Genomic DNA, 57671 nt, shown 5'->3' with positions numbered 1-57671 from the left:
TCTGTGAAATGTGCTCCATACATCCATTTGAGCAATGTTGTAGCCAATCTATTTCCGAAAACTTGTGGAATAGTCATGGAGCCTTTCTCTCTATTGCCCAATGCTCTGCTGCCAATGACCATATCCATATTTTGTTTGAATATCGGCGCAAGGACTTCAGGAATTTGCTGTGGGAAATCAGAGTAATCCGCATCGATAAACACCACAATAGCGGGAGGTTCAGGCAGATTTTTCAAGTATTCAATTCCTGCCAAGCAGGCACTTCCATACCCTCGACGGGGCTCGTTTATGACTGTTGCACCAGCCTCCCGCGCATTTTTGGCGGTATTGTCTTTTGAGCCATTGTTTACCACCACCACTTCTGCAATCCAATCTGAAGGAATATCTCGGACTACTTTTGGTATCGAAGCTTCCTCATTCAGCGCTGGAATTATTACACAGATCTTCTCCTTTATTTTCGGCATTACATTGTTGTAGGTATCACATAATCTAGCGGTGCTCCTGGACCAATCGGCCATCCGAAGATGATCCAAATGATTAACAAAATGGTCCACCCAATCAAAAAGATAAAGGTATATGGAAGCATCAGCGAAATTACGGTACCAATCCCGGCTTTCTTATCATATCGCTGGATAAATGCTACAATCAGGGCAAAATAGGACATCATGGGAGAAATGATATTGGTAACACTATCACCAATCCGATAGGCTAATTGGGTAAATTCAGGTGAATAGCCCAGTAGCATTAGCATTGGAATAAACACAGGCGCCATAATGGCCCACTTAGCACTTGCGCTACCCATCACCAAATTGATAACAGCACTTACAAGAATAAAACTGATCATCAATGGAATAGGGCCCCAGCCTGTAGATTGCAGAAAATCTGCTCCTTTCACAGCAGTGATCAATCCCAGATTTGTCCAATTGAAATAGGCAACAAACTGCGCAGCGAAGAATACTAAGACTATATATGAGCCAAGCGTTTCCATGCTTTTGCTCATACCCTTCATTACATCATTATCGCTTTTGATAGTGCGAGCTCCAATGCCATAGGCAATGCCAGCCACGGCAGCACCCAAAAAGATAAACGCAACTATAGCACTCATAAATGGAGATCGCAATACACCTCCCGTATCAGGGTCGCGCAAGAAACCACTCCCTGCTAAGTCTATTCGGAAAAGCTCAGCACTTTCGCTACTGAATGGATTGCTTACCACAATGGGCATGATAGACCATATAAGTAAAAAAAGGAAAACCAATGAAGCAACTAAAGCGAATCTCAATCCTCGTTTTTCAGACTTATCAAGCCCATCCACTTTCTCAGGTTTTTCATCTCCCGTATAATTACCCAATCGTGGTTCTACTATTTTTTCGGTAACCCAAGTACCTAAAAATGAAATGATGAAAGTAGAAAAGAACATAAAATAATAGTTTGCCGCCGGATTTACCAAGTAATTTGGTTCAATGATTCTAGCAGCTTCTTCTGATAATCCTGCCAATAATGGATCGATGGTGCCCAGTAATAAATTGGCGCTATAACCGCCCGAAACACCGGCAAATGCAGCAGCTAAACCTGCCAATGGATGGCGACCTGCAGCTAGGAAAATAATAGCCGCCAATGGCACCAATAATACATAGCCTACTTCACTCGCAGTATTGGAAATAACGCCTGAAAATACAATCACAAAAGTCAGCAATCGAGGTGGAGATGATATTACCACCAAGCGAAGTGCCGAACCAATTAATCCACTTCCTTCGGCGATGCCAATTCCAAGCAAAGCAACTAACACTGTTCCCAATGGAGCAAATGCAGTGAAATTCACCACCATTTTGGTCAGCATCATATGCAAGCCTTCTATGGAAAGTAGACTAAATGGCCTAATCGTTTCCATTGTTCCCGGGTGGGTCACTTCAATATCGAACAGACTGAAAACCCAAGAAAGAAGGACTACTCCAAAGGCAAAAAGTGCAAATAATGTGGCTGGATGGGGCAGTGCATTTCCAATTCTTTCGACTATAGACAAAAACTTATCTACAGCCCCTTTCTTTTGCTTGGCTTCAGTCATTTTGGGTTAATGTTTTAAATGGATGCTGAAAATAGAAGCTAAATTTTTCAAAATAAAATTTTTGATGCTTTTGACTCCAATTTGGCCATTTATCTACTGAATTCTCTTGTATATCCGCCTGCTATTGACTTTGAAAAGTACATGGTAACAATTTCTTAACAAAGCATTAACACTGAGCTTTTTTAGTAGACCTACTTTTGTCCAAAATAAACATAACTATTATAGATGTTGTAAAAAACATTCAAAACACACTATGAAAAACCTTTTGCTGTTAAGCCTATTTTACCTAATTACTACGTTTGCTATTGCTCAGCAAAGCCAAGAAAATGCGGGAGGAAATACTGCTCCGGCAAGCTCCAAATGGTTCGATAAAGTGAATATCCGTGGCTATGCTCAGGTGAGATATAATAGATTATTAGAAACCAACCCTTTATTGAAGTGCGAACAATGTGATAGGAGTTGGGGTGAAGGTGGAGGTTTTTTTATGCGTCGAATCCGAGTAATCTTTTATGGGAAAGTAAGTGAAAGAGTCTATTTCTACATCCAACCTGATTTCGCTAGTGCAGCATCTTCAAACTCACTCCACTTTGCACAAATTCGTGATGCTTACTTTGATATTGGGTTGGACAGCAAAAATGAGTTTCGTTTCAGAATAGGCCAAAGCAAAGTTCCTTATGGTTTCGAAAATATGCAATCCAGCCAGAATAGACTGCCGCTAGATAGAAATGATGCACTGAATAGTCCCTTAAGAAATGAGCGAGATTTAGGTATTTTCTTTTATTGGGCTCCACAAGAAAAAAGACAGCTTTATTCGAGGCTATCTAGAGAAGGAATGAAAACCAGCGGTGATTATGGAATAGTTGGGTTTGGTGTATACAATGGCCAAACGGCAAACCGCCCTGAACAAAATGAGGGTAAGCATATTGTAGCAAGAGTTACCTACCCTTTCGAAGTTGGCAGTCAAATAATTGAAACGTCCATCCAAGGTTTTACGGGAAATTATGTGTTGAACAGCGTTACCTCAGGTGTGAAAGTAGCGGAAGGAATGGATTATTTAGATGAGAGGATTGCCGCAACATTTGTACTATATCCTAGGCCATTTGGCATTCAGGCTGAGTACAATATCGGCAGTGGCCCAGAATACAATAAAGAGACTAACTCCATCGAAAATCAGCCTGCAAAAGGTGGATATATCACCTTATCTTATTTCAAAAAGTTCAACGATCATTTAATTATTCCTTTTACAAGATTTCAAAGGTACCAAGGTGGCAAAAAGCACGAGCTTGACGCAAGAAGTTATGATGTTACAGAATTAGAAATTGGTGTGGAATACCAACCTTCACGAAATTTTGAGCTTGTGACCATGTACACAATCTCTGACAGAAGATTTGAAGATGCGGTTCTTAGAAATAATGTTCAATCAGGTAGCCTATTAAGGATCCAAGCACAAGTCAATTTCTAAAATGAGCATTAAATTGAGTCAATTAAGAGTGGCGGTGGCATCCTCCCGCCATTCTAGGCTCACTTTACGACCAATAGCATAATCACGATCTTTGGAGCGAACGATCAATTGGTCTTTTTGCTCATTTTCAACAATATATTCGAAGAAATCACCCAGAAAAATCTTATCAACAATGGCTCCTTGCCAGCCTTTCCCTCTTGCTTTTAGCTGTATAAGCTCTTCCTTAATCCACACTTTCTCAGCCTTTCTATTAGTAGGCAAAATATTACGTGCTCCCAAGAGTAAGGCTACATCTTCACTTTGTGGATCAAGATAAATTTCCTCCGGACTGCCCGTTCGGATGATTTTTCCATTTTTAATAATCAGCAATTTATCCGCAAGATAAAACGCATCTTGATAATCGTGGGTGACCATAATCATAGCAAAACCATCACTTGCAGCCATGGCCTTCAATCCTTGCTTGAAACGCATTCGAAGCGGGAGGTCGATGCTGCTAAATGGTTCATCCAACAACAAAAGTGATGGAAAATCTGCCACCGCCCTAGCCAAAGCCAATCGCTGCTTTTCACCTCCAGAAAGTAATTCCACTCGCTTGCCAGCCAAATGATCGAGCAAACACCACTTCAATAATTTATGCGTGCGTTTTTTCTTCACTTCCGGTTTAAAACCCAACATCCTATGCATCAGATTTTGCTCTACACTCAGATTCGGATCCAAACCATAATGCTGAAAGACCAATCGGATTTCCTCATGCCCGGGAACAAGCTTATCTGCCGGCCCCAATATTTTATCATCTCCAAGCCAAATTTCACCTGCATCTGCATCTAGCAAACCCGCGATCAAATTAAGCAGCGTAGTTTTTCCCTCGCCAGAATAGCCCAATATGGCCAAACTCTCTCCCCTATTAAGCTGAAAGGACAAACCATCCAACACCTTCGCTCCACTGGCATGATAGCTTTTACTGATATTGTTGACTTTGAGGAGTGGGTTTTTGGACATTATTCGCGCTTGATTAAAATCAAAAGTAATTAAAAATCTACACCACATGAGCCTGGTTCGATATCTTTGAAGCTATACGCTTGATAAAAAACTTTAAGATCCCAATGCTAAATGAATAGCATTTACAGTATGCTTATTTTGTCTCAACAATTGGAGCTGGTAAACCGGCTGTTTTCTTTGGCCTTAAGACAATAAAAAACCCAATAAAGAATTATGCTTGTTAGCTAAAGAGTAATTACAGTATATTTACTTTTAAATAAGTTCTTTATATAATTTTTGAAACAAAGAAAGGGTTTTGCTTAAGTGCAAATTAATAGGGAATCGTGTGTAAATCACGAACTGTCGCGCAACTGTAAGTAACATTTCAAAGGTTTTGTCAACGCATCCACTGCTTAAGCGGGAAGGAAGATAAAACTGTTACAAGTCAGGAGACCTGCCATTTCTATATTGACATTGCTTTCGCGATTTGAAGCGTATAGTCAGGTTTGATACATCTATCATCTACAATCAGAAGCTTCTGTATATGTAGGCCTTCTTATTAGTGTGTTTTTTCCTCTCTAATCCATTCTCTTTCCGACAAGCATTGAGTCGCTCTTCAAATTGCTGCGATTGAATTTATCTTTTAAATGCAACTGCAAAATAAACTAAACCTATGTAGTGAAAGTCATTACTTCATTTTCAAAAAACCCTGCTATACCACGTTGAAAAATGTATAAACATGAAGAAAAATATTGTCCAAGATGTAATTCACTCTTCGAATGCAAAGTTGGTTCTATTTCACTTTGTCAATGTACATCGGTAATGCTCAACGAAGAAGAACGAGACTATATGAGAAATAAATATGATGATTGCCTTTGCGCAACCTGCATGAAAGAAGAAAAAGCCGATTATCACAATATTAACTTTACAAAAAAAATCAATAAACTATTGGGCATCAGTGGGAAAATATAAAATCAATGACACCGGAAAAAGGAAATTAATTGATGATCAAAAGTCATCGGTCAAGAATAATTTAATCGAAGGGATAGATTTTTATATTAACGAAAATGGGCTGTGGGTATTTACTGAAGTCTATCATGCTAAAAGAGGGTATTGCTGCAAAAATGGTTGCAAACATTGCCCTTACAATAAAAAATCCTGATAGAGGATGACTAAGTAAAATAGATCAATGAAATCAAAACCAAATTGCACTGAAAGGATGTCAAAACCATGAAACTTAGCTCCGTCCCTTTGATGTGTTGGGATATTATAGCTATGGATCAAACTTGGCTAACCCAAAAAACACAGAGGCAAAAGGAAAAAGAAGCACTTCTTGATTTGTCAAAAAAGAGGAGATGGTTGCTTGATGGGAGTATTCTTGATGATAAGGATTACCAAGCCTTAGTGCTTACTGATTCTCAAAAACATATCATCTGGGTTAATGATGGATTTAAGCTGATGACCGGTTACAGTAAAAAATTTGCAATAGGGAAAAATCCTAAATTCCTACAAGGGATTGATACCTTGGACAGTAGTAGAAACTCGATTAGAGATAAGCTAAAATCCGGGAAACCATTTTCAGAGCAGATTTTGAACTACAAAAAAGATGGGTCAGCATATATGTGTGAAATCACAATCTACCCACTCTTGAATAAGTACCATGAAACAAAAGCCTTTTTAGCATTAGAAAAAGAAATACAATGACAAAAGATGAAAGAATAAAACAATCAGAAACCCACATTTTTAAGGCGGTTTTTCCTAATACAACCAATCACTATGACACATTATTTGGTGGCACGGCAATGCATTTAATGGATGAAGTTGCCTTTATCACTGCGACTCGTTTTAGTAGACAAAGAATGGTGACTGTAAGTAGCGACCGAATTGACTTTACAAAACCAATCCCCGCCGGAACAATCATTGAATTAATAGGAAAGGTCTCCCATATTGGAAACACTAGTTTGAAAGTACGAGTAGATATATTTATTGAACAAATGTATTCAGAGGAAAGGGAAAAGGCAGTAAGTGGTGAATTCACCTTTGTGGCAATTGATATCAATAAAAAACCCATTAAGATAGATTAATCCCATATTGGTTTTAAGATGTAAAAAATGAAGGCCGTAGTAGCTTGTGATGCTTAAACATGCACCCTAAACCCCTTTTCACCAATCTCAATAGGCTTTCCAAAACGCCCTTCCTCTTCATTGTTTTCGAGTTTGAGGACACCTCTTGGGCAAACGGATGAGCATACCCCGCAACCCACGCAGCTGGAGCGAACTATATTTTGACCTCTTTGGGCATACCATCTTACATCGATTCCCATTTCGCAATAGGTGGAGCAATTGCCACAAGAGATACATTGTCCGCCATTGGTAGTGATTCTAAATCTGGACTTGAAGCGCTGCACCAAACCTAAATAGGCAGCCAATGGACAACCAAAGCGACACCAAACTCTATTCCCCATCAAAGGATAAAATCCAGTGCCTACAACTCCTGCGAATATCGACCCAATCATAAAACCATAGGTCTGTCGTACATCGTTGGTGGATAGCCAAAAAACGCGATCTGAACCGGTGAAATATGTATAAAGTACTCCACCCGTCATAAGGACTGCAAAAACTAAAACGCTATGTACAATCACTCGCTCATACTTCCAAGCTTTGAGCGATTTGTCTGATAATTGGCGATAAGGATCACCCAGCGTTTCGGCTAAACCCCCACAACCGCATACCCAACTACAATACCATCGCTTGCCATACAGATAAGTGAAAAGTGGAACGCCAATAATCATTAAGCTTAGCCCCCAAGCAAGCATAAAAATGCCCAAACCTCCCGCTTCTTGCAGCATATTGATATGCCAAGCGTCGAAGAAATCATAATCTAATGGCCATATATTCTTGAAATCAAAATAGGGCTTATTCAAACGAACCAATATCTCAGGGATTAAAAAGGCAAAAGCAGTTTGAAAAAACATCAATGAAGCCGTCCGAATTTGATGATATCGAGAATGGCGATATTTCGAAAACATCCTGATTCCCATTACAATAATCGCAAGGGTGTATAAAGTCCCATACAAAAACCACTGACTAGCTGGGTCACCATTGAGCACTTCGCTGAGTGGATCGAAAAGGGAAATTAATGGTGTAATGTATTGTGGAAACCAATATAAAATGATATAAAAAAGAATTAACATGGTGCCGGTAAGGATGCCTACCCAGCCTCTATTTTTCATATCGGAATGGAAGATTCCATTGTTCTTAATGCCGGGAGTTCCTTCTTTGAAACTTGGTAGAATATAGAGAAAACCACCAATCGAAGGCATAAGAATACATAGAATGAAGAATAATAACTCGTTTCCTTTGGCAAGTCCTTGATAGGAAGCCTTGGTGCCTTGCCATACAACATCGTTGCTCCAAATCACCAAATCCCACTCTTCTGCAGCCTTCAATTCTTCATTAAGGATATCTTTGGTTTGATTAATCTCATTTGCCAATTCAAAACCCGTGAAAAATAGTCGTCCTTCCAAATCAGCCAACCTCTCGCCAAGGCTTTCCTGCTGTTGTTCGCTAAGTCCTGTATTTTGCAAATAAGAATTATCCCAGACAAAAGGCCCGGAAAATGGCAATGAGATAAATAATGCCAATCCGGCCAACAGCATACTCAAGCCTAAAAATTTCAATCCCTTTCCCATTATCCTATATTTATTTCAGTTCGATCACTTCTCATTCAATTAACCAAAAATCCTTGCAAACAAACCTTTAGCTTCTTGTTGCACAGCAAAACCCGGATTCGTCTTTTGAAATTCTTCCAAGAAAGATGGAATCCACTGTTTCGTAAATTCAGCATCGAAAGCAGCTTTTTGCAATCGTGACAAGGCTTTATCAATAGTAAATTTCTTTTCAATCCATTCTTCACATTGCTCATGTCTAAGGCGAATACCAAAAGAATGGATTCCCAAAAAGATCATCGTTTCCTTATTCCAAACCACACGGATTGCTCTGGGCTCCTTGCTATCTTCCCAATAAAACTGGGCTAAATCAGGACTAATTTTATTGGGCACCAAGCCATAGACTTGATATTCTATATCGAAGAATTTCGCCGAATTGAACCAAATTCCCGGTTTGTAGGAGCGTCGATTACCATTGATCGTATGTGCTACAGTTTCGCCCATTATTCGACCTGTATACCACACTTGCTCTATGGGATTTCGTCCTACAGGTGCATTTCGGTGCTCAATGCAATCGCCTGCTGCATATACATTTGGGATATTGGTTTCGAGGAATTCATTTACCATAATGCCTCGATTAGTCTCCAAAGCAGAATTTTTCAGAAACTCGATATTCGGCATCACGCCGACTGAGATACCAAGAAATTGACAATCCAGCTGATTTCCATTTTTAGTCCGAATGCCTTTTACATTGCCAGCATCATCCTTAAATACTTCTGCTAATTCATCTTCACGAATGAGCTTCACATGATTTTCTGCAATATGCTTGGCTATCAAATTTCCTTCTTCGGCTGGTAAAACATTTCCCCAATAATGGCTTTCACGAATCATAATTGTCACCTCTACTCCACGGCTGTGAAGCATTTCGGCCATCTCTATTCCGATCAATCCTCCACCAATAATCACAGCTTGATTTACCCCTACTGTAGTGGCTTCCATCTGCTCCAAATCCTGCAAACTATACAATCCCTGCACACCTCCCGCTTCTATTCCGGGTACTGGAAGCTCATACGGTTTGGAACCTGTAGCGAGCAACAATTTATCGTAAGGCAAATTTTCACCATTCTCGAATTGCAGCAATTGCTTTTCAAAATCGATATGGCTAACCCAAGCCCTTTTCAGTTGTATCCGATTTTTCTCCCAAAACCAATCCTCATAAGGCTTGATATGCTTGTATTCCATGTGCCCCATATATAGATACATGAGTGCTGTCCGCGAAAAGAAATGATCTGATTCTCCAGAAATAACGGTAATTGAATGGTCACTTAACTTCCTTATTTGCCGAGCAGCACTGATCCCTGCTATGCCATTTCCAATTATTACGACGTTCATTGGCTAGAGAATATGTTGGATTTGAAAGAATACAAGGTAGTATGAAAACTCAAAAGAGCGCAAATAATTCCTCTTTTTGAGAAAGGAAATAGAGAAATCTGAAAATCAGAAAGCTAGACCTATTTGCTAAGAGGTAAATTATGCTTCAAATAAAGCAATAAGTTTTCAATAGTATCTAGCTCCTTAGTTTGCCCTTTTTGCTCCATGAGCCATTTTTTGGAATGCGGGAGGTATTGGATACGAACATTAGCACCTTCGCTATGATAATAGCCATACTTCTCCAAAGCATGCAATGTCCACGCACGAACCAGCCCCTCGCCTTGCACCTGAATAGGAATGCTGGCAGGCTGACTGAATTTGAATCGACCTGAATTCAAATCAAAGCTAAAATCCTCCTTATCAAACATAGCAGACAAAGCTCCTTTTAGAATCAAGTCTTCCGGCACACCTTGCGTAAATGGCCTATTGCAATCGAGCAACCAAAGTTTATCTGCAACTTGCAAGGTAAGTTCTATTTCATGGCTGGCTAGCAGTATTGTTTTCTGCGTTTCATGAGCAATTTTGCGGAGCGTTTTCATCACTGACACCTTGTTCATTATATCAAGATGCGCCGTTGGTTCATCCAAAATAAGCAAGTCACCATCCTGAACTAATGCTCTAGCAATCATTACTTTCTGCAACTGCCCATCACTCAACGTATGCACTGTTTGATTGGCCAAATAACCAATGCCAATAAGCTGAATGATATGATCTACCACTTCAAAATCACGCTCCGTCAAATGGCCTGTCCAATTGGTAAAAGGGTAGCGACCCAAAGCAACCAATTCATGCACACGAAGATTACCGACATTGATTTTATCGGTCAAAACTAAGCTGATTTTACGGGCAAGTTCAATGGGCGTAAGTTGGTGAATACTTTGCCCATCCATAAGTACTTTACCTGATAATGGAGCTTGTACACCTGCTAAAGTCCGCAGCAAGGTAGATTTACCAATACCATTTGGTCCAATCAGGCAGACTAGCTCACCAGGCAAAAGAGAAAAATTCAATCCACTAAAAATGGACTTATGGTTCTTGCCATTTTTATAACCGATTTCCAAATCCACTGCTTGCATGCTTATACTCATAATGCCATGGAATTTTTGATGGAACGTCGTCTTACAATTACCCAAATCACTACTGGCGCACCAATTAGGCTGGTTACTGCATTGATAGGCAGAGTTTGTTCAGAGCCTGGCAGCTGAGCAACCATATCGCAAACCAGTAGTACCACTGCACCTACCAATGCAACGGCGGGAAATAATTTTCGATGATCCGAAACGGGTAATAGGGCTTTGGTCAAATGTGGAACAGCAATCCCTATAAAAGCGATAGGCCCGCAAAATGCTGTAACTCCTCCCGCCAATAAACATGTGCTAATGATAATTCCAATTCTCACTCTCGACAAGCGCATTCCCATACTTTTGGCATAAGATTCACCCAAAAGAAGTGCGTTGAGTGGCTTCGCCAAAAAAACGCATAGCAAAAGGCCAATGAAAATCACAGGAAAAAACACTTTCAATTGATACCAACTCAAATTGCCTAAACTCCCAAATGTCCAAATCAGAAAAGCTTGAATTTGCGTGGCATCGCTGAAATATTGCAGTACGCTCACAATTGCGCCGGTCGCACTGCCAAACATTAATCCGATGATAAGCAAAGTCATACTATCGCGAATTCTGATGGCTGTGACTAAGATCAAGCTCATTACCGTAGCTGCGCCAGCAACAGCTGCAATGATCAATAACCAAGGCCCAATGGCAGTATCCCAAGTGAGTCCCAATCCGAATAATCCGCCAGCTAGTACCAATAATGCTACGCCTAAACTTGCGCCCGAACTGATGCCCAATACAAAGGGTCCAGCTAATGGATTTCTGAAAAAAGTTTGCATTTGTAAGCCACTTGTAGCTAATGCTGCTCCAGCCAAAATAGCCGTAATTGCTTTTGGAATTCGAAATTCAAATAAAATTACCTCCCAAGCGCTCCTTTCAGCGGACTTGCCCATAAGCATATTGAGGATTTCCGAAAATGGAATTCGCACTGAGCCAAGAGAAATACTTAACAAAAAAAGCCACGCCAATACCAAAATCATCAAAGGGAAAATAAATCGCTTTTTGCCTTTATCTGATGATATTTTTGGGATTTGGCTCATTCGCTAAGCTTCTGAAAAAAGTATGTTTCGTAATCGGGTAAAAGTTGAGGATGGAAGATTTTCACCAAATCTGCTAATATCAAATCTGGCCGAGCATAGCCCATTTCTAGATAATCATTCCCGCCTTTTTCTCCCATTCGCTTATTGTAAGTAAACACTTTTCCCTGCTGAAATGAAGTGAAAAGCGCATATCGAGCATTACTATTTTTCAATTCGTTGAGCGTGCTAAAATTCGCTACACCTACCCAAAACTCCGCATTTTCTGCTTTATCTAATACGCTTTCGAAGCTCAACTCTAAGCTACCGGTAGTTTCAGTATTTTGCCATAAATAATTGACTCCTGCATCTACAAAAAATTTAGATGCCCAGCTTTGACCTCCAGGCGCAAACCATGTATCGCCATACATCACTCCACTAAGTACGGTTGGTTTATTTTCAATAGATTGTGTCATTTCAAGTAATTCGTTATAGCGATTTTTGATCTCAGTAAAAACCGAATCGGCCAGCTTTTCCTTATTGTAAAAAGCAGCCATAAATTTAATCCATTCAGCTCTACCCAAAGGAGTTTCTTCCAGATATTCAGCATTAAAAACCACCGGAATCCCTACTCGATTGATATCGAAATATGCATCCATATTAGTTCCTAAAGTAAATCCCACAACTAACTCAGGTTGCAAATCGATCAAGGATTCTTTGTTGAGCCCGGCTTCATGGCCGACATCACGGATCGCACCGGCATCAATCCTCTCTCGAAAAATGCGGGAGGAAATAAGATCTAAGCTAGGGAAACCAACCAAGCTTTCCGCTTCGCCAATAAGCTCCAACATGGGCAGGTGTGAAGTGGAAAAAACCACCGTTTCCGAAACCGGAGTCCGGATGATTTTTGCATCAACTGGCAAGTCCGGCAGTTCCATTTCTTTATCTACCAAATAATATTCTTCGGGCTTGGAAGCCCCTCGAAATGCTTCCAATACAGTGACTTTTTTGTAGCCATCAAAATACTCCACCTTAAAATTGCGAGCATAATCCAATTGCAATTCGGACTGTACAGGTGGAGTATCCTCCACCCTCCCGCTTTTATTTTCCGCTGAATCACACGCTGATACAGCAATTACTGCAAGTACCAAAAAGGCTAAGATACTATTGAATTGACTTCTCTTCATTGGCACAAAGAAAAGCAAAAGCTAATTAATAGCGCTGTAGAAATAGATTATTTCGTTTTGAGAAAAAGAAAATTCGAACCTTACCTTTTGTCAAAATCACAAACTGAAAACTTGCGACCTAAAAATTTTTAGCTACTTTCGCCGCATAGAATTGGTTCCAAAGCACCCATCGGTGCGGCGGATTAAAAGGGAATCTCGTGAAAATCGAGAGCTGTCCCCGCAACTGTAATTCTGGCTCGCTGCAGCGAGTTTTTTGCCACCCATGCCATTGTTTCGAGAATTTGAAATGAGAAGGCGGCAATTCAGGAAAGTCAGGAGACCTGCCCATTCTGTAACATTCAGAGCTTTCGGGTGAAAGGCTTGAACGGTTAAGGTCTGCATGATTCCTTAATCCGATTCCATTTCCCAAAGCTCATAGTACATCCCAAAAAGGAAACACTATGAGAAAAAACACACGTACGCCGAAAAAGGTCGGGAGTGGCCTGTTTTCGATTTTAACAATTCTATTATTTACTGTTTTCCAATCCCAGGCACAGGACAGCTTACGCACTATTGACCTTAATCAGGTAATGGTGTCTGGTAGCCGAGTGGAGGAAAGTATCAAGGACATTCCTCGAAATGTGACTGTAATTGACCGCCAAAAAATTGAGAAAAGTGGCTATATGCATCTTGGCGAGCTACTTACAAGAGAGGCTGGTATTTTTGTGGTAGGTGCCGGTCAAACACCGGGAAGCACGCAAAGCATTTTTATGCGTGGAGCAGCAAGCAATCAAACGGCCATATTGATCAATGGCATCAGAGTGACCGACCCAAGCACACCAAACGGTGTAATCGATCTATCGGAATTAAGTCTGATGGATATTGAACGCATTGAGATTGTGCGCGGCTCACAAAGTAGTCTGTACGGAACTTCCGGAATTGGAGGCTCTATAAATCTGATTACCCGCAAGCAAAGAACTGCCGGCACAGCTATCACTGGTCGAGTGCAAACGGGTACTTTTGGTGACAATAGTTCGCTATTTCAATACCAAGCACAAGTAGAAAACCGAACGGAAGGCGGGTGGATATTTGGTGCTTCAGTAGATCATCGATTGGTACAAGGGCTCAATGCTGCATTGGATACCATAAACGACCCAAGTGTATTTCGGGCAAATGATCAAGATGGGTTCGAGAAAATTGACTTTGGCGCTAAGCTTGGCAAAGCATTTTCGAAAGGAGATTTCACCATTAACTATCGTCGATCATGGCAGGAAGCAGATATTGATGCTGGAGCATTTAATGACGATGACAATTACATCCTCCGCTTTCAGCGTGATTGGCTACAAAGCAGACTCAATTTTGATGCATCAGACAATGTTTCTTTAAGTCTGATTGGCGGCTACTCAATTTCAAATCGACTAAGCCTTAACGACTCGTCGGTGATTGACAATCAAGGAAATACAGACCAAAGCTATTTCGAAGGCAATTATAAAGGGCAATTGCTCACAGCCGAATTACAAAGCGTTTGGAATACTAATGCATTTCGATTGGTAAGTGGTATTGGTACCTATCAGGAGGAAATGAATTTCGACACATACTTTTTTAGCGATGGCCAATGGGGACCTTATGAATCCATTGTAAATTACGATTCGTTAGATCTCACTGCTCAGCAAAATTACATATTCAGCCAATTGAATCTGAAAGGTGGAGCTTTTGGAAGTAATTTATCAGCATTTGGGCTGAGTATTGGTGGGCGATTTACCAATCATAATACAGCGGGCAATAATTTCTCATTTGAGCTAAGTCCCAATTACAAATTTGGAGAAGGCTCAATCCTATTTCTAAACTATAATTCGGGTTTCAATGCGCCTTCGCTGTATCAACTGTACGATCCAAACCGAGGTTTTGGCGCGTTTACCACCCGCGGAAATCAGGATTTGAAAACAGAAAATTCACAATCATTTGAGCTTGGCACGCGCATAAATCAAGGCAACTTTCAGTGGAATTTCTCCCTATTCAGCAGTGTAGTAACCGATGCAATCGAATACGTTTACTTGTGGAATAATAATAATTCAATTCCCAATTTAACGGGCTCAGATTATGCAGGCGATACCTACATCAATATTGCCAAACAACGTAATTATGGAGCCGAACTGGGTTTCAATACCACATTGTTCGACAAGTTAAGAGCTGAATTGAATCTGAGCTATATAGAAGGTGAGTATGAATACAAAGCGGAAGATTTACCAAGTAACCTTACTACAGGACATCATTTACAGTTGTACAACAATGGCCTATTTTTAGATTCGGACAAAACGGATCATCAATTAGTTCGCCGTCCAAATTTCCTAAGCAACTTGCAGTTGTACTACGACTTTGACGACAAATGGCAAGCGGGAGGATATGCACGCTATGTAGGTTCAAGACCTGATGTTTCGTACAGTTCTGCCTTAGGTCCCTATGGTGCCTTATTGGCGCAAAATGTAGCTGCATACTCTACTGTAGATTTGCAATTGAGCTATGCCATCAACTCCTCGTTGAAAATAACCGCCAGAACTGAAAACCTATTTGATAATCAGTATTCAGAGATTAATGGATTTGCAACGCGAGGCAGAAGTTTCTATTTGCAACTATTGGCTAACTTTAGAAAATAAAAAAATATCAATTGACTGAAAAGCCGAAAATACATTTCAGTTGGAGTGGCGGCAAAGACTCAGCCTTTGCTTTGTGGAAGCTGGCAATATCCGATCAATGGAATATTGCCGGCCTCCATACCACCATCGATGCAGCTAGCGGCAAGTCCGGGTTGCACGAAATTCCTATTGAGCTTTTGCAAAAACAAGCCGATGCATTGCAGTTGCCTTTCGACTTAATTCCATTGAGTAAGGATGAAAGCTACGAAGATACCATGCTGGGCTATTATCAAAAATTAGCTGGTAATGGAATAAGTCATATTGCCATGGGAGATATTTTTCTTGAAGATTTGAGAAAATACAAAGAAGCCATTCTAGCTAAAGCAGGTTTGACAAGTCTCTTTCCTCTTTGGCAGCAAAACACACGTGAAATGGCGCGGGAGGTGATTGCCACTAATTTTCATTTGATTATTTGTAGCGCCGATGCTGATTTACTTCCCGATGCTGCCGGCTCGCTTTACAACCAATCCTTTATCGATAAGCTACCTACCAGCGTTGACCCTTGCGGTGAGAATGGCGAGTTTCATAGCTTTTGCTTCGACGGGCCAATTTTCTATAAAGCTGTTAGTTTTCAAAAAGGCGAGATCGAAACCAGAAATTTCGAATTTCATACAGATGATAATAAGCTAATCAAAAGGAGGTTTAGCTTTTTGGAGCTTTATTGAAATTTGAGTTCTGCTCTATTTATGAAAGAGTTTTATATAATCATCAAAGATGTAAATTTTACCTCTTTGGCTGCCTGTTACCTCTTTTAATATACCTTGTTCCTCTAGCAAGGCAATCAATTTATATCCGGATACATTCGACTTTTCAATTATCTGTGTCACTTTATTTACATCCGTCACTGGGTTAGAATATAAGCTAGAAATTACCTTTCGAGCATCATTGGCTCGATTGCCCAAACCTTTCAATCTATCGTCAATAGCAGTTTGTAATTGCAAAATTCCATCGAAGGTTTGTATGCCTTTTTTAGCAGTTTCAATTATACCCACCAAGAAAAATTTAAACCATTGCACCAAATCATTGTGGGTTCTTACACGCATTAAGTTATCATAATAGTACATTCTATTTCTCTCGAAATAGTCAGACAGATACAAAATCGGCTTTTTTAATATTCCACTACTAACCAAATACAAGGTGATCAATAGACGGCCAGTTCTTCCATTTCCGTCTAAAAATGGGTGAATGGTCTCGAATTGATAATGAATTAAAGCAATCTTAAGTAAATCTGGAATCGTATTTCCTTCGTCATTGGCAAATTTTTCCAAATCACTCATTAGGTCAGCAATTGCTGTATGTGGTGGGGGCACAAAAGTAGCGTCATCAATACTTGCCCCACCAATCCAGTTTTGACTGGTGCGATACTCTCCCGGTAATTTACTTTCTCCTCGCACACCTTGAAGCAAAATTTTATGCACCTTTTTAATAAGTCTGCTCGAAAAAGGCAGTTTATCTAATTCATTTACCGCCAAATTCATGGCTTCAATATAATTCTGCACTTCCTCCCAATCATTCCTCTTTTCTACAGACAGGTCATCACGCTCCATAAAAGCCTCCTCCATATTCGTTTGAGTGCCTTCAATTTTTGATGATTGAGTTGCTTCCTTGGCAATATGCATACTTACATATAAATCGATATTCACATAGTTTGAATACATATCTAATCTTCCCAACTGCCGATCTGCTTGACTCAAAAGCTTGATTACTTCCATATTATCCAAGATCCATTCTCTGTTGATTTCGCTTGGAATAAAAGCTTTATAGTAGCCTTGATTTACGTATTTGCCCGATTGAAATGTATTCATTTGAATGTCATTTTGCCCAATTAGATCGATTACATGTCATTAGTTAGTCTAACTTCTAAAGCCATAGACTTAAATAGACAATGTTCTTATTTAACAAATAACGCAAAAAACTTAAATAAGAGCAATCCTTATTTAAGAAAAATGGGCAAAAGCTTAAATAAGAGCATTCCTTATTTAAGAAAAATGCCAAAAACTTAAATAAGACTAATCCTTATTTAAGAAAATAGGATAAAAGCTTAATTAAGAAAATTATTAATTAAGAAATGGGATTGGGCAAAAGAAAAAAAAGACAGCCCATTAATAAAATGGGCTGTCGGTATAGAGGATCTTAAATTATGGCTACACATTCTATCTCTACCAGCGCATCCATCGGAAGGCGGGATACTTCCACGGTACTTCTTGCCGGTCGATGGCTTCCAAAAACTTCGGCATAAACAGCATTCATTTTTGGAAAATCACGGAAATTTTTGAGAAACACCGTTGTTTTCACCACTTTGTCTAATCCGCTCCCTGCTTGCTCCAAAACTACTTTTAAGTTTTCAAGCGCTTGCTTGGTCTGCGTTTCGATATCATCCGCTATCAATTGCATGGTTTCGGGCAAAAGCGGTGTTTGGCCTGAGCAATACACAAAGCCATTGACAACAATGGCTTGCGCATAAGGTCCTATGGCTTCCGGTGCATTTGGTGAATGGATGGTTTTCATTTGGTATTCTTAAAAATTAGCTTTCTTATAAAATTATTTCGTATTTACTTTCAAAGAATTCATCTAGCTCCTTTTGATTATTCTCACTCAACAAGAACTTCATTTCGCTATCATTCAAGTCACAAATACCGAAATTTCGCATGTAGTTCCCATTTAGCGAATAGTAGTTAGATGAGTAGGGCTTACTAGTAGATTTGATATAATACCAAAAAACTCTTGACTCCAAAACCTTTTTTAGTATTTCCATTTCAGTATCTGAGCTACCAACAACTGCTAAACCATTATAGAATAGCAAGTCATCCTCTGAATTAATCAAGAAATTTGGAGTAATATCTGAGTATTTTGGAAAGAACATTTTGTTCTTAATTCTCTCTAAAGATTGCGTTCGTCCAAAAGCAAACCAGCTTTCATACTTCCCCTTTCCTTTATCTCTTTGATCTAAAACCTTACGTTTATTCTGCAAATACTTGTACGCTTCAGGAAAGGTATCAGCGATGAATTCTTCTGGCAAAAGCTTAGGCTTTTCTTGATTTCCATAAGGAAAAATCACTTTTTCCTTAAGATCAAATAAACTAATCTGACGACTGAGCTTATTTGAATTTACAATATCCTTACAAATACCTTTTTCTATCTTATATAAACTACCATTTTGTAAATAGTAATATTCCTCATCCTCATCAATAGGTCTGAAGATATAAATTTCATTTTTTAGTGTTGCTATTCCATGCCTTGTTTTGTAGAGCTCACCAAATGGAATGCCTGTTGATTCTATTTTTGAAATGGTTTCATTATCTCTCAAATTCCACCCTTTTTTTGAATCCAAAATATTGTAAGGTATTTCATTAAATGAATGTTTATCTCCTAAATTTTCACTTTCATGATACCCATAAGAAATGAAGTTTTGATTTCTATTCTCAATAAAACAAATGCAAGTATATGTGTTTTTAGATTTGAAAATTTGTTCCGAACCAAAGTCAATAATACTAAATGCAAGCTCCCTTCTTCTAAAATATTCGCGTAGTGCCCTTCCATTTAAACTTTTAAAAAAGGAGTTCATTGTTATAAATCCGAGAATCCCATTTAATGCCAGATTCTCAATCGCAATTTGGAAGAATGGAATATACAGGTCTGAATTACCAGAATTACATACTTCCCAATTCTTCAATTTCGTTTTGGTTGCATCATCTAAGTGTCTTGCACAAACATATGGAGGGTTTCCTAATATCATGGAAAACCCATTGAAGTCATCAATTTTTAAAGACCATTCAAAATCTAATGAATCTCCTTGAAACAAGTTAAACTCAAATTCTTTTTTATCTTCTCCTGATTGCAATGCCAATAGAGAAAGAAGTAACTTAGTTCGATTAACACTATATTCTTGTATATCTAAACCGAAAATGTTGCTCCTAAAAATCTCTGAATAGGTTTTACCTGTTCTTTTTTTTAATTCAATGGAAGCGTTGAATAAAAATCCACCGCATCCCATTGCTATATCAGAAATTTTAATCGCATCATCTATGGAGTCAATTTTCTTAAAAGCCTCTGAAACAATAAAAGTCCTAATATTCTGAGGAGTATATATTGCACCATTGATAACTCTATCTGCAGGAGATACTACGAACTCAAAAAGTTCGATAAGTTCTTCAAAGCCAAATTCTTTAACCTCTGCATTAATCACTGATATAAATTCAACCAGCGATAAGTATTCCTCATTGTCTTTTTTATTAATTGAGTAAGACTTTAGAAAATTATTTTTCAGTGGCTTTAATTTATTGGTTTCAAGAAATGCAGAAATAATAAGTCTGTCCACATCTTTTGGAGTTGTAGAATATTGACTTAAATATTTGAATGCGATTTTCATTGTAATATCGGACAAATTAGACTAGTAGGTTTCCACGCAATATTTCCCTCCTCAAAAGGTTTCCAATGATTAGCAAGTGTGTGAAAATATGGTCTCCAAACACTCGTTTGATATTTTTTAGAAAGCTTTATATAGTTGGCTTCTTCAATTAAAATGTTGTATGCTGTAGGGTAAAAATTTGAAGTAAGAAAACCTATTCCTAATATAAAATCTAGAGGTTTATGCATAATTCTTGGTGTATCGATGTAGAATATTTCACCTAGATTAGGTTTTTCAGACTTTCTAGGGTTTAAATTATATTGTAAATGATAAATTGGGTGAGGTTCATCACTTTGTGTAGTAGAAGTATGCTTATCAATATGAAAACCAAAAAAATAAACACTTTTTCCAATTCCTTTTAATGTCACATCAAATGATAACTCAATTAGTGGGTCTTCAAAAGTATTCCACTTTCTTATGTCAGCTCTTAATTTCAGGTTAAGAATAGCTTTAGCATCTTTTATGTCGTCAGGTTTAATGTGTTTAATTGTCTTTACTGGTAGCTCAAAGTCCACAATATCATAGCCCCAAATATTTTCATCTGTACTTCCATCTTTCATAACAGGAATTATTTCGCTGTTTTGAAGTAAAGCAATAGCGTTATGAATACAGTAGGTATTTGCATCACCTATATGTTTGTCTAATAGGTCAGCAATTTGCCGTAACTCAGAAGCCCTATCTCTTCTAAATGCCATATTTTTAGAACTAACCGCCATTACTTCAGTTTTTTCTTTAATTCTTCAATTCTTTCTTTTTCGGAGTAATGTGGTTTCAAGCTTTTATCAACACCTACTTGTTCTAATATAGCATCCAGTGATAAATATTTTGGCTCTTGCCAAGGTTTTAAAGCCATTGATGTTTGAATCCTAAATCCTTCCAGAGGGTCTAAAGGTTTTTTATAAGCTTCACAGATTGTCCAAAATTCAGAACTAACATTATGTCTTATGGGTTTGGCTGCAACTAAACCTTCTATGCCAGTTTTTTTAGTAAGAAGATTAACTCTTTCATCTGCATTTAAAAAAGAAAGCTTTTCGTTTGTTACATCTCTAAATATTCGAATTATTTCATCAGACCACCATCTATCCCAGCCATTATAAAAAATACCCTGATATTTAGCGGCAATAAAAATAGAATCCCTTAGCTCTATCCAAGATTTTTTTGACTCTTGAATATTAATACCAAGTCTTGAAGCTAAAATAGTTTCTTTTATTAGTGGATTTGTGCAATGGAAAAGGGTTTTTATAGTGAAATGAGCAAAATCGTAAGGTACAGTTTCTTGGTCTAAAAATCTTTCAAATATTCTTGAGTCAAGTGATTTTAAATCATTTCTATTAAAAATAGTTTCCAAATTTTCATCTCCAATGTTCAAGTATTCATAGCCTTTTGCAAGTGACAATAGTTTCCTTGAAAATTTAGGGTAGTTAGGGTCTTCGGATTTCTTAAAAGTATAATCAAATAAATCTTGACTAGTCTTGTCTGCATTGTATGTTTCACGAATTTTATCAATTGTAGAACACAACACAATCGGAAAAGAAGGAACCTCCTTTCTGGCCGCAATAGACCGAAGTTCTGAACTTACTGAAATTGCGCTATATTCAAGGTGTTCAGGACCTGTACCATCAAGTCTTAAATCGATTAGTAATCCTTGGAATTCATTACTCTTAATTTTGCTTATAATGGAGTCTTTTAAGTCAGAAAAACTTAATCCTCTTGTTATTGGCATCCTCTCGACATAAATTTCTTTTAAGTCATTAAATCCATTAATTAATGAATTGATTGACTCATCATTTTCATCATCTATATACAAATATCTAACCTCACTCATTTTCATTGCTTTTTCTAGGTATTTCGATACGAATTGTTGTGCTAAATTCTGATGAAGGGCTGGTTACAAAAATCTGTCCTCCGTAAAATTCAACTATATCTTTAACTATTTTCAAGCCTAATCCTGTTCCTACCAAACTATCAACATCATTTCCGCTGTGATTTGCAGCTGACGTTGTAGTATAAAATGCATTGAATATAGTATCTTCATTTTCAGGAGGAATACCATCACCATTATCAGAAAATTCTAAATAAACATTTTGATTTTCAATCCCACATTCTATAAACATTTTTCCTTTAATTCTTTTTCTGTAAATAGCTTTTTTGGAGTTTGTGTATAAGTTGAATAAGATTGACGCCCATTCAGATGGATGCATTGGGATTGTAAATAAATCGTACCCCTTAAATTCAGGTTCAATAAATTCAATTTCAGCCCTTTTTAAGTCATTTTGAATAATACTAATGAAGCGCCTTACCACAATTCTTAATTCTATAGGCTCTAATTCTCTTAATATATTTCTTGATATGGTCTTATCAAAATAAGATGTATAGGATGAAAATGACCTGATATTTGTTTCAAGTAACTCTGTTCGTTCATAAACTTCTTTATAATCCTTAACTGCATTCTTCAAATATTTTATATCAGCATCAAAACCAGGTAAGAATCTTTGAACTTCGTGTATAAATTCACCAATAACTAATCCCAAACCAGCAAGAATTCTTAGCATATTGACTTCATCAATTAATGCTTGTTTCTTCTTCTTTTCTTCTTCACGAGCTTGTTTAAACTCTTCAAAAATCTTCTTTGCTCTTTGCTTTGATTTGCCTGAATCCGATTTCTCAGAAGATTCTTGTTCATTTTCGTCATTCTTAAAGAAATCCTCTAACTCCTCAACTGCTTTGTCCGCTTTTTCTGTCGGGTCATCATCACTTCTGGTAAAGTTCTTTTGAGATGCTGTAGCTTTTCTACCCCTAAGCTCGGAAACTTTCATAACAGCACTTACAATCGACCTATAAACGAAATTTACTAGTTCATTAAGGTTTTCGCTTTCTATTAAACCTTCTCTACTCGATGTTTCTTCAAACTTACCCTCTTTATCTTCTAATTCTACAAAGCCAAAAAAGCTTCTATTCATATGAGGACCAAGTACGATACTCCTATTATTCGACTTATCTAAACCTAGCCAATCATCTCCTTGCGCACCATAAGGCAGAACACGAAAACCATTTCTGTATAATCTAATTCCACCTGTTTCATAACTTAAATCACGAATAAACGTGAATGTTCCGGGTGCAAATAGAGTTGGTTCATAAATGAAATAATGTACTTTGAAATGAAGCCCCTTGATTAAATTAAATTTAACTTCAGGATTTTCTCGGTTCTTTTCATCATTCCCTATAAGAAATACTTCTTGAGGAAAATTGAGTTTATCACTTTTCAACGCCCAACATCCTTGTCCATCATCCATAACATAGCCTTCAATTTCAGCAAGGGCGTGTTTAAAAATCGCTTCTTCTTCGTCAATAATTGGAATTAATTCTTGCCCTTCTTGTCTGAAGTAGTAGCTTTTAAAACCAGGGTCTATTGATGATTCTGCTTCATCTTTATTCTTTTTTGATAAAGGAAAAGGTTGTAAAAGTTCAGATGTATATCTAAAAACTCTTTTAATCATTGCATCTGACCAACCATCTCTGAGGTTTTCAATAATTAAGGTAGTGCCTTCTCGTTTCGTTTTCGGAATTACTTCAATATTATTTGAGACACTTAGTAAATCCCTGTCTGTTTCAAAATCATTCCAATTAATAGATATTTTTATTGAGAAATCACTTTTAGCTGTATGTGTAATAATGGTAAGCTTGCTACCTAATCGTTGAGTAGCAAAACGGCCTATACCTTTTCTTCCTGCTCTTGTTCTTTTATACTTATCAGAAATTGGATTATGAATTTTATCTGAAGAGGATAATCTCATAAAACCATTAATCAATTGGTCTTTTGTCATCCCAGTTCCATTGTCATCAATGGTCAACGTTCCGCCTGCATTCCAAGCGTTTTCAAAAACTAGATTGACTTCTGTAGCATCAGCGTCAAAAGCGTTTTTGACTAATTCAGAAACTGCTGTTTCGTGTTTTCCAACTAGTTCTTTTCCAAGTCTATTTATAATTCCCGCATCAACAGAAAATCTCACTTGACTGTCATCAAGTTTCGCAATCTCACTGGATAGAGCTAAAATCACATTATTATCAGAACTTTCCTTCTGAATTTCTTCGGAAAGCTTTTTCTTTAATTCTAATATTTGTTCTCCTTTTTCCATAACTCAATAAATACTATACAATTGATTTTCAATTATATATAAACCGAAAATTCTGAAAGTATTAGAAGTTAATTTTACCATAGTAAATATTAGAAAAAGTAATTTACGATTAAAATTTCACTTTACTCTTCAGCCAATTTTGAAGAAGCGCATTATTTTCATCTACAATCTGTAGCGACATCGCCGGATCTTCCATTAGGGCTACAGTAGCTTTCTTTTCCATTCCTAATTGATTGTACACAATTTCCACACGGTCGCCCGGTTTCTTTTCTGATAAAATTGTCCCAAGACTATTATTATCCGTTAGTATTTTACCATCTACGGAAATTACTTCATCACCCCGTGAAATCTTAGCGTCGTATAGCGGTGAGCCTATAATCACATCCGAAGCTACAGTAGCTTTTCCATCCTGCACACGGATAAATGTAGGCCCAAGAATCGCTCTGCCTGGATTGGCTTTTTTCATTTCAATGCCAGCTCCTTTGAGCAAAGCAGCAAAATCAGGAATGCTCTTGCCGTGGATATATTGATCGTAGAAATTATCTGCAAATTGTCTATCTCCGGTATAATCGGCCAATACGTCGCGCAATCCTTGCAAAGTGTAAGGAATCTCCGGCTTGCCAAATTGCTGCCACATCGCTGTCATATAGCCATCCAAATCTTTGCCCGCGAATCTCTGGCGAATTTCTAAATCCAATGCCAAACCAAGCACACTTCCATAGGTATAATACGACACAAAAGTATTGGCTCTATTGACAGGATCGATACTCGTAGCGGCATCTACAAAAGGTGCCTGATAGCTCATTTCCACCACAGAATGAATCTTCGGGCCGGGAGAATTTATTACCGCATTGATGCCACCAACTAAGCCATTTACATATTGGGTAGGGTTAATAAGCCCTGCACGGACCATTGCAAGTGGCGTGTAATAACTGGTGAAACCTTCGGCAAACCACAGCTCGCCACTCATATTTGCTTCTTCAAAACTAAAGGGCTCCAATGATTTTGGGCGAATACGCTCTACATTCCATGCATGAAAAAACTCATGACTTACAGTGCCTATATTTCCACCCGCTGCCAATGAACGGCCGCCCGTTAATACGGTGGAATTTCGGTGCTCCATACCATCGCCAGAAACCCAAGGATTGTAAGAAGCTAGGAAGGTGTAAGTGCCAAAATCAAATTGAGGCAATTCACCAAAAATAGCTTCTTGCTCTAGCACAATAGCTTTTACCTGCTCTGCATAAGCATCTACTTCGGCTTCGGTGCCCACATGCAATAGCACAAAACGGATGGTTTGACCATTTACATCCCATTCACGGATCGTCCAATTGCTGACCATCGTAGGTGAGTCCATAAAATACTGCATATTGGGTGCAGCAAATTTATTCCCTCCCAATGGTTGCAATTGTGTAGCGACTTTCCAATCTAAATCCTCCCGCACATCAAAGTTGATTTCAATAGGACGAAACTCCAATCCGCGAGCAAACATAAAGGTAGCCGGCATATTCAAATGCGCTTGGCGAGCATCGATGCCGCTGTAAGTGCCATCAGCTCTATTGGCAAACAGCGTATATTTCACTTTTACCGTACCATTATGACCTGCCACATCCCATTGATAAGGATTCGGTCGGTACACTTCAAGCTGATTTCCGTTTTCGTCCATCGCTTCAAAATTGTACACATTCTTGGCAAATTCGTGGATGGCGTATCTGCCGGGTGAGCTTCGAGGCATTCTTACTTCAAGTACTTTCTCGGGTACTTGGGTAAATGTAATTTCAATTTCGGCTTCATGTAATTCAGCCTTTTCGAAAGATATATTGTATTGGATGGTTTGGGCACTTAGTCCCACATTGAAAATCAGTATGAGTAGTATACTGAAAATCAGTGATTGAAAAGTTTTTGCTTTGCTTTGCATGGTTTATATTGATTCTTTGTGGTTCAATTTATCACAGGCTTTGCCTAAATCAAAAAATACGGATTAACTATTATTTCAAATCTGGGTTAATAAGGGAATGAGTTTTATAGATAATTTGATGAATACGCTTTTTCCGCAGAAAGGAAAAATAAATGAAGTGCTGGTGCATGAAGTCATAAAGCGCTCAGATAAGGAAAAAGCGGATTTCGAAGAATGGAAAGCGGGAGGTGAAGGAAAGCAATGGCTCGAAGAATTTTCGCGTGCTTACAATTTCACCAAACTGGATATACAATCGGAATGGAATATCCTCATCCACCAATCGCCCTATTCCAATGGCTTTGCGTTGGATTTTAAAGCCAGTTTTTCGAAAGCTCATTTTCAGCACTTTTTCGATTTGCTTAAGGAGCGTGTGCTTAGCTTAAATTATCGTCCATCCGGCTCGGATCGGCGAATCATCCAAAAGGAAAATTATATAGAAACACGTGAGATGCATTACCTAAAACCGCATCCCGGACACAGCAGCGAAAAGGCCAATCAGCGATACGGTAATATTATGATTGAGCATGTGAGTTTCAATGAAAAGCCGCAATACATCAAACTGATGGCGAATATTTATCAAGACAGATTATTTACTGAGGCAAAAAATTTCGACGATTTTGTACGAGCCATGCTTGATATTCAAGGGAATACATAAGCTATTTATTTGAAGGATACCCCACCAATTACTCTACGAGTTTTAGAAAAAATATGGTTAATAAAACAATTGACTAATTAAAAGCCTATCTTTGATAATTAGTACTAATTATCATCATGCGCATAATTTATTTAGTAACATTTCTTTTTATAATAGGCTGTAACTCTCAAAATGAGCCACAATATCAGCAATGGGAAGAGCTGGAATTTTTAGTAGACGAAAACTACTTACAACCAGTCATTTCCGATGCTTCATTAGGTATTAATTTCCGCCCCATCAAAGGTTTTAGCAAAATAGAAAGTCCTGTTAGTTCACTTGAAGCTTCGGAGGCAGACTTTGTAGAAGTTCGCCATTTATTCAAAGACGATAGCACACAGAGCATCATGTCGGTAGCCAGCATTGTCAATATGCCCGATTCTTTAATATTCGGTTTGATCGACAATCCCGATAACTACTTCAACCAAGATGGCATCTATAATCAAGCAATGGCAACAAGCTTTTCCTTCGATAACTTCAAAGTGGTACAATTACTCTTGAGCAATGATGCCGTAGTTAATTTTAAACTTTTTTTTGTTGAGGGTGGTAAGGAAAAATTTCAATTAGACTACATTTTCCAAAGACAGGAATATGTAGACTTTCCAAAAGCTTTAGAATCATCTATAGGTAGCACTAAACCAATTTTATAACCCTAATATCAATTAAAATGAAAAAGAAAGCCTCTTTATTCTTCGCTGGAATTCTACTTGCAGCATCATTATCATCATGTATGTCGCTTACACACACCGTAGGCAGCGGCGGTTATGGTGAATCAGAAACAAAAAGACAATGGTATGTACTTTGGGGACTTGTACCCATCAACGAAGTAGATAGTAAGGCAATGGCCTCAGGAGCTGAAAACTACACAGTAAAAAGCTCTATCACGCCATTAGATTTCATCATCAATATTTTCACTGGCGTGATTACCGTTTACTCTCAGACAGTAGAAGTTAAAAAATAATCATACAGTTTCAACAATGATCAGCCCGGTAAATTACCGGGCTTTTTAAATTCTAATTTAGATGTCCAATTTCGATTTACGCTCTTCCCTAAGCCTTTATCAACCCATAAACGACCAAGAAGCCAACTACAAAACGCAAATGCTTGAGTTGTTTTCGGAGGGCAAAATAGCCTTTGAAAGAACGCGCAAAGCAGGACATTTTACTGCCTCAGCTTGGGTGCTTGATCCAAGTAGCCAAAAAGCTCTACTAGTCCTCCACAGCAAAATAGAAAAATGGCTACAACCGGGAGGACATGCCGATGGCAACCAAAACCTCCAAGAGGTAGCCACAAAAGAATTAGCCGAAGAAACAGGCATCACTTCAATTGAAACACTGAAATCGACCATCTTTGACCTTGATGTTCACTCCATTCCTGAACACAAAGGAATTCCGGCCCATTTGCATTATGATATGCGTTTTATATTTCGAGGCAATAGTCAAGCGCGCATGCAAATAAACCATGAATCGAAAGATATTCAATGGGTGCCATTAGATGAAATTCCTGAGCTAGTAAGCAAGGATCCTTCTATTTGCAGAATGGTGGAGAAATCTAAAGAATTGATAAAATAGCCTCCCGCTTTTTCCTCAGGCTTTTGGGATAATTTGGCTTGATTTCCAGAAAATTCTCCTAAATTGTTCACATGCATGCAAGTTCATTTATTATCTATGGAGCCTATGGCTTTACCGGCCAATTAGTTGCCGAGTTGGCAGCTTCCAAAGGACTCCAGCCTATTCTCGCCGGGAGAGATGAGGCCAAAACCAAAGCCCTTGCCGAGAAGCTGAATTTACCTTGGGAAGCCTTTTCGCTCAACGATACCGAAACACTCAACCGCATGGTCAAAAGTGTGGATGTCTTGCTCAATTGTGCAGGCCCTTATTCCGCCACGGCCAAACCGGCAATGATTGCCTGCCTCAAAAACAATTGCCATTATATCGATATCACAGGTGAAATGGAGGTTTTCGAATATGCAGCAAGTTTGAATTCCGCTGCCCAAGAAGCCGGCATTGTGATTATCTCGGGTTGCGGTTTCGATGTGGTGCCAACGGATTGTTTGGCAGCTTTTCTACATGCACACATGCCCGATGCGAGCCATTTGGAATTGGCTTTTAAAGGGGCTGGAAGTTTGAGTCGTGGAACGGCACTCACCGTGGTAGAAAACATCTACAAAGGTGGAATGATCCGGCAAAATGGTGAATTGAAAGCTGTGCCTACGGGCTGGAAAACTCGTCAGATAGACTACGGCAAAGGCCCTCGCATTTCCATGAGTATTCCTTGGGGCGATGTCTCCACAGCTTATTATAGCACGGGTATTCCCAACATTATAGTGTACACAGGTGTGGCTGCCAAGGCTATTCGCTTTGCAAAATTATCACGATACTTTACAGGAATTTTGAAGTCTAATTGGGTACAGAATAAGTTGAAAAATTATGTTCGAAAAAATATAAAAGGCCCAACAGAAGAGCTGAGAAAAAAAACGCAAAGCCACGTATGGGGCGAAGTGAGAAATGCGGGAGGAAAAACGCTTACAGCATCGCTCACCACTCCCGAAGCATACAAACTCACGGCCATCACAGCATTGATGGCAACAGAAAAAATACTCAAAAATGCGCCGGATCCAGGTTTTAAAACACCTTCATTGGCATTTGGGCCAGATTTTATTTTAGAAGTGGAGGGAGTTACCCGCAAGCTTCACTAAAATTCAAAAACAATGAGTAAAACAGCCAATCCAAGAGATTTAGGTTTTGATTATAGCACGCCCATTCAAGTACGCATGACGGATATTGACGGGCAAGCCCATGTAAATAATGGCACCTATTATCAGTATTTCGAACATGCTCGTGCTACGTTTTTATACGAAACCGCCGGCTGGAATTTCTTCCAAGATTTTATCGTGATTCTGAATAGCAATATCGATTACCTTAAGCCTATTCTGATTATGGATAAACCGCAAATCTGGGTTAAATGCACCAAAATAGGTAATTCAAGTTTTCATCTCTCCTACCTAATCACGGGTGCAGAAAATGCTGAGGATACAATTATTTACGCCAAGGCCACATCCATTCAAGTATCGGTGGAACAAAAAACGGGAAAGCCAGTGGCTATTCCGGAAAAATATCGGAGTAAGATATTGGAGGCTTTAGAGCATGAAAAAAAATCTGTTGACTCTTAGAATGCGTCTTATTTCATAAAAGAGGCCGGCTCAAAAGTGAGTCGGCCTCTTTTTTCGTTAGACACTTTAAAGGCTATAATACCTTAAGCTTATAAATTATAATCACCGGCTGCTTCCGGTTGATAAACGATTTCGTCAATTCTTAATTTAGTTAAGCCTGAAGGGACAATCCATTCTATTTCATCTTTATCTCTATAACCAATTAGAGCTGTTGCAATTGGTGAGAAAATAGAGATTTTATTCTCTTTTAGGTTTGCCTGATCAGGATACACTATCTGGAATTGAATCTGCTTATTGTTATTCAGAAAACTCAATTTTACGATTGAATTCATCGTAACTACATTTGAAGGAATATCTTTAGGCTCAACTATTGTAGCCGAATCTAACTCCATCATTAATTTGTCAGCTTCTGCCTTATTTATTGAATTAAAATTTCTGGCATCGCTAATGCACTTCTTAATCCGTGCATAATCAAGTCGATTTAAAATTATTCTATCCATAATCTCATTTGTTTCACATTTGCAAATTTACAACTAAATCTCTGCATTATATCACTTTCTGGTATTTCTTAAAATTATACCAAGACTAAAATAAAATGTTCAAATATTATAAGTCATGAGGCTATGAGCAGACACAATTTGACCCATTCAGTTAATATGTTTTTTTATACTTCACCCCTCAAAGATTTTATTTCTTGATTTTGCGATACTCTTCTATCTATTGAAATTGCTTCAACAGCTTTATCATTTTTAATTTTCAATAGAGAGCTTAAGTGGTATTGTAAAATGGAAATAACCGTAAATCCTTAATGGGTAAATATTTACGATTCGGCTGTATTTTCTAATCCATTTCCTGTGTAGACTAGTTACGATTTTAGTGCCTCTAGCCTATTATTTAAAATAATTCAATAGAATCTCACCAAATTAAAATCATTTCTTATTTTAGACTCAATATCTTACTAGATATTATGTGATAATATATAATATGAGGAGTCGAGATAAATTGTGTAACCAATGGTACTCTATTGGGAAATAGTCGATTTAAAGTGGTTTTGGTTTATCGAAGAATTGCCAAAATGAATAGTGGAAGATTTTAATTTGATACATTAAGCAATGGCGTTACCCATAAACATAGATGAATTATTACATGGTAATACTGTGGAATGGGACCGGATTGAGCTGAAAAAAGGATGGAATCCTGAGGATCTCATTCATACTTTATGTGCTTATGCTAATGATATTAATAATTGGGATGGAGGTTATGTCATTATTGGAGTAGAAGATGAAAATGGGAAAGCTAAATTACCACCCATTGGGTTACAAGTACAAGATTTAGATGCCATCCAGAAGAAATTAATTGAACTGGCACATAGGTTAAGCCCTACTTATATTCCTGTTTTTCAACCTTATGCATTTAACGAAAAGCATATTTTGGTAATTTTTGCTCCAGCTGGAGATAACAGACCCTACAAAGCTCCCATAAGTTTAAGTGAAAAGAGAACTGAAAAAGCCATGTATATCAAACGTGGCTCCAAAACGGTAAAAGTAAAAGAAGGGTCTGAGGATGAAAGAAGACTTATTGAACTTACCGCACGCATTCCATTTGATGACCGAATCAACCAAACTGCTTCCCTAGATGATTTGAATTTGCGCTTGATTCAAAGCTATTTGAAAGAAGTGGGGAGTTCTCTATATGAAGAGAGTACAAAAATCTCATTTGCTGAATTGTGCAGACTTTTAATGATAGCTAAAGGTTCAGAGGAACTATTGCGTCCTACAAATGCTGGATTGCTGTTGTTTAATGAGCATCCTGAAAAATTCTTTTCAGGAGCAAAAATTGATTTGGTTATTCATAAAAATGAAGTTGGAAAAGATTATACCGAAAGAATATATACGGGTTCTATTATTCAGCAGATTAGGGATGTCTTACAATATTTCAAATCAACTATTATAGAAGAATTGGTTGTTAAATCAGCTAGGCAAGCAGAATCTATACGTTTCTTCAACTACCCCTTTCAGGCTATAGAAGAAGCTGTAGTCAATGCAGTTTATCACAAGAGCTATGAGCGAGAAAATCCAGTGGAGATTCAAATACATAAAGATAAAATTGAAATATTGAGTTTCCCTGGACCTATGCCACCAATTACTCAAGCTATGCTAAATAAACAAAGAGTAGTAGCACGAGATTATAGAAACCGCAAAATGGGTGGATTTTTAAAGGAATTGAAACTCACAGAAGGCAGAGGAACTGGATTGCCTATTATTTATAGTAGTATGGAAGAAAACGGTTCACCACCGCCAGTTTTTGAAACGGATGAAAATAATGCGTATTTCTTGTGCATTCTTCCAATTCACACACTTACCTATTCCATCTTAGGTCAGAAAGATGACCTAAGATGGAACATAGATAAATCAATGATATTCAGCTCATTAAATGAAATAGATAAGCATCTTAGGTCGCAAAAAACATTTAAAAGAGCCCAAGTTGAGTCTATGTTGTTGGAACTTTTAGAATCCATTTATCTCAAAGTATTAAGCTATTGCGAACAACCTCAAAATCGTACAGCTATTTTGGAAAATTTAGCATTGTATAATAATAGTCGAAATTTTGATAACTATATAAAACCTCTCATTGAAATGGGCTGGTTAGCCCTAACATTGCCAAATAAGCCTACAAGTAAAAATCAAAAATATTACACTACTGATTTGGGTGAAAAATTACTCGAGGTCATTTCATCAAATAATGATTCTGGAATAAAAAGAATTCCTCTAGCATCCTCAACTATCGCCTCTGTTGGATATGACAAAGCAGCACGCATCTTAGAAATAGAATTTCATCACGGTGCGGTTTATCAGTATATTGATGTGCCAGAAAGTGTGTACAAGGAGTTGATGGGTTCACCTTCTAAAGGATCATATTTTATAAATGAGATTAAAACAAAGTTTGAATCTCAACAGACATAAAATTGGCAGATAGTAATTGGGAAAAAATTTTGGCAAGGAGATTAAAAAGAAAAAACCACTAACAAATCATGAAAATAACTAAAATCCAAATAGAGAATTTTCGCTTATTGAAGAATTTTTCGATGGACTTAGAAAAAGACCTTTCATTAGTTATTGGAAAAAATAACACTGGAAAAACCTCTATTCTTTCCATTCTTGATAAATTCTTGAATGAGAAAAGCAAATTTTCATATGATGATTTGAATATTGATTTTAGAAATGAGATAGAAGATCAGATTAAGTCAATAAATTTTCCAGAAGAATTTACTCCTAAAGGTATTAAGCTAAAAATATTTATTGAATATGATGAACAAGATGATTTGTCAAATGTCAGTCGAGTGTTGATGGACTTAGACCCCGAAAACAACATAATTGTATTGGGGTTTGAATATACATTAAGCTTTACTGATTTTCTAGAATTAAGGTCTGATTACATAGCGTTTGACATAAATGAAAAAGCAAAAGTTGACGGAGGAAAGAAAAATAGGCCAAGAGAACTAAAAGAGTTTTTAAAGCAGGAGTTTGGCAATTATTTCAACACCCATAAAATGTCTTTTGATTATGATAGAGTGGCTCAAAAGGTTAATGAATCGAACTTTATCGACTTAAAAGATGAAACTATTGGTATTAAAAATATTATCAGTTTCAAATACATTAGTGCAAGACGAGATGTAACTAATAAAGAAAAGGAAAACACACTCTCCAAACAAACATCCAGCCTTTATAAAAAGACAGAAGATAATAGCGATAAAAATCAAGCTACTGAAAACTTTAAAGACCAACTTTCAGAAACCGATAATACATTAAGCGATATCTATAAAGACCTTTTCAGCGATGTAATTAAGAAAGTACAAGATTTTGGGGGAATAAAACTGAATGATACCGACATTGCAATAATTTCAACATTGCAACATAGAGAATTACTTGAAGGAAATACAACTGTAGTATATACCCACGATGATCATAAGCTACCAGAACATTATAATGGATTAGGCTATATGAACCTTATAAGTATGATTTTTGAAATTGAAATTCTTGTACAGGATTTCAAAAGAGATAAAGACAAAAGGCCCGCAGATATTAATTTATTAGTCATTGAAGAACCTGAGGCACATACCCACCCACAAATGCAGTATATCTTTATTAAAAACATAAAGAAATTACTTGCTGAAGGTATCAAAAGAGATGACGGAATAAATAGACCACTACAATACATAATTACAACACATTCATCTCACATTGTTGCTGATAGTAATTTTGATGATATTAAATATTTAAAAACGGAGGCAAAGAATAATGTAACGGCAAAAAATCTTTCAGATTTAAGGAAGCAATATGAAACCAACCCAAGCCAATATCAATTTCTAAAGCAGTATCTAACTATCAGCAGAGCTGAAATTTTCTTTGCTGATAAAGCGGTCCTAATCGAGGGGGACACAGAAAGAATATTGATACCAACCTTTATGCGAAAAGTAGATTTAGAAGAAGCGGCTCGTCTAAAAGCAGAAGATACAGAAGAGATTTTTCTACCACTATTATCTCAAAATATATCTATCATTGAAGTTGGAGCTTATTCGCAAATCTTTGAGAAGTTCATTGAGTTTTTGGGTATTAAGTCTTTGATTTTAACAGATATTGATGCTATAAATGATGATGAAACAGCTTGTCCTGTGAATGAAGGAACAAAAACGAGTAATTCCGCAATCAAACATTTCTTAAAGGAGATTACTTGGGATGATTTGAAAGCATTGCCTATAGGAGATAGAACAATTCCTTTAGGAAGTTCTATAGTTTGTTTATGCTATCAGCAAGAAGAAGATGCCTATCACGCAAGAAGTTTTGAAGATGCTTTTATTCACTCAAATAGAGAATTTGTAAAAGGAAGTAAAGCCACTTTTCAGGGATTGAAAAATGCTTCTTATTTTGATGATGATGCAAAAGGCCCTTACGAATTAGCGGGTTCATGTATCAAAAAGAAGACTCATTTTGCTTTGGATATTTTATATCACAGTAATAAGGATTTTAGTAATTGGAATATTCCTGCGTATATCAAAAATGGTTTATTATGGTTGAAGGAAGATTAAGTTTAGAGCCCGAAGTACAGCAAATTTTCCAATCGATTGACCAAGGAAGAAACTTTCTTTTGAGTGGTGGTGCAGGAAGTGGTAAAACCTATTCATTAGTAAGTGTAATTCGTCAGATAATAGCTGAAAACCCCACAGCCAAAGTAGCCTGTATGACATATACTAATGCGGCAGTAAAGGAAATCGAAGAAAGAGTAAATCACCAAAATCTTAATGTATCTACAATCCACGACTTTTTATGGGATAATATAAAACACTTTCAAAAGGAGCTTAAGGAAGCAATTATATCATTAGCAAATAATGAAGAAGTTAGTAGGATTTCAATTGATGATATCAACCCTATTCCTGTTCATTTTTATGATAATTTGTCTGATGGCATACAGTACAAAGAGTTTGTGAGACTGCGAGATGGTATTATATCTCATGATGAAATACTTTTAGTTGCAAGTTATCTTTTTGAAAAATATCCAAAACTTAGCAGTATAGTAAAAGATAAATACAGGTACATCTTTATTGACGAATATCAAGACACAAACAAAGTTGTTGTTGAAATCTTCCTCACTCATTTCAAGAAAAGCGCAAGAAATAATATTATTGGTTTTTTTGGTGATGCAATGCAATCTATTTACGATGATGGAATTGGAAATCTAGATGAATACAAAGGAGAAGATCAAAATACTGTAAATGAAGTAACCAAAAAACAGAATAGAAGAAATCCCCAGCTTGTTATTGATTTAGCAAATAAACTTCGGACTGATGGTATTACACAAGAACCTCCTACTGATCCCAATGCCCCCAATATGGTTGAAGGTGCTGTTAAGCAAGGTACTGTACTTTTCTTACACTCTACTGATGGTGATATTAAGAAGGTTGAAAAGTACTTGGAAGAAAATTATAATTGGAATTTCAGTAATTCAAAAGAAACAAAGGAATTGAACCTAACTCATAATTTAATAGCGGATAAAGCAGGATTTAGAACATTAATGGATATTTATGATAAAGACCCTGTTATTGGTTTAAAATCTGAAATACTTGAGAAGATAAAATACAATAAGAAAAATGATAAACCTGAAATTGAAATTAAGGATGATGACACTTTTGATAGTGTTGTAGATAAATTTCAATTAAAGAATAGAGAGAGAAAGTTAAAGAAAGATATTCTATTAGCCGACCCAATTAAAGCAGGATTATATAATCAGCTAAAGGATAAACCATTCTCTGAAGTGAGAAAAATCTATTTGAATAAAGATGCCTTAATTGATGATAAGAAACAAGATGAGGGTGATGAAAATAAGAAAGGCTCAAAAAGAGATAATCTGATTAAGCATTTATTCAAAATTCAAACTAATATTTCCCTTTATCAAAGTAAAAAATACAATGAGTTTTTGAGAGCCACAGATTTTCGTTTTAAAATTACAAGCATAGCAAACAAAAGAACTTTAAAGGAAAATATTGAAAGCCTTATTAATGTTGAAGATAAAACAATTGAAGAAGTGATTACTGATGCTAACGAAAAGGGCATTTGTTTGATTGATGATAAGCTAATCGATTTTATAGAGAAAAAAGAGTATTTGTATAATCGTGTGAAAGATGTCAAGTTTAGTGAATTTCAAAAGCTACATGAATATTTGGAAGGTCAAACTCCATTTTCAACACAACATAAAGTTAAAGGAGCTGAGTTTAATAATGTTTTAGTTATTCTTGACAATGGTGGCTGGCACAATTACAACTTCGGTAATCTCTTCTTAGGAACAGGTTCAGCCAGTGTATTGGTTAGAACTCAAAAAATATTTTACGTTTGTTGTACAAGGGCTAAAGAGAATTTGGCAGTTTTCTTTCACAATCCTGATTCACAAGTAATAATAAAGGCTAAAGTGTGGTTTGGAGATAAAAATGTAATTGACATTGGTTAAATACTTTCACAGAGTACAATGCTAATGAATGTTTCAGATTCACTATAAACTTAAATCTTCTACTTACTTTTCAATTCAAATTAAAGACTGAACCATTTCCACCTTCCCCTTCAAAAACCCATACAAAGAATTAAATCCCCTCCTTTCAACCTTTATCCCTATTTTTGCAAAAAAAAACCGTGAGAATTTTAATTGTAATTATTGCCACATTTAGCCTTTTAGCTTGTAATCCTTCAGCAGAAGAATTTATCCAAAAAGGCATTGAAAATATTGACGCTGAGCAACCTGTAGAAGCGCTAAATTATCTTAACAGAGGTGTAGAAGCCTATCCGGACAATGCACAAATGCACAACTTACGTGGTATTGCGCATTTCGAAAATATGGAATACGAGGCGGCTGTAGAGGATTTTACCAATTCTATAAAGCTGGACAGCACGGGATATAAGCCATTCTTCAATCGTGCCAATGCATTGCGCGAGTTGGATAGAAATTTCGATGCCATCCAAGATTATAATATTGCCATCCGTTTCGAACCTACGCTGAAAGACGCCTATATCAATCGCGGATTTATGTATTTCAAAACCGAGGTATTTGGACAGGCTTATGAAGATTTTCAGCAGGCTGTAGTTTTGGATCCCAATGATGTAATGGCGGTTTATAATAAAGGCCGTGCTGCCTTGGCTATTGGCAATATCGACCAAGCTAAAGTAGATTTTGGCGTGGCGATCAATCTTGATCAAAACTATGCTGCTGCCTATTATTGGTTGGGCTTGGTGCATGTAGGATTGGAAGAAATGGATATGGCCTGTAGCAATTTCATCCGTGCGAAAAATCTCGGTCATGAGGAAGCAGATCAAGCAATAGCAGATTTCTGTTCAGAGGAATAATGGCACAAATAGGCACTGATATTGAGCTAGCTGCCCGGCTCCTTTCCCAAGGTGAATTGGTGGGAATTCCTACCGAAACTGTATATGGACTGGCTGGAAATGCGCTTGATATCAATGCTGTAAGTAAAATATTTGAAGTAAAAGCTCGTCCGAGTTTCGATCCATTGATTGTGCATGTAGCTAGTTTACAAGCTGCTGAGCCTTATTTAGCCGAAATTCCTGAGGCTGCTTATGATTTAGCCAATCGCTATTGGCCGGGTCCATTAACCATTTTACTTCCACGAAAATCCACTATTCCCGATTTGGTCACTTCCGGCTTAGATAGAGTGGCTATTCGTGTCCCCAACCACCCGCTTACTTTGGCCTTGCTTCAAGCATTGCCATTCCCTTTGGCGGCACCAAGTGCCAATCCTTTTGGCTATATTAGTCCAACTACAGCGGCGCATGTGAATGATCAGTTGGGAGAAAAAATCGCTTATATTTTGGATGGAGGCCCTTGCACTGTTGGAATAGAATCTACCATAATCGGATTCGAAAATGAGGAAATGATCGTGTACCGTTTGGGCGGCATGTCGCTGGAAGAATTGCGGGAGGAATATCCATCGCTTAAGGTGATGAAACATTCAACTTCCAATCCGCATGCACCTGGAATGCTTAAGTCGCATTATGCGCCTCGCAAAAAAGTGCATTTTGGTGATTTAGATGAATTGCTCAATGAGCTAGGAAAAGAAGATGCAGCGGTAATCACGCTTTCCACAAAAGTGGCGGGCATTGATGATAAACTGCAAGTGCAACTTAGTCCAAGCGGAAACTTAACCGAAGCGGCAAGTCAATTATTTGCCGCATTGCGGTATTTAGATAATTCATCGGCGCATTTTATAATCGCCGAAACCATGCCCGATATAGGATTGGGTAGGGCCATAAATGATAGATTAAACCGAGCTTCAGCTCAAGAATAATTAGCCATGCTTACACTAGATAAATTTAATTTCGCTGGAAAAAAAGCCCTTATGAGGGTGGATTTCAATGTACCGCTTGATAAGCAATTTGAAGTTACAGATGATAGCCGAATTCAAGCTGCAGTAAAAAGTATAAATAAGATTTTGAAAGATGGCGGTTCAGTTATTCTAATGTCCCATTTGGGCAGACCAAAAGATGGCCCTGAAAATAAATATTCACTCAAACATATCTTAAATCTCCTCTCTAATACCCTTGGCCGCGATGTGCAATTTGCGGATGATTGTATAGGCGAGGATGCTGTGGAAAAGGCGAATAGACTTGAAGCCGGACAGGTGTTGTTGCTGGAAAACCTTCGCTTCTACAAGGAAGAAGAGAAAGGCGATATCGATTTCGCAAAGAAATTAGCTCGATTGGGCGATGTTTATGTAAATGATGCATTTGGAACAGCGCATAGAGCGCATGCTTCCACCTCAATTGTGGCGCAGTTTTTCGAAACTCGCATTGGTGGCTACTTAATGCAAGCTGAGCTGGACAATGCTCAAAAAGTATTGGATAATGCCGTAAAACCTTACACAGCAATAATGGGAGGTGCTAAGATTTCAGACAAGATATTGATCATTGAAAAGATGCTCGATCGAGTAGATAATCTGATCATTGGTGGCGGCATGTCATACACATTCACCAAAGCAATGGGAGGCAATATTGGCAACTCATTGGTGGAGTTAGATAAGCTCGATTTGGCGCTAGAGCTATTGGAAAAAGCCAAAGCTAAGGGAGTGAAATTACTATTGCCTAGCGACTCAATTATTGCAGAAGGATTTAGCAATGACACCAAAACAGATGTTGTCAAAAATCAACATATTCCTGATGGCTGGATGGGTCTTGATATCGGGCCAGAAAGTCAAAAGACCTTTGCCGAAGTAATCAAAACTAGCAAAACCATCCTTTGGAATGGCCCAATGGGTGTATTCGAGATGAGCAATTTTGCGGGAGGAACAAAGGCCGTTGCCGAAGCGATTGTAGAAGCGACCAAAAATGGCGCATTCTCCCTTATCGGAGGTGGAGATTCCGCCGCAGCAGTCAACAAATTTGGCTATGGCGACGATGTGTCTTACGTAAGTACAGGAGGCGGTGCTTTGCTAGAGTTTATGGAAGGTAAGGAGTTGCCAGGGGTGAAAGCGTTGGATTAGAAGTAGAAGCCTAATATTGGCCATCAGTAGTAATTGTTCAGTTTGAGTGATTCTGAAAGAAGAAACCTCAATTTTTATGCTTTGGCTGTTTGCGGGTGGGAGGACAAAAAGGCGGGCCAGCGTAGGCCTTGCGCATGGAAGCTTCTTTTTGTCTAGACTTTTTTGGTTACTTTTTGTGGCAATGACAAAAAGTAACAAGGAAAATTCCAAACATCTTTGAAATTCAATGGCTTATAGAAATTCATAAGATGCTCTTTGTATTGAAAAACAATGCGATACGTAATAGCAAACTTGATAGCTAAACTCATCTTTTACGCTCTTTTGCCTTGATGCCAAAAAATCAAGCCTGCCTGACGGCAGTCAGGGCTGAGGATCTTTTCCCTAAAATATGCTCCATAAATAGGCGACCCAAAGAAAACGCTGCGCTCAAATAGTCTTTGAATCAAGAAAGCCTATTTACTCTACATATTTCTTAACGGGAAAATCTCCTAGGCCGATTAGGAAGAAAAAATAGCAAGAAAATGGCTCTTGATTTGTCCTCTTCTGAGTCTTTGAAAAAAATAGGGATTGATTTACAGCAAGACATTTCATTTTATAGTTAGTTTGACCGCACTAATAGGGTCAAATGCTGCGCATAAGCGTTGTAAAAACAAATGGGACCTCTTAGGCTTGAAAAAAATGCGTGAAATTGATTAATCCCTGCTTGCCGTATTTTCGCTCGTTATCGAAAGTCGGATTACAAATCCTTTTTATCAGGAGTTCGACATTGCAAATGTCGAACAGTTGCGGGTCTTTTTTAAAAAATTGGACGTATTTTGGGCATTGATCTTTGGGCGAAATTTTGCGATTTTGGGTCGTTTTTCGCTCAATGATCATCGTATTTTTTGGGCCTGGCAGCACCCTCCATTTTGGGTGGTTTGCTTCGGCTTTGAACTAATTTGCTGAATCCTTTAGGGATAAAAAAATGAACGTGCGTTTTATTCGCAATATGCGTTTATTGCACATTTTTCGTGATATTCGTTTTCTTCGTTTTATGTTACTTTCTGTGCAATATTCGCTTTATGCGTTTTCTGAAACCTTATTGACGAATTAAACACGAATAGGAAAGCAAGGAAACACGAAGGAAACCCTAAGGTAAACACCCACTAAAGTGGGCTAAAATTGAGTGAAAAAAAATTCATATTTTAAATTTATGTATTCAAAATGATAATATTTGACTATTTCCGAAAAAACAACTTACTGCAAAGAGGTGGGTTGATTTGAGCATAATTTGGTTAGAAACTGGGCAAAATGTGCATGGATAATGAGCTGATTAGGCTTTGGAAATTGAAGGAAATTCAGGACTGTTTTGGGTGGTGATTTTGGTGATTTTTTGGGTAGATATTTTTAACTAACGGAGCATAGTAAACGTTTTTGGAGAAAAATGGGTTGACGGAGGACGGTTGAAAAATGTGAATGCCTAAATAACGTTGACCGTTTGGCTCAACAATCATTTATAATTTCCATCGGGCAATTACGAGCCTGAGGTCGATTAAGAGCCTTCTTAACCGAGTCCAAAAAGATAACAAGAAAACTTCCAAACAGCTTTGAAGTTCAATGGATTATAGAAATTCATAAGATGCTCTTTGTATTGAAAAACAATGCGATGCATAATAGCGAACTTGATAGCTAAACTCTTCCTTTCCTTTCTTTTGTCTTGACACAAAAGAAAGGAAAAGTCAAGCCTGCCTGACGGCAGTCAGGGCTGTGGATCTTTTCCCTAAAATATGCTCCATAAATAGGCGATTCAAAGAAAACGCTGCGCTCAAACAGTCTTTGGCTCTAGAAAGCCTATTTATTCCACATATTTCTTAACGGGAAAATCTCCTAGGCCAATTGAGAAGAAAAGAAAAAACAAGGAAGAATGGCTGTTTGTGGGTGGGAGGACAAAAAGGCGAGCCGGCGCTGGCCTTGCGCGGGGAAGCTTCTTTTTGTCTAGACTTTTTTGGTTACTTTTTGTGGCAATGACAAAAAGTAACAAGAAAAATTCCAAACAGCTTTGAAATTCAATGGATTATAGAAATTCATAAGATGCTCTTTGTATTGAAAAGGAATGCGATGCATAATAGCGAACTTGATAGCTAAACTCTTCCTTTCTTTGCTGTTGGGAAACAAAAAGGTGGGTCGGTGTTAAAATAGAATTACCCTTTCAAAGCAATCCGTCCATTCTGATCATATTTCACTAACCCGGCATCTAACCAATGTCGGATTATTTGTAGTACTGCGGTTTGCTCTAAGTCATCAAAATTTGCTGCCAATACGGATGGCAATAAGGGCTCGTTTCTTAGCAAATCATTTAGTTTCCTCTCGATTTGGCTATTATCCGTTTTGTTCTCCTTATTCCTCCCGCGACACAAATCACACTTACCACAGGCTTCCAAGCTTTCCTCACCAAAGTAATTCTGCAAGCGCAAACTTCTACACAAATATTTGTCCTGCGCATAGCTAATCATCGCTTCCACCCGCGCCATTTCTGCTGCTTTTCTGGCCTTCATTTTCACAATATCCAAAGGCATCGACGCCGCATCATGCCTAGGTAGGGTAAATACCAAGCGAGCTTTATCAGATCGCTTTTCGTAATAGATAATTTCCCTTTCTTTGAGCCAGTCCAGCTTTGCGGCGACTTCTTTTAGCGAGATAAAAAGCGCCTTGGCAATCTTCTCTTCCACAATATTCATGTATTGAGAAAAAGCCTCGCCACCATACATTCGTAGCAGAATTTTCACCAGAGAATCGATATGACTATTGGCCACTTGGAACTCATAAAGCTCCTTATTGTTGACCGAAAACATAAAGCGGGAGGGTTGATAAAAGCCATCTGTGAGTAATATATAACCTTCATCTTCGAGCTTCTTGATGGAGTGAAAAACCTTAACTGCCGAGATATTTGCTTTACGAGAAAATTGCTCCAAATCGAAATCCAAAGCGGCCATTTGATGGCTACCAACAGCAATTTGATAATAATTAGCAATACTCTGATACACTTGGCGGATGGTTTTTTCATCAGGCCAAGCCTTTTCCTTCCATTCACGCAATTCCAAAATATCCTTCTCTTGATATAACAGCACGGCAAATGAAGGTTTGCCATCTCTCCCAGCTCTACCTGCTTCCTGATAATATGCTTCCGGGGAATCTGGCATATCCCAATGTACTACGAATCGCACTTCGGCCTTATCAATGCCCATCCCAAAAGCATTAGTACAGGCCATTATGCGGGTTTTGTCGCCAATCCAATCTTCCTGCTTGCGTGATCGTGAGGATGCGTCTAAACCCGCGTGATAATAGTCTGCCGACATCCCTTGACTTTGCAGTAGTTTGGCAACTTCTTGGGTTCCTTTTCTACTTCTGCAATATACTAAACCAGTGCCTTCCAGCTTGCTAATGATTTCCAGTAATTTGGATTGCTTATCCTCCACTTTGCGCACCGCAAAAGTCAGATTATCTCTTGCAAAGCTTTTAACAAATATCTGCGGGGATTTAAGTTCAAGATTTTTAAGAATATCCTCCCGCACTTTGAGGGTGGCGCTTGCCGTAAGCGCGATAAATGGAACATCTGCCTTCAATTCACGGATTTTGGCTATTTCCATATACGAAGGCCGAAAATCGTAGCCCCATTGCGAAATACAATGCGCTTCGTCTATGGCCACTAAATTCACGGGCATTTGCGGGAATCTGGCTTGAAATATTTCAGTTTGTAATCGCTCCGGAGCGAGGTACAGGAATTTCAACTTCCCGGCCATTGCCTCATTTAGGAGAATGTCTATTTCACGAAAATGCAAACCTGAATGGATCGCAGCAGCTGGTATATTACGTTGCTGCAATTGCTCCACTTGGTCTTTCATCAGTGCAATCAACGGTGAGATCACAATTGTAACTCCCTCCATGCACATGCCTGGCACTTGATAGCAAAGCGATTTACCTCCACCCGTTGGCAGTAATGCAAGGACATCTTGACCATCTATTGCTTTAGCAATAATATCCGCCTGCAAAGGTCTGAATTGGTCATAGCCCCAGTATTGCTTCAGTATATCTAGTGGTTTGTGCAAAGTATTTCAAAAATAGCCAGGATGAATTTATTAATTGCAAGGACGAACTTAAATCTACAAGCTGGCGCACGCGTGCCGCGTGTGACTCCATTTTATAACCGTTGATAATCAATTACTTAATGAATATAATTAATAGCAATTTGTATTGAAAGGGAATACAATACTTAATTGAAAACTTGACAGCTAAACTATTCCTTTCCTTTCTTTTGTCTTGACACAAAAGAAACTCGCTGCGCTCAAACAGTCTTTGGCTCTAGAAAGCCTATTTATTCCACATATTTCTTAACGGGAAAATATCCTAGGCCGATTAGGAAGAAGAAAAAGAAAAAAAATAAGAAATGGCTGTTTGTGGGTGGGAGGACAAAAAGGCGGGCCGGCCTGCCGACCGAAGGTGGGTTTACCGACCGAAGGTGGGCGCTGGCCTTGCGCGTGGAAGCTTCTTTTTGTCTAGACTTTTTTGGTTACTTTTTGTGGCAATGACAAAAAGTAACAAGAAAACTTCCAAACAGCTTTGAAGTTCAATGGATTATAGAAATTCATAAGATGCTCTTTGTATTGAAAAACAATGCGATGCATAATAGCGAACTTGATAGCTAAACTCTTCCTTTCCTTTCTTTTGTCTTGACACAAAAGAAACAAAAAGTCAAGGCTGAGGATCTTTTCCCTAAAATATGTTCCATAAATAGGCGACCCAAAGAAACTCGCTGCGCTCAAACAGTCTTTGGCTCTAGAAAGCCTATTTATTACTCATATTTCTTAACGGGAAAATCTCCTAGGCCGATTAGGAAGAAGAAAAAGAAAAAAATAATAAGAAATGGCTGTTTGCGGGTGGGAGGACAAAAAGGCGGGCCGGCCTGCCGACCGAAGGTGGGTTTACCGACCGAAGGTGGGCGTTGGCCTTGTGCGTGGAAGCTTCTTTTTGTCTAGACTTTTTTGGTTACTTTTTGTGGCAATGACAAAAAGTAACAAGAAAAATTCCAAATAGCTTTACAATTCAATGGCTTATCGAAATTCATGTGATGCTCTTTGTATTGAAAAAGGATGCGATGCATAATAGCGAACTTATTAGCTAAGATCAATATTTCGTTATTACAACACCAACCTCCAATTCAACTACCACTCAACCTTCTCCTTATTCAAAAACGCAGCAATTCCTTTTTGGCAATCTTCACTGGCGCGGGCTTTGGCATTCATTTCTGCAGCATATTTTAGGGCATCTTCCAAACCTTTTCCTTGTACTTCGCAGATCATCTTTTTGGTATAAGCCATCGACTGGGCAGAGTTTTGGGTTATCAGCTTTTGCGCAAATTCCTCCACTTTACTTTCCAATTCATCGGCACTCACCACATAATTTATCAGTCCCAAATCCTTAGCTTTTTCAGCTTCGATCAGGTCGCCTGTTAGTAACAATTCACGGGCTTTGCCTTCACCAATTTTGCGGATTAAGAATACTTTCACCAAAGCTGGAATAAAACCAATTCGCACTTCTGTATAGCCAAATTTTGCCTCAGGCACCGAAAAACTAAAATCGCAAACAGTCGCCAAACCACATCCTCCCGCCAATGCATGCCCTTGAATTTGAGCGATTACCACCTTGCTTAGCGTGTAAATCTTCAAGAAAAGTCCTTTCAGATGATTGGAATCTTCGAGGTTTTCTGAGTAGGTAAATTTTTGCAACTTTTGAAGATAAGCCAAATCAGCACCTGCACAAAAAGAAGAACCATTCGACCTCAAAACCACCACTTTCACCGATTCATCTTGCTCGGCTTTTGTAAATGCACCCATCAATTCAGACACCATATCATTGCTGATGGCATTTCGCTTTTCAGGTCTATTTAGAGTGATGTAGGCTATTCGGTTTTTTACTTCGTATTGGGTGATCATAATCTTAGTTTGTTGTAATAGTGAACGCTCCTTGATGCAATATACTATGAAATTGAATTTCTAATGCCTCCGCCTCCCGCATCAATTGATTAGCTCGATACCAAGAGTTGGAACTGTCGATGATTAAATAATCAAAATTAATTGTTGCCACCAAAGGTGCAAGTTTATCAACGGCATCATTTCCCAATACAAGGTAGTTTACTTGCAAACTATCTCCCGATTTTTGGTCTTCATTTTCAATAAAAAGAAATGATTTTCCTTCCCAAATAAGAAATGGATCTTGTTCAACAAAAGAGGACTCATCTGCTTGATTCACCAAATTCCGAATGCGACTTGGTTGCACATGATAGCCGATTTTATCCGCAGGAACATTGGCGGAGCGGGAGGTAAAAACACCTGCCTGATGAACCTCCAAATGCGAAAAACCTGGTATTCGATAAAAGGTAAGTTGCTTCTTTTGATAAGCATTTTGGACGATCATATAGCTGGTCGTCAGAAAAATAAGTGATGCAATAAAAGTCGTGCGCAACCAAAACCGCTCGCCTAAACCATAAGCTAAACAACTCGCTACTACGATGGCATAGAGCAACAGCGCTTGAGATGGACTAATCCAAACACCGACAAATGAGCTAAATGGCAAAGCCTCAATCATAAATACAAACTTATTGATAACGGCAACCAGCCAGTAAAGCACCGTGCCCAGCAAACTTGCCATAAAAGGTAGCCATGAAGTGAGGAAGAAAAATACACCGACGAACAACACCCCAAATGCACCTGGAATCACCACCAAATTGGAGATCAAGAAGAAATTGGGAAATCGATGAAAATACAGCAAACCCAAAGGAAAAGTGGCCAATTGTGCAGCAACGGAAACAGCCGTGAGCTCCCAGCCTTTTTGCATGAGCCATGAGTCGAACACAAGCAATCGAGACAATTTGGGCTGGATAAAAACAATGCCGAACACCGCCAAAAAGGATAGCTGAAAACCAACTGAAAAAAGTAAATATGGGTCGTAGATGAGTAAGACAAATGCCGCTAAAGCCAGGCTATTATAAATATTGCTTTTACGAAAAAAGCTTTGTGTGAGCAATATCATGCTAAACATTGTACTCGCCCGCAATACGGAAGGCGACGCTCCCGCCAAAAGAGCGTACAGCCACAATGCAGAAAGATTTATCAACAGAAACAGAAAGATTCCCTTTTTGCCTCCCCTGGTTTTGAGGAAGGAAAACATACTCGAAAGCACAAGAAAAATAATGCCTACATGCAAACCCGAAACGGCCAAAATATGCATGGCACCCGCTGCTGAAAAAGCCTCTTTTAAATCATGATCTAGTCCATCTTTAATACCAAGTAGAAGCGCCAAAACAATCGACTTCTCCTGTTCACCTGCAATATTCTCGCTCAGCTTAGCTTGATAAAAACTGCGGAGCTTATAGGCTCTTTGCAATAGTGGATTACTGGGATTTTGACCAATTACTTCTAAAGGGTTGCTCCCCACAAAATGCTGATGGAATATTTGCTGATCGGCCAAGTAACTTTGATAATCAAACTCGTTTGGATTCATTGGCGGATCCACCGGTCTTGGAGTATTTGCGAAAAGCAATTCTGTGCCATATTGCAGATTCAGCGTATCCACGGTCGGTTTTGAGAAATAGGTCAACACCCTCCCGCTAGCTTTTTTCCATTGCCCATCGGTAAAAACTCTCTCTACAAATACCTCTGCTCTGTAGGTATTTTCTCTTTCTTCCAACCATCCTTCGACTTTCCCTTGCCAGTATTCAATTTCATGGATATTCAGGATATGATCTGCATTTCTGGACTCATCATGCTGTATGAGCAGGGCATAACCAAAGGAAGCGAAAAAGAGAATTAGCAAAAATCCTGATAGATATTGAGCAAATTTTGAGGCCTTAGTATTCGACCAAAACAATACCAGCCCAAAAAGCAATGCGAAGCCTAAACAAAACCAGTGCGCATGGGCTATTAAGTCGGGATAATGATAGGCAAGTAATATACCTCCCGCTGTTGCTAGTGAAATTCTTAGAAATGGAAATGGGTTCCAGAAAAACATTTTGCAAATCGCTTTAAAAGCAATTTACAAAAATGATAATTCATTACCTATCAGGCCTTTCCATTTGGCGATGCATAATTCCACATTCATCGAAAAGCTCATCTACTTCTTTGAAGCCGAATTTTTCATACAATGGGATGGCAGAAACTTGGGCATTCAGATAGCGTTTTTTGCCTTTGGTGAATGGGCGGGAGGAAATTGAGGCAAGGCATGCTTCGACAAGTCGGGCTCCAACTCCTTTTCCACGAGCTTCTTTCAATACAGCAAATCGCTCCATTTTAATGCCCTTATCCGTCTGTCGCCACCGGCAAGTTCCTAGGGCTTTCCCATCATTGTCTTTGGCAATTAGGTGGATAGATGACTCTTCAAATTCATCGCATTCTTCATCGAATGGCACTTTTTGTTCATCGACAAATACTTTATAGCGGATTGCAAAAGCAGCATCAAGCTCTGCTTTATCCTTGATTTCTGAAATCTTACAGTTCATTATTTTGAATCCTCTTTGCGAGTACCTGCCTCTGCTTTGTCATAAGCATTGATAATGTCCTTCACCAATCTATGGCGCACAACATCTTCGGCGGTAAGGTTTACCATACCAATTCCTTTCACATCTTTCAGAATTCGGATTGCTTCATGCAGACCACTTTTTTGTCTGTTGGGTAAATCTACCTGCGAGGAATCTCCCGTGATTATCACTTTGGAATTAGGTCCCATCCTCGTCAAGAACATTTTGATTTGCATTGGCGTGGTATTTTGTGCTTCGTCTAACAGGATATATGCATCATGCAAAGTACGACCGCGCATGTAAGCCAACGGAGCTATTTCTATCGTTCTTGATTCTTGATAAAACTTCAATTTCTCAGCAGGAATCATATCGTCCAGCGCATCATAGATAGGTCGCAGATATGGATCAATCTTTTCCTTGAGATCGCCTGGCAAAAAGCCCAAATTTTCGCCTGCTTCTACAGCAGGGCGAGTGATGATGATTTTCTTTACTTCCTTGTTCTTGAGCGCACGAACGGCCAAAGCCACAGAAATATAGGTTTTTCCTGTACCGGCAGGCCCCAATGCAAATACCAAATCGTTTCGGCGCGCTGCCATTACCAACTCATATTGGTTGGCAGTACGTGGTTTTATCACATAGCCTTTGGTGCCATATATTAGCACGGCATCTTCTGCTGCTTGCACACTTAGATCTTCACCTTTTTTGATAAAGTTCTTCACGTTATCCTCAGTTACTTTACCGAACTTGTGGTAATGATCTAGCAGGCTATTGAGCAGGCCATTTATTTTGAGAATTTCAGGTGGTGCGCCCTTTATTCGGATTTCATTTCCACGAGATATTATCCTGCTCTCTGGAAATGCATCCGTTAAGGTTTTGATATTCTTGTTTTCTACTCCCAAAAAATCAGGGAGTGAAATGTTCTCGAGTGTAATTACTTTTTCTACCAATCCGATGGACTATTATGATGTATGTTTTAAATAAGGAATTAAAATGCTTATTTTGCTGAAACCCAAAAATAAGGATTAAAAACTATACAAATATGGCATTGATCACTTTTATGTCTGATTTCGGAAATTCCGACCATTATGTTGCTGCTGTGAAGGCTAAAATACTGAGTGTGAACCCCGGGCTGCGAATAATAGACATCAGTCATAATATTGAACACTTCAACATTGCACATGGTGCCTTTGTTCTAAAATCAATATATAATGATTTCCCTAAAGGCACCGTCCATTTGGTAGGTGTAGATTCAGTAAATACCAAGGAAGATGAATTCTTAGCGCTAAAATTAAATGAGCATTATTTTCTGGGTGTAAACAACGGTCTTTTCAGCTTGATAAGCGATAATGAACCTGCTGCCATTATCCGAATCAACCTCCCCGCCAATAAGAAAACGACTTTCCCGGCAAAGGATGTTTTTGCTGCTGCTGCTGCTCGATTGGCTAGCGGCGCGAGTATTTATGATCTGGGTAATCCAACTCAAAATTTCAAACGCATGTTGCCTCGCCAAGTGAAAGCTACTAAAAAACAAATGGTAGGCAATGTGATAAGAGTAGATCATTATGGTAATCTTATCACGAATTTGGAAAAAGAGCTTTTTCTTTCTCTTAGAGGGCAAAATGAATTTTATATCACCTTTGGCAGAGAAAGAGTCCACAAAATATTAGATAGCTATAGCCATGCTGAGCCTGGTGATTGCTTTGTGATTTTCAATGATCTGGGTTTGATGGAAGTGGGCATTAATAATGGAAATGCATCGGAACTCCTTGGGCTTTATTATGATAGCAATATCACGGTCACTTTTATACAAGTGGAAGAAGCTCCTGATTATTTTAGTATAACTTCGGCCACGGAATCGGTGGAGCGGGAGGATGAAAATGCTATTGATTCTGCAAGCGACGATGCTGAGCCTGAAATGGTTCTGAGCCCAAATGATGAGGAAATGGATGAAGAAATGGATCAGGCATTTGAAGAGCAAGAAATGGCCATTAGCTATAGATTTGAAGCTAGTGAATCAGAAGAACCCGAAAGCGAAGAAGAAATAGAAAACGAAAACTTGAACAAAAACGAATAAGATTAATGATCTTAAGGATTGTACGAATGACTTTTCAAGAAGAAGAGGTAAGTGAGTTTCTCCACCTCTTCGATTTGACCAAGCATAAGATTAGACATTTTCCGGGTTGTAGCCATTTGGAATTACTGAAAGACGCACAGCATAACCACATATTGACTACTTACTCCATGTGGGATGACGAATCTGACTTAGAAAATTACAGAAACAGCGATTTATTTCGTGAGGTTTGGACAGAAACCAAAAAGAAATTTAGCGATAAACCGCTGGCATTCTCCATGAAAAGATTTTTAGAAGTAAATTAAGTTAGGATTACGAAAAATACGTTTGTGTATTATTTAATCTTATCCTAATATTGCAAGCCCAAAGCAGAAGGCTCTGGACGAATAGTATGCCCAGGTGGCGGAATTGGTAGACCTACCTGACGGCAGGCAGGCGCGTTGGTCTAATACACCAACCCCAGTTTTTGAATAGTACATGCCCAGGTGGCGGAATTGGTAGACGCGTTGGTCTCAAACACCAATGACAGCAATGTCGTGCCGGTTCGACCCCGGCCCTGGGTACTTAAAAGCAAGAAGGCTCGCAGAAATGTGAGCCTTTTTTGGTTTAGAATGGTTTGGGAAGCAATGCATCTATTTCCATTTACACATTGCCTCAATTCTAGCCGAATACATATTTTTTTCGATTATTTACACTTGTAATCCGAAATTTTACTGACTGGCAATTTACTTCCAGCGGCTTTTACCTTGGATATAAATGAGTTACAATCAGCTTCATTCATTACTCCTTTTTTCAATGCTTCACATAGAAAATCCATTGTAGTTAAATATTCAATGGAATGCATTTTACAGTAACTAGCGATATCCTTTAAGTTGCTACTAGCTAATATATCCTTGGAATATCGAACTACTGCTAGACATGCAGACTCTCCATCACCTTTAAACATCATCTTCTTGATATGAAAATATTCCTTTCTGATCATTTCATTTTCATCAGGAAAAGGCAGTATTTCCAGCAACTTGAATTCGATTAGGTTATCTACCTCTACTTTCTTTTTAGGGAATCTACACAGCTCTGAATAAACTTTATCAAGCACTTTAATTTTGTAGGGAAATATACTCGGGAGCTGAAAGATTGCTCTCCCGTTTATAAAATGAGAAACCACATCAGCATCAATAAGTATAATCTTATCAATCTTCCCCATTCTCTAGTTTTTCTAATTCATTACTATTCATACCTAAATCCAGCAGTAAAGAATAATAATGGCTCTCAGATATTAGCTCTCTATCAAAAAGATCTCTCGCTATACTACCGTAGTCACCTATCACTTCATGATGATTACCATCTTCATAAATCACTGTGGAGTACCCAAATTTGATAGCACTTCTTTTTACATGAATGCTAAATTCATCCCATTTTTTGGAAGATATTATTCCAAGTTCTTTCAGTCTGTACAATAGCGCAGCTCTAGAGCAGGAGAAATACTGCTCAATTTTAATCACTGTCCCTAGACCTATCTTATCTTTACCCAATTCATTATCAGGGATTAATGATTTTATTCCATTCTCTGGTAACAATAGATGGGCGGCAAAAACATCCGCATTGTACTCTTCTTTATCTTTGCGAGAGAATTCTCCTGCCATACACACCATTGATTGGAAGTTATCTTGTATGAACAAGTGATAAAGCTCATGACAGATCGTAAAATGCTGATGCCCTAAAGTTTTATTGCTATTAATTAGTATAAAGCGTTTTACCTCACCTTCTTTATCAATTTTTAAAGCCATCCCTGAAAAGCCTGCACTCAATGGCTTAAAAACTGTTAGTACATCCAGCTTATATAATAAGCTTTTAAGTCTGATGCTATCATTACTCCCGAAGCCAGAACGGTTCCTAAAATCATTTGCCTTTTTTTCAAGAATGAGCTGATTCATTACGTCCGAATTTTTTCATTCCTAAATAATTGAGAACAATTTTCCTGAAATCAGCTATATGATGAAGATCCTCAGGACTGAGGGTTTCAGCTCTAAAAGCAAGTGCAATCTTAACATCAGCTGCTTCATCTGAATCATAAAAATCATATTCATCAATTCCGAAAAGTTTTGCAGCCTTATTCAATAAGGCGCTAGGCATGATTCTTTTGCCTGTCTCAAAATAACTAACTTCCTCGCGATTAATGCCTAAATAACTAGCCAACATATCTTGTGTTAGATTTAGACTTTCCCTATACCTCCTGAGGTTCAATCCTATAATTTGATTTTGATCCATGGGCTGTGTGTTTCAAAGGATTTACAATTGTGTTACAAATCAAGACATTTTAAATCAAACTTCAAATTATGTAACATATTTTCCCTTACCTATGGTTCATGCGGTGACATTTTGAAATAGGCTTGTTGGTATAGAATTTAATTTTTTAAGTAGCCTTGAGCTATTTAATTTCTAGGTATCAATTAGGTATTTAAGTGATATTTAGAGCGTCTTAATAATCCCTCTAAAGCCACCCAAAGCCGCCTCAACATCTTCTAGAATTTCTAGTGCGAGTTCGTCGGGATCTAGGAGGTTATCTAAGTCGGCGAGGCTTTTATCTTTTAGCCAAAAGATATCGAGATTGGTTTTGACTACTTTTTTCATCCCTTCCTACACTCACAAACATCCCACAGAGCGGAAAAATATTTTGCTAATTGGAATGCTACTCTGTAATAATTTCAACCAATCGCTTTTTGGCTTTGGTATACTCATCATATCTGGAAGAGTTAAGTGATTTAGAAGTTCCGTAATCACAATTAAATGATCCTCTAGAATTAAATAGAAAAACTATTTCTTCGCGTTTATCATCAAAGTAAATTTCATATGCCTCAGAGGGATTTAGATAATATTCAATATTATCATGGGGACTTAGGTACTTGAAAAATCTCATAACATGTTCATTTAGTTTATAAATAATCGTTAATATGACTATATATTCTCATAATTCCCAATTATTTTATCTGCCTCACTTCTTCTTAGTCCTATAATAGGTAAGAAATCTATTAAGCCTATCATCTAGTATTTTTTTGCTAAAAAATCGACCTCTAATTTCGTATTCAAAAAATGAATTTGGTTTAAATTTCACTTTCTCACGTATAGGTAGCAATTCGTGATTTTTCACAAATTCATCAAAATCAATTACATTAATTGATTCAATATCAGTAGATTTATAAACTTCTCTCAAATAAATTTCTAAATTACTTTTGCTTGATACCGCTTTCTCCGTAAGTTTTATTGGAGCTGCAAGCTGGGTATTAGCCTTTATCTTCAAAACTGGCCACACATCTTTTTTACCTGAAGAATAATTTACTTTAACTATGTACTTGGTTTTATCGCCAAACTGAATACCGTTATCACTATATCTATCAGCAATCAAAATATCAGTATATATATTTTTCCAAATCTCTTTATGAGGATCCCACTTTTCTGTTTTTGCTTCAATTGTGTATTTTCCCTCAGAAGTAGAAAGGATCAAATTATACTTACCTTTAATTAATATCTCCCTCAAGTCTATTACATTTTGACCAGACAGGTATCGATAAACTATTCCCAAATTTGAAATATGACTTTCAAATCCCTTTAATATAAATGGCTTATCATTAAAATTTTCTAGCTCTAAAAAGGACCCTCTACCAATCTTTAGAAAAACACCATAAATGGCAATAGATCTATCCTTGAGATTCTCAATTATATACTGCGAAATATATGGCTGACTACTCTTATAGTCAGCTGAAACAACAACAGTTCCTCTAAAATTCGCTCCCTTTTTGAGGATATAACTTTCTCTGGTATAGTACATTGCTATAAATGCTACAGCAAAGGCAATCACAGAAACTAAGGTCGTGATTATTCCTATCCAATGTGAGTTAGAGAAGTAATATAGAAACTCAATTATTTTCATAAGCCCGAGTTAAATGAAGTTCCTCCGCATTTTTAAAACAAAGGCTACCTTTTGCATTATTTAACTGCTTTACTTTCCAATACAATAATAATCCCTCTAAAACCATCCAAAGCCATTACCATCTTTCCAATAAGGCATCCATCTATAATTCACAATTATTTGACTTCAACATGTAGTTCACCCAATATCAACATTCCCATTAATCCTATCAAGGATGCTAATGATCTTAGTGACTTGGGCATCATCAAAAAGCCCAAAAGGCCCGCTATCATTCAAATCTTTAAATGGTGATTCAAACAGGGCACGTTTGTCGATTACTCCATTTTGAGTGAGATATCCAATGATCAAATCCACAAATTTGATCTGTTCTGCATTTAAATTTTGAGCTTGGATAAACTCTGCAAAAGCCGATTGAACTGCTTCTCGATCCAAACCAATCAATTCTCTAATAAATAAACCAAGTGACTTTCCCTTACCTTCTTTTTCGAATTCATCTTTAGAGCCTACTTCCTCTGCATTAAAGAAGATTTCTTGGAGTTGCGCCAATTCCGCTTCTGTAATAGGTTGATTGGTTTTAATCTTACTTATAACTAAATGATTCTTATGCTCATTCAAATAACGTTCTACTCTACTTCGGTAAGGCTCTAAAGGGGCTGCTTTCAAAAGGTTTTTCTCGTCCACTTTGGAAAGATCCAAGTAGTCCCGAAAATGTGTTTCAACAATCGGCTGATCTATGGCATCCAAAAACTGCATGACTTCACGAAGCGAATCTCGAACTTCTTCAAGGTTTACCACATTGGCATGCTGTAAGAACCCTCCCAGTACTTTCTTTATCATGGGCATTCTAGCTTCCACTACAGGAATATTTCCCTTTCTTTCAAGCACCATACAAGCAGAATTGATTCTGTTTTCATACCTGCTTGTGATTCTTCCACCTTTCAATGCCAGTTGGTAGTTCAACATCAGGACATCAAATCTTCTGGCAGACACATCATCATTGTCTTCGGACAAAATGAGTGGGATTATATGTGTTGAAATTTCTTGGAGCTTAGATGGCCCCAAATCAGCCCATTGATCTTTTTGCTTGTATTTTACCACAAACTCAAGATGATTTCTAACTACAAACCTATCCTGATTGAGTGAAGCAACTTGGCTATGAAGCAAGCTTATTAATTCCTCTACAAATTCATTCTCTTCTTTACTAGTTGATTGACGTAGAACTTGCACCAAGTCCAGTCTCAATTGAAAAGCTTGCTGGGTCAAAGAAAGTCCAAGGCTTCCTTTGCTTTCTTCTGGATTTTCGTCAAAGAATTCGAAATTTTCACAGTAGTCAAATATCAAAAAGCTGTCTTTATGCTTATCCTGACCAAATAAATTCGGTCTTAATCGAGTCCCTCGGCCAATCATTTGCCAGAACTTCACCACAGACCTCACAGGCTTGAAGAACACCAAATTCACCACCCTTGGCGCATCTACACCTGTATCCATCATGTCTACAGAGATGGCGATTTGCGGCTCCTTCTCCTCCTTGTCCAGAACAAACCGCTCTAAAATATCCTGTGCTTTTTCTGTCTGATTGTCGATGACTCTGCAAAACTTCCCCGAATATTCAGGATAATTCTTATTGAATCGCTCTTCTATATAAACAGCATGTTTATGATTCTTGGCAAAAATGATGGTTTTACCAATTTTGTCACCTCCATCTACTTTGATTCCTGAAGTCATCAAATGATTCAAGACCTGGTCTACTGTATCAGAATTGAATAGCCATTTGTACAACTGGCTTTTGTCTATGCCTGCCTCTGCTTCTTCATTGCTTGGGTCACCAAACTTCTCTTCATATTCCAACTTCTCTTTCTCAGACAAATCGGAATATTTAATACCCTCCCGCATAAATTTCAACGGAACACTAATTGCCCTTGGTGGAACCAAAAAGCCATCCTTTACAGCCTGCTCCAATTCATAAGCAAAGGTTGGGTTATCGTCTTCTATGTCGAAAAGCTCATAGGTATTATGATCCACATCTTTCTTTGGTGTGGCTGTCAAGCCTAAAATATAGGCATCAAAATATTGAAAAATAGCTCGGTACTTTTGATAAACTGAGCGATGAGCCTCATCAATTATAATCAAATCAAAATGTCCTATTCCATAAAATCGGCCATCACCATTTCTAGCTCGATCGATCTGATTCATCATGGTGGGGTAGGTAGAAAAAACCAAACGAGTGGAATCATTTTCTTTTTCCTTTGTCAAATCTATACTCGTAAGATCAGGAAGATGCTCTGTAAAAGCATTTTTAGCTTGAGTTACTAGGGCATTCCTATCTGCCAAAAATAGTATTCGCTTAGCCCAGTTACATTTCACCATCATATCTACAATCGAACCAGAAGTCCGGGTTTTACCACTTCCGGTTGCCATGATTAGCAGACTTTTTCGATGGCGTTGCTTGAGCTTACCATCTTTTATAACCGATAAATTTTCAGCAACTCGCTGTATCGCTTCTGTCTGATATGGCCTACCAGTGATGGCAAGGTTTACTTTGAAATCTCGTAGATCCTTGCGATCTCTTCTTCTCCTAATCGCAAGTTCTAGCTGATCTTTGGTCATGAACCCACTCACCTTCCGATCTGGCGCAAACAGGTCATCCCAAAGGAAAAAGTCGAATCCATTGGTGTAATAAATCAATGGACGTTGCTTGAATTTCTTTTCCAGACAGTCCGCATAGAGCGAAGCTTGGTGCCTACCCTTGCTAGGATTCACAGCAGTCTTTTTTGCCTCCACCACAGCCAATGGCAATCCATTATCACTCCAGAGCACATAATCGACATATCCAGTACCCGAAGGATTGGTAACCAAAGGCATACCGCTTACCTCAAACTCCAATTCATAGCCTGCTCGCAGCTTTGTCCAGCCTGCATCTTTTAGAGCAGAGTCTATATATAATTTCCGAGTGAAGGCCTCGGAAGGTGCTTTGGGTAAAGCATTTGGAATAAGCTCAAATTCTCGAGCCTTTCTTTGCTCTTTTATCTGCTCTTGATGCTTTTCATTACTGATGCGCAACAAGTCATTGGCATCTTCTTTTTCTTCTAAGGCAATTCTCCTTTGCTCATTCTCCAACTCCAGCTTTTCCAGCT

General features: G+C 38.2%; 48 protein-coding genes, 1 tRNA gene and 2 riboswitches (2 of these 51 cut by a window edge). Of the genes, 22 read left to right on the top strand and 27 right to left on the bottom strand.

Annotated elements, in window-relative coordinates:
* Positions 1-464, bottom strand: the 5' portion of a protein-coding gene (locus ACOXY8_RS13380) for a glycosyltransferase family 2 protein (protein ID WP_458332109.1). Its footprint begins 238 nt before the window's first position; 464 of the gene's 702 nt are visible here — the first part of the coding sequence; it begins with the start codon at positions 462-464; the stop codon falls past the left edge of the window.
* Complete coding sequence (locus ACOXY8_RS13375) at positions 464-2065, bottom strand: AbgT family transporter (protein ID WP_458332108.1); 1602 nt, start codon at positions 2063-2065, stop codon at positions 464-466. Before ACOXY8_RS13375 ends, ACOXY8_RS13380 begins: the two co-directional genes overlap by 1 nt.
* A gap of 253 nt (positions 2066-2318) precedes the next feature.
* Between ACOXY8_RS13375 and ACOXY8_RS13370 the strand changes: the two genes are divergently transcribed.
* On the top strand, positions 2319-3527 hold the full coding sequence (locus ACOXY8_RS13370) for a porin (protein ID WP_458332107.1): 1209 nt from the start codon (positions 2319-2321) through the stop codon (positions 3525-3527).
* An 18-nt stretch (positions 3528-3545) separates the two neighbouring features.
* On the opposite strand, the gene ACOXY8_RS13365 is transcribed toward ACOXY8_RS13370, so the two are convergent.
* Positions 3546-4526 (bottom strand): ABC transporter ATP-binding protein, encoded by a 981-nt coding sequence (locus ACOXY8_RS13365; RefSeq protein WP_458332106.1) that lies wholly within the window; start codon positions 4524-4526, stop codon positions 3546-3548.
* A gap of 273 nt (positions 4527-4799) precedes the next feature.
* Positions 4800-4981, top strand: a riboswitch (cobalamin riboswitch).
* 253 nt (positions 4982-5234) lie between these two features.
* Between ACOXY8_RS13365 and ACOXY8_RS13360 the strand changes: the two genes are divergently transcribed.
* The 4 genes from ACOXY8_RS13360 to ACOXY8_RS13345 all read left to right on the top strand — a co-directional run bounded on the left by ACOXY8_RS13360 (position 5235) and on the right by ACOXY8_RS13345 (position 6589).
* Positions 5235-5477, top strand: a complete 243-nt coding sequence (locus ACOXY8_RS13360) for a cysteine-rich CWC family protein (protein ID WP_458332105.1) — start codon at positions 5235-5237, stop codon at positions 5475-5477.
* Entirely contained in the window at positions 5464-5667 is a 204-nt protein-coding gene (locus ACOXY8_RS13355) for a DUF5522 domain-containing protein (protein WP_458332104.1), read from the top strand. The genes ACOXY8_RS13360 and ACOXY8_RS13355 overlap by 14 nt, the downstream gene beginning before the upstream one ends.
* A gap of 68 nt (positions 5668-5735) precedes the next feature.
* Complete coding sequence (locus ACOXY8_RS13350; RefSeq protein ID WP_458332103.1) at positions 5736-6209, top strand: PAS domain-containing protein; 474 nt, start codon at positions 5736-5738, stop codon at positions 6207-6209.
* Positions 6206-6589 (top strand): acyl-CoA thioesterase, encoded by a 384-nt coding sequence (locus tag ACOXY8_RS13345; RefSeq protein ID WP_458332102.1) that lies wholly within the window; start codon positions 6206-6208, stop codon positions 6587-6589. The genes ACOXY8_RS13350 and ACOXY8_RS13345 overlap by 4 nt, the downstream gene beginning before the upstream one ends.
* A gap of 53 nt (positions 6590-6642) precedes the next feature.
* On the opposite strand, the gene ACOXY8_RS13340 is transcribed toward ACOXY8_RS13345, so the two are convergent.
* The 5 genes from ACOXY8_RS13340 to ACOXY8_RS13320 form a co-directional block, all read right to left on the bottom strand.
* Positions 6643-8196 (bottom strand): 4Fe-4S binding protein, encoded by a 1554-nt coding sequence (locus ACOXY8_RS13340; protein WP_458332101.1) that lies wholly within the window; start codon positions 8194-8196, stop codon positions 6643-6645.
* 39 nt (positions 8197-8235) lie between these two features.
* Positions 8236-9564, bottom strand: a complete 1329-nt coding sequence (locus ACOXY8_RS13335) for an NAD(P)/FAD-dependent oxidoreductase (protein WP_458332100.1) — start codon at positions 9562-9564, stop codon at positions 8236-8238.
* A gap of 119 nt (positions 9565-9683) precedes the next feature.
* Entirely contained in the window at positions 9684-10691 is a 1008-nt protein-coding gene (locus tag ACOXY8_RS13330) for an ABC transporter ATP-binding protein (protein WP_458332099.1), read from the bottom strand.
* Positions 10688-11755, bottom strand: coding sequence for a FecCD family ABC transporter permease (locus tag ACOXY8_RS13325; RefSeq protein ID WP_458332098.1), 1068 nt, complete (start codon positions 11753-11755; stop codon positions 10688-10690). The genes ACOXY8_RS13330 and ACOXY8_RS13325 overlap by 4 nt, the downstream gene beginning before the upstream one ends.
* Positions 11752-12918, bottom strand: a complete 1167-nt coding sequence (locus ACOXY8_RS13320) for an ABC transporter substrate-binding protein (RefSeq protein ID WP_458332097.1) — start codon at positions 12916-12918, stop codon at positions 11752-11754. Before ACOXY8_RS13320 ends, ACOXY8_RS13325 begins: the two co-directional genes overlap by 4 nt.
* Positions 12919-13053: 135 nt before the next feature.
* Positions 13054-13260, top strand: a riboswitch (cobalamin riboswitch).
* A gap of 98 nt (positions 13261-13358) precedes the next feature.
* On the opposite strand from ACOXY8_RS13320, the gene ACOXY8_RS13315 reads away from it, so the two are divergent.
* Both ACOXY8_RS13315 and ACOXY8_RS13310 read left to right on the top strand, forming a co-directional pair.
* On the top strand, positions 13359-15551 hold the full coding sequence (locus ACOXY8_RS13315) for a TonB-dependent receptor plug domain-containing protein (RefSeq protein ID WP_458332096.1): 2193 nt from the start codon (positions 13359-13361) through the stop codon (positions 15549-15551).
* Between the two features lie 11 nt (positions 15552-15562).
* Positions 15563-16255: a Dph6-related ATP pyrophosphatase gene (locus ACOXY8_RS13310; RefSeq protein WP_458332095.1), complete on the top strand. Its 693-nt coding sequence runs from the start codon at positions 15563-15565 to the stop codon at positions 16253-16255.
* A gap of 15 nt (positions 16256-16270) precedes the next feature.
* Here ACOXY8_RS13310 and ACOXY8_RS13305 read toward each other — a convergent pair whose 3' ends face one another.
* The 7 genes from ACOXY8_RS13305 to ACOXY8_RS13275 all read right to left on the bottom strand — a co-directional run bounded on the left by ACOXY8_RS13305 (position 16271) and on the right by ACOXY8_RS13275 (position 26052).
* A complete protein-coding gene (locus tag ACOXY8_RS13305) occupies positions 16271-17395 on the bottom strand; it encodes a Fic family protein (RefSeq protein WP_458332094.1) in 1125 nt (374 codons plus the stop codon).
* A gap of 328 nt (positions 17396-17723) precedes the next feature.
* Entirely contained in the window at positions 17724-18098 is a 375-nt protein-coding gene (locus ACOXY8_RS13300; RefSeq protein WP_458332093.1) for a RidA family protein, read from the bottom strand.
* Between the two features lie 25 nt (positions 18099-18123).
* On the bottom strand, positions 18124-19959 hold the full coding sequence (locus ACOXY8_RS13295) for an HsdM family class I SAM-dependent methyltransferase (RefSeq protein WP_458332092.1): 1836 nt from the start codon (positions 19957-19959) through the stop codon (positions 18124-18126).
* Entirely contained in the window at positions 19956-20714 is a 759-nt protein-coding gene (locus tag ACOXY8_RS13290; RefSeq protein WP_458332091.1) for a hypothetical protein, read from the bottom strand. Before ACOXY8_RS13290 ends, ACOXY8_RS13295 begins: the two co-directional genes overlap by 4 nt.
* Complete coding sequence (locus ACOXY8_RS13285) at positions 20714-21823, bottom strand: hypothetical protein (protein WP_458332090.1); 1110 nt, start codon at positions 21821-21823, stop codon at positions 20714-20716. The genes ACOXY8_RS13290 and ACOXY8_RS13285 overlap by 1 nt, the downstream gene beginning before the upstream one ends.
* The gene (locus tag ACOXY8_RS13280; RefSeq protein WP_458332089.1) at positions 21816-24134 is read right to left on the bottom strand and encodes a sensor histidine kinase; all 2319 of its coding nucleotides are present in this window, start codon (positions 24132-24134) and stop codon (positions 21816-21818) included. Before ACOXY8_RS13280 ends, ACOXY8_RS13285 begins: the two co-directional genes overlap by 8 nt.
* Positions 24135-24243: 109 nt before the next feature.
* On the bottom strand, positions 24244-26052 hold the full coding sequence (locus ACOXY8_RS13275) for a M61 family metallopeptidase (RefSeq protein ID WP_458332088.1): 1809 nt from the start codon (positions 26050-26052) through the stop codon (positions 24244-24246).
* A gap of 97 nt (positions 26053-26149) precedes the next feature.
* Between ACOXY8_RS13275 and ACOXY8_RS13270 the strand changes: the two genes are divergently transcribed.
* From ACOXY8_RS13270 to ACOXY8_RS13245, 6 genes are all read left to right on the top strand, one after another.
* Positions 26150-26746: a hypothetical protein gene (locus tag ACOXY8_RS13270; RefSeq protein ID WP_458332087.1), complete on the top strand. Its 597-nt coding sequence runs from the start codon at positions 26150-26152 to the stop codon at positions 26744-26746.
* Between the two features lie 116 nt (positions 26747-26862).
* Positions 26863-27432, top strand: a complete 570-nt coding sequence (locus ACOXY8_RS13265; RefSeq protein WP_458332086.1) for a hypothetical protein — start codon at positions 26863-26865, stop codon at positions 27430-27432.
* Positions 27433-27449: 17 nt separating this feature from the next.
* Entirely contained in the window at positions 27450-27743 is a 294-nt protein-coding gene (locus tag ACOXY8_RS13260; RefSeq protein WP_458332085.1) for a Bor/Iss family lipoprotein, read from the top strand.
* Between the two features lie 61 nt (positions 27744-27804).
* Positions 27805-28353, top strand: coding sequence for an NUDIX hydrolase (locus ACOXY8_RS13255; RefSeq protein WP_458332084.1), 549 nt, complete (start codon positions 27805-27807; stop codon positions 28351-28353).
* Positions 28354-28424: 71 nt separating this feature from the next.
* On the top strand, positions 28425-29480 hold the full coding sequence (locus ACOXY8_RS13250) for a saccharopine dehydrogenase family protein (RefSeq protein WP_458332083.1): 1056 nt from the start codon (positions 28425-28427) through the stop codon (positions 29478-29480).
* Positions 29481-29492: 12 nt separating this feature from the next.
* Complete coding sequence (locus ACOXY8_RS13245; protein WP_458332082.1) at positions 29493-29954, top strand: acyl-CoA thioesterase; 462 nt, start codon at positions 29493-29495, stop codon at positions 29952-29954.
* 89 nt (positions 29955-30043) lie between these two features.
* On the opposite strand, the gene rnk is transcribed toward ACOXY8_RS13245, so the two are convergent.
* Positions 30044-30454 (bottom strand): nucleoside diphosphate kinase regulator, encoded by a 411-nt coding sequence (rnk, locus tag ACOXY8_RS13240; RefSeq protein ID WP_458332081.1) that lies wholly within the window; start codon positions 30452-30454, stop codon positions 30044-30046.
* Positions 30455-31066: 612 nt separating this feature from the next.
* On the opposite strand from rnk, the gene ACOXY8_RS13235 reads away from it, so the two are divergent.
* From ACOXY8_RS13235 to ACOXY8_RS13210, 6 genes are all read left to right on the top strand, one after another.
* The gene (locus ACOXY8_RS13235; protein WP_458332080.1) at positions 31067-32917 is read left to right on the top strand and encodes a KTSC domain-containing protein; all 1851 of its coding nucleotides are present in this window, start codon (positions 31067-31069) and stop codon (positions 32915-32917) included.
* A gap of 68 nt (positions 32918-32985) precedes the next feature.
* Positions 32986-35040 carry an ATP-dependent nuclease gene (locus ACOXY8_RS13230; RefSeq protein ID WP_458332079.1) on the top strand — a complete coding sequence of 685 codons (2055 nt, stop codon included), beginning with the start codon at positions 32986-32988 and terminating at the stop codon, positions 35038-35040.
* Entirely contained in the window at positions 35022-36953 is a 1932-nt protein-coding gene (locus ACOXY8_RS13225; protein ID WP_458332078.1) for a UvrD-helicase domain-containing protein, read from the top strand. Before ACOXY8_RS13230 ends, ACOXY8_RS13225 begins: the two co-directional genes overlap by 19 nt.
* A 179-nt stretch (positions 36954-37132) precedes the next feature.
* Positions 37133-37840, top strand: coding sequence for a tetratricopeptide repeat protein (locus ACOXY8_RS13220; protein WP_458332077.1), 708 nt, complete (start codon positions 37133-37135; stop codon positions 37838-37840).
* On the top strand, positions 37840-38799 hold the full coding sequence (locus tag ACOXY8_RS13215) for an L-threonylcarbamoyladenylate synthase (RefSeq protein ID WP_458332076.1): 960 nt from the start codon (positions 37840-37842) through the stop codon (positions 38797-38799). The genes ACOXY8_RS13220 and ACOXY8_RS13215 overlap by 1 nt, the downstream gene beginning before the upstream one ends.
* Before the next feature lie 6 nt (positions 38800-38805).
* A complete protein-coding gene (locus tag ACOXY8_RS13210; protein ID WP_458332075.1) occupies positions 38806-39990 on the top strand; it encodes a phosphoglycerate kinase in 1185 nt (394 codons plus the stop codon).
* 2180 nt (positions 39991-42170) lie between these two features.
* Here ACOXY8_RS13210 and ACOXY8_RS13205 read toward each other — a convergent pair.
* The 5 genes from ACOXY8_RS13205 to ACOXY8_RS13185 all read right to left on the bottom strand — a co-directional run bounded on the left by ACOXY8_RS13205 (position 42171) and on the right by ACOXY8_RS13185 (position 49485).
* Positions 42171-44075, bottom strand: coding sequence for a RecQ family ATP-dependent DNA helicase (locus tag ACOXY8_RS13205; protein WP_458332074.1), 1905 nt, complete (start codon positions 44073-44075; stop codon positions 42171-42173).
* Positions 44076-45188: 1113 nt separating this feature from the next.
* Positions 45189-45959, bottom strand: a complete 771-nt coding sequence (locus ACOXY8_RS13200) for an enoyl-CoA hydratase/isomerase family protein (RefSeq protein WP_458332073.1) — start codon at positions 45957-45959, stop codon at positions 45189-45191.
* A gap of 4 nt (positions 45960-45963) precedes the next feature.
* A complete protein-coding gene (locus ACOXY8_RS13195) occupies positions 45964-48033 on the bottom strand; it encodes a ComEC/Rec2 family competence protein (RefSeq protein ID WP_458332072.1) in 2070 nt (689 codons plus the stop codon).
* 43 nt (positions 48034-48076) lie between these two features.
* Positions 48077-48520 carry a GNAT family N-acetyltransferase gene (locus tag ACOXY8_RS13190; RefSeq protein ID WP_458332071.1) on the bottom strand — a complete coding sequence of 148 codons (444 nt, stop codon included), beginning with the start codon at positions 48518-48520 and terminating at the stop codon, positions 48077-48079.
* A complete protein-coding gene (locus tag ACOXY8_RS13185) occupies positions 48520-49485 on the bottom strand; it encodes a PhoH family protein (protein WP_458332070.1) in 966 nt (321 codons plus the stop codon). The genes ACOXY8_RS13190 and ACOXY8_RS13185 overlap by 1 nt, the downstream gene beginning before the upstream one ends.
* 92 nt (positions 49486-49577) lie before the next feature.
* Between ACOXY8_RS13185 and ACOXY8_RS13180 the strand changes: the two genes are divergently transcribed.
* The 3 genes from ACOXY8_RS13180 to ACOXY8_RS13170 all read left to right on the top strand — a co-directional run bounded on the left by ACOXY8_RS13180 (position 49578) and on the right by ACOXY8_RS13170 (position 51172).
* A complete protein-coding gene (locus ACOXY8_RS13180) occupies positions 49578-50612 on the top strand; it encodes an SAM hydrolase/SAM-dependent halogenase family protein (protein ID WP_458332069.1) in 1035 nt (344 codons plus the stop codon).
* A 5-nt stretch (positions 50613-50617) separates the two neighbouring features.
* Entirely contained in the window at positions 50618-50914 is a 297-nt protein-coding gene (locus ACOXY8_RS13175) for a putative quinol monooxygenase (protein ID WP_458332068.1), read from the top strand.
* A 174-nt stretch (positions 50915-51088) separates the two neighbouring features.
* A tRNA-Leu gene (locus tag ACOXY8_RS13170) sits at positions 51089-51172 on the top strand.
* Between the two features lie 122 nt (positions 51173-51294).
* On the opposite strand, the gene ACOXY8_RS13165 is transcribed toward ACOXY8_RS13170, so the two are convergent.
* The 6 genes from ACOXY8_RS13165 to ACOXY8_RS13140 form a co-directional block, all read right to left on the bottom strand.
* On the bottom strand, positions 51295-51813 hold the full coding sequence (locus tag ACOXY8_RS13165) for a hypothetical protein (protein WP_458332067.1): 519 nt from the start codon (positions 51811-51813) through the stop codon (positions 51295-51297).
* The gene (locus ACOXY8_RS13160) at positions 51800-52543 is read right to left on the bottom strand and encodes an ImmA/IrrE family metallo-endopeptidase (RefSeq protein ID WP_458332066.1); all 744 of its coding nucleotides are present in this window, start codon (positions 52541-52543) and stop codon (positions 51800-51802) included. The genes ACOXY8_RS13165 and ACOXY8_RS13160 overlap by 14 nt, the downstream gene beginning before the upstream one ends.
* The gene (locus tag ACOXY8_RS13155; protein ID WP_458332065.1) at positions 52524-52877 is read right to left on the bottom strand and encodes a helix-turn-helix transcriptional regulator; all 354 of its coding nucleotides are present in this window, start codon (positions 52875-52877) and stop codon (positions 52524-52526) included. The genes ACOXY8_RS13160 and ACOXY8_RS13155 overlap by 20 nt, the downstream gene beginning before the upstream one ends.
* Positions 52878-53078: 201 nt before the next feature.
* The gene (locus ACOXY8_RS13150) at positions 53079-53240 is read right to left on the bottom strand and encodes a hypothetical protein (RefSeq protein WP_458332064.1); all 162 of its coding nucleotides are present in this window, start codon (positions 53238-53240) and stop codon (positions 53079-53081) included.
* A 361-nt stretch (positions 53241-53601) separates the two neighbouring features.
* Complete coding sequence (locus ACOXY8_RS13145; RefSeq protein ID WP_458332063.1) at positions 53602-54537, bottom strand: hypothetical protein; 936 nt, start codon at positions 54535-54537, stop codon at positions 53602-53604.
* A gap of 177 nt (positions 54538-54714) precedes the next feature.
* Positions 54715-57671, bottom strand: partial view of a DEAD/DEAH box helicase family protein gene (locus tag ACOXY8_RS13140; RefSeq protein ID WP_458332062.1) — the 3' portion only. Its footprint extends 472 nt past the window's final position; the window shows 2957 of its 3429 coding nt (coding positions 473-3429); its start codon lies off the right edge, out of view — the gene reads right to left on this strand; the stop codon is at positions 54715-54717.

It is taken from the genome of Peijinzhouia sedimentorum, from assembly GCF_049340005.1.
In the GTDB taxonomy this organism is placed as follows: Bacteria; Bacteroidota; Bacteroidia; order Cytophagales; family Cyclobacteriaceae; genus CAXBDP01.
Note: the sequence above shows the minus strand (reverse complement) of the source record. Positions and strands in the feature narration are given on the sequence as shown.

What these genes read in the sequence shown, in the direction of transcription:
- ACOXY8_RS13350 (WP_458332103.1), top strand. Translation starts at nt 5,736, where the DNA reads ATGAAACTTAGCTCCGTCCCTTTGATGTGTTGGGATATTATAGCTATG.
- ACOXY8_RS13250 (WP_458332083.1), top strand. Translation starts at nt 28,425, where the DNA reads ATGCATGCAAGTTCATTTATTATCTATGGAGCCTATGGCTTTACCGGC.
- ACOXY8_RS13180 (WP_458332069.1), top strand. Translation starts at nt 49,578, where the DNA reads ATGGCATTGATCACTTTTATGTCTGATTTCGGAAATTCCGACCATTAT.
- ACOXY8_RS13155 (WP_458332065.1), bottom strand. Translation starts at nt 52,877, where the DNA reads ATGGATCAAAATCAAATTATAGGATTGAACCTCAGGAGGTATAGGGAA.
- ACOXY8_RS13200 (WP_458332073.1), bottom strand. Translation starts at nt 45,959, where the DNA reads ATGATCACCCAATACGAAGTAAAAAACCGAATAGCCTACATCACTCTA.
- ACOXY8_RS13335 (WP_458332100.1), bottom strand. Translation starts at nt 9,564, where the DNA reads ATGAACGTCGTAATAATTGGAAATGGCATAGCAGGGATCAGTGCTGCT.
- ACOXY8_RS13300 (WP_458332093.1), bottom strand. Translation starts at nt 18,098, where the DNA reads ATGAAAACCATCCATTCACCAAATGCACCGGAAGCCATAGGACCTTAT.
- ACOXY8_RS13210 (WP_458332075.1), top strand. Translation starts at nt 38,806, where the DNA reads ATGCTTACACTAGATAAATTTAATTTCGCTGGAAAAAAAGCCCTTATG.
- ACOXY8_RS13330 (WP_458332099.1), bottom strand. Translation starts at nt 10,691, where the DNA reads ATGAGTATAAGCATGCAAGCAGTGGATTTGGAAATCGGTTATAAAAAT.
- ACOXY8_RS13270 (WP_458332087.1), top strand. Translation starts at nt 26,150, where the DNA reads ATGAGTTTTATAGATAATTTGATGAATACGCTTTTTCCGCAGAAAGGA.
- ACOXY8_RS13290 (WP_458332091.1), bottom strand. Translation starts at nt 20,714, where the DNA reads ATGGCGGTTAGTTCTAAAAATATGGCATTTAGAAGAGATAGGGCTTCT.
- ACOXY8_RS13165 (WP_458332067.1), bottom strand. Translation starts at nt 51,813, where the DNA reads ATGGGGAAGATTGATAAGATTATACTTATTGATGCTGATGTGGTTTCT.
- ACOXY8_RS13305 (WP_458332094.1), bottom strand. Translation starts at nt 17,395, where the DNA reads ATGAATACATTTCAATCGGGCAAATACGTAAATCAAGGCTACTATAAA.
- ACOXY8_RS13320 (WP_458332097.1), bottom strand. Translation starts at nt 12,918, where the DNA reads ATGAAGAGAAGTCAATTCAATAGTATCTTAGCCTTTTTGGTACTTGCA.
- ACOXY8_RS13365 (WP_458332106.1), bottom strand. Translation starts at nt 4,526, where the DNA reads ATGTCCAAAAACCCACTCCTCAAAGTCAACAATATCAGTAAAAGCTAT.
- ACOXY8_RS13375 (WP_458332108.1), bottom strand. Translation starts at nt 2,065, where the DNA reads ATGACTGAAGCCAAGCAAAAGAAAGGGGCTGTAGATAAGTTTTTGTCT.
- rnk (WP_458332081.1), bottom strand. Translation starts at nt 30,454, where the DNA reads ATGGATAGAATAATTTTAAATCGACTTGATTATGCACGGATTAAGAAG.
- ACOXY8_RS13360 (WP_458332105.1), top strand. Translation starts at nt 5,235, where the DNA reads ATGTATAAACATGAAGAAAAATATTGTCCAAGATGTAATTCACTCTTC.
- ACOXY8_RS13190 (WP_458332071.1), bottom strand. Translation starts at nt 48,520, where the DNA reads ATGAACTGTAAGATTTCAGAAATCAAGGATAAAGCAGAGCTTGATGCT.
- ACOXY8_RS13175 (WP_458332068.1), top strand. Translation starts at nt 50,618, where the DNA reads ATGATCTTAAGGATTGTACGAATGACTTTTCAAGAAGAAGAGGTAAGT.
- ACOXY8_RS13340 (WP_458332101.1), bottom strand. Translation starts at nt 8,196, where the DNA reads ATGGGAAAGGGATTGAAATTTTTAGGCTTGAGTATGCTGTTGGCCGGA.
- ACOXY8_RS13370 (WP_458332107.1), top strand. Translation starts at nt 2,319, where the DNA reads ATGAAAAACCTTTTGCTGTTAAGCCTATTTTACCTAATTACTACGTTT.
- ACOXY8_RS13315 (WP_458332096.1), top strand. Translation starts at nt 13,359, where the DNA reads ATGAGAAAAAACACACGTACGCCGAAAAAGGTCGGGAGTGGCCTGTTT.
- ACOXY8_RS13275 (WP_458332088.1), bottom strand. Translation starts at nt 26,052, where the DNA reads ATGCAAAGCAAAGCAAAAACTTTTCAATCACTGATTTTCAGTATACTA.
- ACOXY8_RS13265 (WP_458332086.1), top strand. Translation starts at nt 26,863, where the DNA reads ATGCGCATAATTTATTTAGTAACATTTCTTTTTATAATAGGCTGTAAC.
- ACOXY8_RS13280 (WP_458332089.1), bottom strand. Translation starts at nt 24,134, where the DNA reads ATGGAAAAAGGAGAACAAATATTAGAATTAAAGAAAAAGCTTTCCGAA.
- ACOXY8_RS13235 (WP_458332080.1), top strand. Translation starts at nt 31,067, where the DNA reads ATGGCGTTACCCATAAACATAGATGAATTATTACATGGTAATACTGTG.
- ACOXY8_RS13150 (WP_458332064.1), bottom strand. Translation starts at nt 53,240, where the DNA reads ATGAAAAAAGTAGTCAAAACCAATCTCGATATCTTTTGGCTAAAAGAT.
- ACOXY8_RS13325 (WP_458332098.1), bottom strand. Translation starts at nt 11,755, where the DNA reads ATGAGCCAAATCCCAAAAATATCATCAGATAAAGGCAAAAAGCGATTT.
- ACOXY8_RS13245 (WP_458332082.1), top strand. Translation starts at nt 29,493, where the DNA reads ATGAGTAAAACAGCCAATCCAAGAGATTTAGGTTTTGATTATAGCACG.
- ACOXY8_RS13195 (WP_458332072.1), bottom strand. Translation starts at nt 48,033, where the DNA reads ATGTTTTTCTGGAACCCATTTCCATTTCTAAGAATTTCACTAGCAACA.
- ACOXY8_RS13230 (WP_458332079.1), top strand. Translation starts at nt 32,986, where the DNA reads ATGAAAATAACTAAAATCCAAATAGAGAATTTTCGCTTATTGAAGAAT.
- ACOXY8_RS13160 (WP_458332066.1), bottom strand. Translation starts at nt 52,543, where the DNA reads ATGAATCAGCTCATTCTTGAAAAAAAGGCAAATGATTTTAGGAACCGT.
- ACOXY8_RS13295 (WP_458332092.1), bottom strand. Translation starts at nt 19,959, where the DNA reads ATGAAAATCGCATTCAAATATTTAAGTCAATATTCTACAACTCCAAAA.
- ACOXY8_RS13215 (WP_458332076.1), top strand. Translation starts at nt 37,840, where the DNA reads ATGGCACAAATAGGCACTGATATTGAGCTAGCTGCCCGGCTCCTTTCC.
- ACOXY8_RS13345 (WP_458332102.1), top strand. Translation starts at nt 6,206, where the DNA reads ATGACAAAAGATGAAAGAATAAAACAATCAGAAACCCACATTTTTAAG.
- ACOXY8_RS13145 (WP_458332063.1), bottom strand. Translation starts at nt 54,537, where the DNA reads ATGAAAATAATTGAGTTTCTATATTACTTCTCTAACTCACATTGGATA.
- ACOXY8_RS13260 (WP_458332085.1), top strand. Translation starts at nt 27,450, where the DNA reads ATGAAAAAGAAAGCCTCTTTATTCTTCGCTGGAATTCTACTTGCAGCA.
- ACOXY8_RS13285 (WP_458332090.1), bottom strand. Translation starts at nt 21,823, where the DNA reads ATGAGTGAGGTTAGATATTTGTATATAGATGATGAAAATGATGAGTCA.
- ACOXY8_RS13225 (WP_458332078.1), top strand. Translation starts at nt 35,022, where the DNA reads ATGGTTGAAGGAAGATTAAGTTTAGAGCCCGAAGTACAGCAAATTTTC.
- ACOXY8_RS13255 (WP_458332084.1), top strand. Translation starts at nt 27,805, where the DNA reads ATGTCCAATTTCGATTTACGCTCTTCCCTAAGCCTTTATCAACCCATA.